General features: G+C 51.1%; 50 protein-coding genes, 4 tRNA genes, 1 CRISPR repeat array and 1 riboswitch. Of the genes, 11 read left to right on the top strand and 43 right to left on the bottom strand.

Annotation, left to right across the window (positions count from 1 at the left end; genetic code table 11):
- Positions 1–102: 102 nt before the first annotated feature.
- A CRISPR array of direct repeats spans positions 103–1,990; the repeat unit is 36 nt; unit sequence AGTCTAACAGATTGGGATATGTGCTCTGACCGGAAC.
- A gap of 25 nt (positions 1,991–2,015) precedes the next feature.
- From ampC to AC1RVX_RS29735, 5 genes are all read right to left on the bottom strand, one after another.
- Positions 2,016–3,173, bottom strand: coding sequence for a class C beta-lactamase (gene ampC / locus AC1RVX_RS29755; protein WP_493220204.1), 1,158 nt, complete (start codon positions 3,171–3,173; stop codon positions 2,016–2,018).
- Positions 3,174–3,249: 76 nt separating this feature from the next.
- Positions 3,250–5,466: a TonB-dependent receptor plug domain-containing protein gene (locus tag AC1RVX_RS29750; protein ID WP_493220203.1), complete on the bottom strand. Its 2,217-nt coding sequence runs from the start codon at positions 5,464–5,466 to the stop codon at positions 3,250–3,252.
- Between the two features lie 107 nt (positions 5,467–5,573).
- Entirely contained in the window at positions 5,574–7,397 is a 1,824-nt protein-coding gene (locus AC1RVX_RS29745; protein ID WP_493220202.1) for a M56 family metallopeptidase, read from the bottom strand.
- Positions 7,394–7,792: a BlaI/MecI/CopY family transcriptional regulator gene (locus AC1RVX_RS29740; RefSeq protein ID WP_493220201.1), complete on the bottom strand. Its 399-nt coding sequence runs from the start codon at positions 7,790–7,792 to the stop codon at positions 7,394–7,396. The genes AC1RVX_RS29745 and AC1RVX_RS29740 overlap by 4 nt, the downstream gene beginning before the upstream one ends.
- A 94-nt stretch (positions 7,793–7,886) precedes the next feature.
- Complete coding sequence (locus AC1RVX_RS29735) at positions 7,887–9,758, bottom strand: hypothetical protein (protein WP_493220200.1); 1,872 nt, start codon at positions 9,756–9,758, stop codon at positions 7,887–7,889.
- 174 nt (positions 9,759–9,932) lie between these two features.
- On the opposite strand from AC1RVX_RS29735, the gene AC1RVX_RS29730 reads away from it, so the two are divergent.
- Positions 9,933–12,524, top strand: coding sequence for a cation-translocating P-type ATPase (locus AC1RVX_RS29730; protein WP_493220199.1), 2,592 nt, complete (start codon positions 9,933–9,935; stop codon positions 12,522–12,524).
- Between the two features lie 3 nt (positions 12,525–12,527).
- Here the strand turns inward: AC1RVX_RS29730 and AC1RVX_RS29725 are convergent, their stop codons facing one another.
- A complete protein-coding gene (locus AC1RVX_RS29725) occupies positions 12,528–13,259 on the bottom strand; it encodes a flagellar brake protein (protein WP_493220198.1) in 732 nt (243 codons plus the stop codon).
- Positions 13,260–13,461: 202 nt separating this feature from the next.
- On the opposite strand from AC1RVX_RS29725, the gene AC1RVX_RS29720 reads away from it, so the two are divergent.
- Entirely contained in the window at positions 13,462–14,007 is a 546-nt protein-coding gene (locus tag AC1RVX_RS29720) for an NADPH-dependent FMN reductase (RefSeq protein ID WP_493220197.1), read from the top strand.
- Here the strand turns inward: AC1RVX_RS29720 and AC1RVX_RS29715 are convergent, their stop codons facing one another.
- The 3 genes from AC1RVX_RS29715 to AC1RVX_RS29705 all read right to left on the bottom strand — a co-directional run bounded on the left by AC1RVX_RS29715 (position 14,008) and on the right by AC1RVX_RS29705 (position 16,030).
- On the bottom strand, positions 14,008–14,529 hold the full coding sequence (locus tag AC1RVX_RS29715) for a TlpA family protein disulfide reductase (RefSeq protein ID WP_493220196.1): 522 nt from the start codon (positions 14,527–14,529) through the stop codon (positions 14,008–14,010).
- A gap of 230 nt (positions 14,530–14,759) precedes the next feature.
- On the bottom strand, positions 14,760–15,551 hold the full coding sequence (locus AC1RVX_RS29710) for a transporter family protein (protein ID WP_493220195.1): 792 nt from the start codon (positions 15,549–15,551) through the stop codon (positions 14,760–14,762).
- Positions 15,552–15,580: 29 nt separating this feature from the next.
- Positions 15,581–16,030, bottom strand: a complete 450-nt coding sequence (locus tag AC1RVX_RS29705) for an Lrp/AsnC family transcriptional regulator (protein ID WP_493220194.1) — start codon at positions 16,028–16,030, stop codon at positions 15,581–15,583.
- Positions 16,031–16,272: 242 nt separating this feature from the next.
- On the opposite strand from AC1RVX_RS29705, the gene lysA reads away from it, so the two are divergent.
- Complete coding sequence (lysA, locus tag AC1RVX_RS29700; RefSeq protein WP_493220193.1) at positions 16,273–17,517, top strand: diaminopimelate decarboxylase; 1,245 nt, start codon at positions 16,273–16,275, stop codon at positions 17,515–17,517.
- A 14-nt stretch (positions 17,518–17,531) separates the two neighbouring features.
- Here lysA and AC1RVX_RS29695 read toward each other — a convergent pair whose 3' ends face one another.
- From AC1RVX_RS29695 to AC1RVX_RS29685, 3 genes are all read right to left on the bottom strand, one after another.
- Positions 17,532–18,254, bottom strand: coding sequence for a substrate-binding periplasmic protein (locus AC1RVX_RS29695; RefSeq protein ID WP_493220192.1), 723 nt, complete (start codon positions 18,252–18,254; stop codon positions 17,532–17,534).
- A gap of 344 nt (positions 18,255–18,598) precedes the next feature.
- A complete protein-coding gene (locus AC1RVX_RS29690) occupies positions 18,599–19,141 on the bottom strand; it encodes a TlpA family protein disulfide reductase (protein ID WP_493220191.1) in 543 nt (180 codons plus the stop codon).
- Positions 19,142–19,274: 133 nt separating this feature from the next.
- Positions 19,275–20,027, bottom strand: a complete 753-nt coding sequence (locus AC1RVX_RS29685) for a phytanoyl-CoA dioxygenase family protein (protein ID WP_493220190.1) — start codon at positions 20,025–20,027, stop codon at positions 19,275–19,277.
- A gap of 215 nt (positions 20,028–20,242) precedes the next feature.
- Here AC1RVX_RS29685 and AC1RVX_RS29680 point away from each other — a divergent pair, with 215 nt between their 5' ends.
- The gene (locus tag AC1RVX_RS29680) at positions 20,243–21,298 is read left to right on the top strand and encodes a 3-deoxy-7-phosphoheptulonate synthase (protein ID WP_493220189.1); all 1,056 of its coding nucleotides are present in this window, start codon (positions 20,243–20,245) and stop codon (positions 21,296–21,298) included.
- Positions 21,299–21,364: 66 nt separating this feature from the next.
- Here AC1RVX_RS29680 and AC1RVX_RS29675 read toward each other — a convergent pair whose 3' ends face one another.
- The 21 genes from AC1RVX_RS29675 to AC1RVX_RS29575 form a co-directional block, all read right to left on the bottom strand.
- A complete protein-coding gene (locus tag AC1RVX_RS29675) occupies positions 21,365–22,726 on the bottom strand; it encodes a formimidoylglutamate deiminase (protein ID WP_493220188.1) in 1,362 nt (453 codons plus the stop codon).
- The gene (gene hutG / locus AC1RVX_RS29670; RefSeq protein WP_493220187.1) at positions 22,723–23,538 is read right to left on the bottom strand and encodes an N-formylglutamate deformylase; all 816 of its coding nucleotides are present in this window, start codon (positions 23,536–23,538) and stop codon (positions 22,723–22,725) included. Before hutG ends, AC1RVX_RS29675 begins: the two co-directional genes overlap by 4 nt.
- A 27-nt stretch (positions 23,539–23,565) precedes the next feature.
- The gene (locus AC1RVX_RS29665) at positions 23,566–24,330 is read right to left on the bottom strand and encodes an IclR family transcriptional regulator (protein ID WP_493220186.1); all 765 of its coding nucleotides are present in this window, start codon (positions 24,328–24,330) and stop codon (positions 23,566–23,568) included.
- Positions 24,331–24,458: 128 nt separating this feature from the next.
- On the bottom strand, positions 24,459–24,743 hold the full coding sequence (locus tag AC1RVX_RS29660) for a hypothetical protein (protein WP_493220185.1): 285 nt from the start codon (positions 24,741–24,743) through the stop codon (positions 24,459–24,461).
- 77 nt (positions 24,744–24,820) lie between these two features.
- On the bottom strand, positions 24,821–24,979 hold the full coding sequence (locus AC1RVX_RS29655; RefSeq protein ID WP_493220184.1) for a hypothetical protein: 159 nt from the start codon (positions 24,977–24,979) through the stop codon (positions 24,821–24,823).
- Positions 24,980–25,084: 105 nt separating this feature from the next.
- Positions 25,085–25,765, bottom strand: a complete 681-nt coding sequence (locus tag AC1RVX_RS29650) for an SPOR domain-containing protein (protein WP_493220183.1) — start codon at positions 25,763–25,765, stop codon at positions 25,085–25,087.
- 17 nt (positions 25,766–25,782) lie between these two features.
- The gene (locus AC1RVX_RS29645) at positions 25,783–26,553 is read right to left on the bottom strand and encodes a type III pantothenate kinase (protein WP_493220182.1); all 771 of its coding nucleotides are present in this window, start codon (positions 26,551–26,553) and stop codon (positions 25,783–25,785) included.
- Positions 26,554–26,586: 33 nt separating this feature from the next.
- Positions 26,587–27,399 (bottom strand): biotin--[acetyl-CoA-carboxylase] ligase, encoded by an 813-nt coding sequence (locus AC1RVX_RS29640; protein WP_493220181.1) that lies wholly within the window; start codon positions 27,397–27,399, stop codon positions 26,587–26,589.
- A 119-nt stretch (positions 27,400–27,518) separates the two neighbouring features.
- Positions 27,519–31,748 carry a DNA-directed RNA polymerase subunit beta' gene (rpoC, locus tag AC1RVX_RS29635; protein ID WP_493220180.1) on the bottom strand — a complete coding sequence of 1,410 codons (4,230 nt, stop codon included), beginning with the start codon at positions 31,746–31,748 and terminating at the stop codon, positions 27,519–27,521.
- Positions 31,749–31,994: 246 nt separating this feature from the next.
- Positions 31,995–36,101 (bottom strand): DNA-directed RNA polymerase subunit beta, encoded by a 4,107-nt coding sequence (gene rpoB, locus AC1RVX_RS29630; RefSeq protein WP_493220179.1) that lies wholly within the window; start codon positions 36,099–36,101, stop codon positions 31,995–31,997.
- Between the two features lie 222 nt (positions 36,102–36,323).
- Positions 36,324–36,692: a 50S ribosomal protein L7/L12 gene (gene rplL, locus AC1RVX_RS29625; RefSeq protein WP_493220178.1), complete on the bottom strand. Its 369-nt coding sequence runs from the start codon at positions 36,690–36,692 to the stop codon at positions 36,324–36,326.
- A 52-nt stretch (positions 36,693–36,744) separates the two neighbouring features.
- Positions 36,745–37,281 carry a 50S ribosomal protein L10 gene (rplJ, locus tag AC1RVX_RS29620; protein ID WP_493220177.1) on the bottom strand — a complete coding sequence of 179 codons (537 nt, stop codon included), beginning with the start codon at positions 37,279–37,281 and terminating at the stop codon, positions 36,745–36,747.
- A 294-nt stretch (positions 37,282–37,575) separates the two neighbouring features.
- Entirely contained in the window at positions 37,576–38,271 is a 696-nt protein-coding gene (gene rplA / locus AC1RVX_RS29615; RefSeq protein WP_110258377.1) for a 50S ribosomal protein L1, read from the bottom strand.
- Complete coding sequence (gene rplK / locus AC1RVX_RS29610) at positions 38,271–38,702, bottom strand: 50S ribosomal protein L11 (protein ID WP_493220176.1); 432 nt, start codon at positions 38,700–38,702, stop codon at positions 38,271–38,273. Before rplK ends, rplA begins: the two co-directional genes overlap by 1 nt.
- 154 nt (positions 38,703–38,856) lie before the next feature.
- Positions 38,857–39,450 (bottom strand): transcription termination/antitermination protein NusG, encoded by a 594-nt coding sequence (gene nusG / locus AC1RVX_RS29605; protein WP_493220175.1) that lies wholly within the window; start codon positions 39,448–39,450, stop codon positions 38,857–38,859.
- Positions 39,450–39,833 (bottom strand): preprotein translocase subunit SecE, encoded by a 384-nt coding sequence (secE, locus tag AC1RVX_RS29600; RefSeq protein ID WP_493220174.1) that lies wholly within the window; start codon positions 39,831–39,833, stop codon positions 39,450–39,452. The genes nusG and secE overlap by 1 nt, the downstream gene beginning before the upstream one ends.
- Before the next feature lie 35 nt (positions 39,834–39,868).
- Positions 39,869–39,944 (bottom strand) — tRNA-Trp (locus tag AC1RVX_RS29595).
- Positions 39,945–40,018: 74 nt separating this feature from the next.
- Positions 40,019–41,209, bottom strand: a complete 1,191-nt coding sequence (gene tuf / locus AC1RVX_RS29590; protein WP_493218507.1) for an elongation factor Tu — start codon at positions 41,207–41,209, stop codon at positions 40,019–40,021.
- A gap of 78 nt (positions 41,210–41,287) precedes the next feature.
- Positions 41,288–41,362: transfer RNA gene (locus AC1RVX_RS29585), tRNA-Thr, on the bottom strand.
- A 34-nt stretch (positions 41,363–41,396) separates the two neighbouring features.
- Positions 41,397–41,470, bottom strand: a tRNA-Gly gene (locus AC1RVX_RS29580).
- Positions 41,471–41,516: 46 nt separating this feature from the next.
- Positions 41,517–41,602, bottom strand: a tRNA-Tyr gene (locus AC1RVX_RS29575).
- Positions 41,603–41,871: 269 nt separating this feature from the next.
- On the opposite strand from AC1RVX_RS29575, the gene AC1RVX_RS29570 reads away from it, so the two are divergent.
- Positions 41,872–42,480, top strand: a complete 609-nt coding sequence (locus AC1RVX_RS29570; RefSeq protein WP_493220173.1) for a TetR/AcrR family transcriptional regulator — start codon at positions 41,872–41,874, stop codon at positions 42,478–42,480.
- A gap of 52 nt (positions 42,481–42,532) precedes the next feature.
- On the opposite strand, the gene AC1RVX_RS29565 is transcribed toward AC1RVX_RS29570, so the two are convergent.
- The gene (locus tag AC1RVX_RS29565; RefSeq protein WP_493220172.1) at positions 42,533–43,279 is read right to left on the bottom strand and encodes an MgtC/SapB family protein; all 747 of its coding nucleotides are present in this window, start codon (positions 43,277–43,279) and stop codon (positions 42,533–42,535) included.
- 172 nt (positions 43,280–43,451) lie between these two features.
- Positions 43,452–43,610, top strand: a riboswitch (yybP-ykoY riboswitch).
- A gap of 46 nt (positions 43,611–43,656) precedes the next feature.
- On the opposite strand from AC1RVX_RS29565, the gene AC1RVX_RS29560 reads away from it, so the two are divergent.
- From AC1RVX_RS29560 to AC1RVX_RS29550, 3 genes are all read left to right on the top strand, one after another.
- Positions 43,657–44,229 (top strand): TMEM165/GDT1 family protein, encoded by a 573-nt coding sequence (locus AC1RVX_RS29560; protein WP_493220171.1) that lies wholly within the window; start codon positions 43,657–43,659, stop codon positions 44,227–44,229.
- Positions 44,230–44,306: 77 nt separating this feature from the next.
- Positions 44,307–44,669 carry an arsenate reductase (glutaredoxin) gene (gene arsC / locus AC1RVX_RS29555; RefSeq protein ID WP_493220205.1) on the top strand — a complete coding sequence of 121 codons (363 nt, stop codon included), beginning with the start codon at positions 44,307–44,309 and terminating at the stop codon, positions 44,667–44,669.
- Between the two features lie 6 nt (positions 44,670–44,675).
- A complete protein-coding gene (locus AC1RVX_RS29550) occupies positions 44,676–45,479 on the top strand; it encodes a hypothetical protein (protein ID WP_493220170.1) in 804 nt (267 codons plus the stop codon).
- 55 nt (positions 45,480–45,534) lie between these two features.
- Here the strand turns inward: AC1RVX_RS29550 and AC1RVX_RS29545 are convergent, their stop codons facing one another.
- The 5 genes from AC1RVX_RS29545 to AC1RVX_RS29525 form a co-directional block, all read right to left on the bottom strand.
- On the bottom strand, positions 45,535–46,182 hold the full coding sequence (locus AC1RVX_RS29545; protein ID WP_493220169.1) for a LysE family transporter: 648 nt from the start codon (positions 46,180–46,182) through the stop codon (positions 45,535–45,537).
- Between the two features lie 82 nt (positions 46,183–46,264).
- Positions 46,265–47,821 (bottom strand): HDOD domain-containing protein, encoded by a 1,557-nt coding sequence (locus AC1RVX_RS29540; protein ID WP_493220168.1) that lies wholly within the window; start codon positions 47,819–47,821, stop codon positions 46,265–46,267.
- Between the two features lie 66 nt (positions 47,822–47,887).
- The gene (locus tag AC1RVX_RS29535) at positions 47,888–49,516 is read right to left on the bottom strand and encodes a tetratricopeptide repeat protein (protein WP_493220167.1); all 1,629 of its coding nucleotides are present in this window, start codon (positions 49,514–49,516) and stop codon (positions 47,888–47,890) included.
- Positions 49,517–49,745: 229 nt separating this feature from the next.
- Positions 49,746–49,943, bottom strand: a complete 198-nt coding sequence (locus AC1RVX_RS29530) for a DUF2905 domain-containing protein (RefSeq protein WP_186946268.1) — start codon at positions 49,941–49,943, stop codon at positions 49,746–49,748.
- An 86-nt stretch (positions 49,944–50,029) separates the two neighbouring features.
- A complete protein-coding gene (locus AC1RVX_RS29525; protein WP_493220166.1) occupies positions 50,030–51,202 on the bottom strand; it encodes a class I SAM-dependent methyltransferase in 1,173 nt (390 codons plus the stop codon).
- A 45-nt stretch (positions 51,203–51,247) separates the two neighbouring features.
- Here AC1RVX_RS29525 and AC1RVX_RS29520 point away from each other — a divergent pair, with 45 nt between their 5' ends.
- Genes AC1RVX_RS29520 through ttcA form a run of 3 tightly spaced genes read left to right on the top strand, consistent with a single transcriptional unit; the run spans position 51,248 to position 53,437 of the window.
- Positions 51,248–52,051, top strand: a complete 804-nt coding sequence (locus AC1RVX_RS29520; protein WP_493220165.1) for an SDR family oxidoreductase — start codon at positions 51,248–51,250, stop codon at positions 52,049–52,051.
- Positions 52,052–52,064: 13 nt separating this feature from the next.
- Complete coding sequence (locus AC1RVX_RS29515) at positions 52,065–52,463, top strand: dihydroneopterin aldolase (RefSeq protein ID WP_493220164.1); 399 nt, start codon at positions 52,065–52,067, stop codon at positions 52,461–52,463.
- Positions 52,464–52,495: 32 nt separating this feature from the next.
- Positions 52,496–53,437 (top strand): tRNA 2-thiocytidine(32) synthetase TtcA, encoded by a 942-nt coding sequence (gene ttcA, locus AC1RVX_RS29510; protein ID WP_493220163.1) that lies wholly within the window; start codon positions 52,496–52,498, stop codon positions 53,435–53,437.
- 428 nt (positions 53,438–53,865) lie between these two features.
- Here the strand turns inward: ttcA and AC1RVX_RS29505 are convergent, their stop codons facing one another.
- The 4 genes from AC1RVX_RS29505 to AC1RVX_RS29490 form a co-directional block, all read right to left on the bottom strand.
- Positions 53,866–54,129 carry a hypothetical protein gene (locus AC1RVX_RS29505; protein WP_493220162.1) on the bottom strand — a complete coding sequence of 88 codons (264 nt, stop codon included), beginning with the start codon at positions 54,127–54,129 and terminating at the stop codon, positions 53,866–53,868.
- Between the two features lie 30 nt (positions 54,130–54,159).
- On the bottom strand, positions 54,160–55,056 hold the full coding sequence (locus tag AC1RVX_RS29500; protein ID WP_493220161.1) for an alpha/beta hydrolase: 897 nt from the start codon (positions 55,054–55,056) through the stop codon (positions 54,160–54,162).
- A gap of 219 nt (positions 55,057–55,275) precedes the next feature.
- Complete coding sequence (locus tag AC1RVX_RS29495; RefSeq protein ID WP_493220160.1) at positions 55,276–55,896, bottom strand: flavin reductase family protein; 621 nt, start codon at positions 55,894–55,896, stop codon at positions 55,276–55,278.
- Between the two features lie 230 nt (positions 55,897–56,126).
- On the bottom strand, positions 56,127–56,303 hold the full coding sequence (locus tag AC1RVX_RS29490; protein ID WP_493219632.1) for a tautomerase family protein: 177 nt from the start codon (positions 56,301–56,303) through the stop codon (positions 56,127–56,129).

The raw sequence follows: 56,303 nt of genomic DNA, 5'->3' as shown, positions 1-56,303 counted from the left end.
ATGAAGAAACAAATTCAAGAGAATCTGGCTGCATGACATTCACCTGATGGTGAACTAATTACCGAGGGAAGCTCAAACAACTCCTTGTATAAACAAGGTTGGAGTCTAACAGATTGGGATATGTGCTCTGACCGGAACCGAAGAGCGCAACGTAGCAGATAACTTACAAGTCTAACAGATTGGGATATGTGCTCTGACCGGAACCAAATAGCCCTGCAAGCCGCTGAGAAAGAGGAGTCTAACAGATTGGGATATGTGCTCTGACCGGAACGACGGGACTATCAAGGTCAAGTCGCAGGTTAGTCTAACAGATTGGGATATGTGCTCTGACCGGAACGCACCGTACATGATCAATGACCAAAGAATTAGTCTAACAGATTGGGATATGTGCTCTGACCGGAACAAAGAACCTGACTTGCTTGGTTAGCGACCTAGTCTAACAGATTGGGATATGTGCTCTGACCGGAACCAAGGCTCCATCAGCCCATGGGCAATCGCCAGTCTAACAGATTGGGATATGTGCTCTGACCGGAACGATGCAACTAAATCATGGACATAATGCGTGAGTCTAACAGATTGGGATATGTGCTCTGACCGGAACTTAAACAACATTAACAAAACATTGAGTACGAGTCTAACAGATTGGGATATGTGCTCTGACCGGAACGGGGCTGTATCGACAGGCTGCACAACGGTCAGTCTAACAGATTGGGATATGTGCTCTGACCGGAACTCAGTCTCCTCTTTTGTAGAAGCCCATGTCAGTCTAACAGATTGGGATATGTGCTCTGACCGGAACCTAAATAAGTGTTGGCCTTGGGGGCCAATTAGTCTAACAGATTGGGATATGTGCTCTGACCGGAACTTGGAAAAACTTATACTAAATAGTACGTAGCAGTCTAACAGATTGGGATATGTGCTCTGACCGGAACGAGCAAAAACAATAAATGATAAGTATCGTGAGTCTAACAGATTGGGATATGTGCTCTGACCGGAACTCGGCCATCTTTTTATAGGCTGCTGCCTGCAGTCTAACAGATTGGGATATGTGCTCTGACCGGAACTTACCTGTGCGCGATGAAAAAACAGGAGGGAGTCTAACAGATTGGGATATGTGCTCTGACCGGAACCTAATCTTCCTGCGTTGCTTCAATACTCGGAGTCTAACAGATTGGGATATGTGCTCTGACCGGAACATGTTCTTGAAATGTATTCGATGCGGGTCAAGTCTAACAGATTGGGATATGTGCTCTGACCGGAACACTTTGACTCTTATGCCTCAGATAATTTGTAAGTCTAACAGATTGGGATATGTGCTCTGACCGGAACTGACCGGTAACTGTGGTCTGTATCAACATCGAGTCTAACAGATTGGGATATGTGCTCTGACCGGAACATGCGCTGTCGGTCGTGCCAAAGGGACTGAAGTCTAACAGATTGGGATATGTGCTCTGACCGGAACGGCGGCATTAGTACCTTGCCTATCAGACTTAGTCTAACAGATTGGGATATGTGCTCTGACCGGAACATCGGCGTGCTTGTTGACGAGCTATGGCTTAGTCTAACAGATTGGGATATGTGCTCTGACCGGAACGCGCTCTGCTTGCGAGGGAATGCCTATGCGAGTCTAACAGATTGGGATATGTGCTCTGACCGGAACCCGTTTAACTTGATCAATCGTATCAAGCTGAGTCTAACAGATTGGGATATGTGCTCTGACCGGAACAGATACGGTTTTACAGTTGGAGACCACATCAGTCTAACAGATTGGGATATGTGCTCTGACCGGAACGAGGCGGATGCGCAAGCGGAGAAAAACCGCAGTCTAACAGATTGGGATATGTGCTCTGACCGGAACGCTTGCTGTGCGGGTGTTGGCGGACCGGTAAGTCTAACAGATTGGGATATGTGCTCTGACCGGAACTTTACTGGTGTAAAGAATGTGGCGGACATCAGTCTAACAGATTGGGATATGTGCTCTGGCTGGAATAATAATTCCAGCCATCAAACACTAATCAGTCTAACCGCACCAAAATTTCCTGGGCCATTTTAATCCGAACTGCGCTTGGATAATTCTTGTTAGCCAGGATAACAATCCCCATTTTCTTTTCAGGCACAAAGGCGATGTATGCCCCGAACCCGCTGGTAGCGCCTGTCTTGTGGATGAATACATTTGCGCCTGGAATCATTGGCGGTGTGATTTTTTTAACGGGAGTGGCGTCACGGGCCATGTGGTCTGTAGAGCCCTCGATAACTGCCGCTACGTCTACTGGATAGGGGTACAGCTCCCAGACCAGGCTTTGGGTCATGCGCCCTGCTTTGAAATAGCCGGTGTGGGTGTTTTTCAAGGCGAGTGCAAACTCTGGGTCCAGCTTCATCTCGCCTATATTGGCTTTGATAAATTGCACCAGGTCGCTGGCTGTGGTTTTGACACCGTAAGCTTCTGTAGACAAGACATCGTCGCGCACGCGGACTGGGGTATCGTCTTTTTTGTAGCCCTGTGCATAGTTTGCCCTCTTGGCATCTGGCACCACGATGTAGCTATTTGCCATACCAAAAGCGGGGAAGATTTGCTCTTGCATCAGTGTGGTAAAAGGCTGCTGCAAGCTTTTGGCTGCAATGACGCCAAGCAAACCTATGCTGATGTTGCTATATGTTCTGTATTGTCCGTCAGGGTGAGCAGGTTTCCAGTTTCTTAAATAACTGATCAGTTGTTCGTCATTCGACACTTCATCTGGAACCTGTTGAGGCAGGCCGCCTGTGGTATGTGTGCCCAGGCTCAACAAGGTGGTTTCTCCAAAGCTGCTGTCTTTCAGGCTGAGAAGGTGGTCGGCAACTGTGTCGGTCAGCGCCAGCTTTCCCCTGCCCTGTGCCAGGGTCGTCATGGTTGCGATAAAGGTTTTGCTGATTGAACCTATCTCAAACAGGGTGGCATCGGTGACAGGTGTGTTTTCTGATTTGGATGCCATGCCATAGTTGAATACATATTGCTTGCCATTGACAACAAGGCCGACGGCCATGCCGGGGACGGCATGCGCTTCCATGACCGGGCGTATGGCTTCATCAACGATGCGTTTAACGGAATCTGTTTCTGTGCCCATGGCTGTCATGTTGAACATGGCGACAATGGAAAGAGTACTTATTCTTAAAAATTGCAGTGCGAGTGATTTCATTTTATTTTCCTAACATTTCGCCAAAAATAGCGTTTAAAAATTGCTTTAATTTGATGGGTGACCTTATCGTGTGGTGTCACAACTTCAGTTCCCACACGACACGCCAGGTTCGTGCGGATTGGTCGCGGCCGGCATCTGTCCAGCGCTCTGTATCTGAGGTGTAGCCACCACTGACCGGGCGGTCTTGCTGCAACACATTGGTGACCGAAAATCGCCACTGGCATTGCTTGCTTTGTTTCCAGCTCAGATAGATATCCAGGTTGCGTTTGGGGCCGGTGTGGGTACTGATGTTGTTGGACTCACGTATCTGGTCTGCGGCCTGAAAACCGAAATCAGCGCCAGTGCGCCATGCCGGGTTGATCTGGTAGTCAGCCCCGGTGCTGATCAGCAGGCCAGCCTGATGGGCGAGGCGGTTGTTTGGCCCTGGCACCTGGTCCACTGTTGACCAATTGCGGTTGGCATTGGCGTGTAGTTCCAGCGGTGGCAAATCAGGTACAAATTCTTGCAGCTTGGTTTTGAATTCCACTTCCAGGCCGATGACTTTGGCACGCCCGCTGTTGGCAAGTGTAGTGAGCCAACTGCTGCCGTTTTGCGTCAGTTGTTCCAGCATCACGTCTTGTATCCGTCGCCAGTAGGTGTTGATGCTGATGAGGCTGGATTCGGTCAGGTAATGTTCATAGGCTACATCCAGGCCCCAGGCGCGTTCTGGGCGCAAGTTTGGGTTGCCCTGAAAGTCGGCGTTTAACGGGGTATTGTTGTTGTCGATGCGAAAGCGACGCGGTATCAGGTTGAAAATAGTGGGCAGTTTGAAGCTGCGGTTCAGGGCAAAGCGCCATTGTCGTTTTGCATCCAGCTTCCACACGCTTTGCAGTATGGGGCTGAGCATGCTGGATCGATTTTGAAAATCAAATTCACCCACCTCGCGGCTGTTGCTGGTGATGCGTTCCCAACGCAAACCCAGATAGGCAGACCAGGCGGTATTGATGGTCCATTCGTCCTGTATGTAGGTAGCCAGTTTGACCAGACGGGCCTGGTAGTGATGGCTGTCCTGGGTGACGTTGTCTGACGCGATATCCATGTCGGTTTCATCCCGGCCTTCGGTGCGGGCACTGCGGCTGCCGTCCCACCCCAGGCTGAGTACGTGGTTTTCTGAATACGGTGCCAGATATTTGCCACTGAAGCGGTATTCGTTTTCATTGGCGTCACCTGTTACGTAGCGATGTTCGTGCTGTATGCCCTGGCTGTCATTACCCCAGAACTGGAATTTGGCATCGCGGTCAAAATGGTTCCAGCCCCAGTTGAGGTTTAACTTGGCGCTGTCAGCCAGACGGTGTTCCCAATTGATGTCATTGCGGCTGGTGAAGATGTGGGCGGCCCAGATGCTGTGGTTGTCCGGGAATTCTGTGCTGGTGCCCTGCAGGGTGGTTTCTTTTTCGAACTTGGCGTTTTCCAGCCTTGCATAATTCACATAGGCTTGCCAACTGAGGCTGCTTTGGGCATCGATTTTCCAGTTCAGGCGTGGCGTCAGGCTGATGGCATCGCGACGGTTTTGCTGTGTTTGCAAAAGCTGCCGGTCCGCCAGAGTTTGCCACTGGCCACTGTTGGAAAGCGTGTACTGGCCTTCACGCAGTATGCCATTGACATCGTTGGTATTGCTTTCGATGCTGCCGGCAAACACGTAGTTGATGTCTGTCTGGTTTGCAATGGCGGCAGGCAGGTGGTCGGCGATACTCCATGATGCATTGCCTGTCATGCGTCCGGCCTGCAAGCCTGCGCTGGATTTGAATTCTGTTGATTGATTGCCGCTTTTTTTCTTGAGTACGATGTTGATGGTGCCAGCTATGCTTTGGGCACTGACATCGGCACCGGCCACGCGCATGACTTCGATTTTTTCTATCAACTCAGGGGCAATACTGTCGATGGTGAAGCCGTTGGGTGTGGCCTGGCCGTTGAGTAAGATTTGCGTGTAACCATTACCCAGGCCGCGCATGCGGATTTCTGCACCCTTGCCTTTGCTTTCAGTAACGCTGATGCCGGGCAGACGTTTCAGGATATCGCTGAGGTTGGTGTCGCCATATTTGTCTATATCTTCACGACCATAGGTGCTGCGCAGGCCAATGTCGTCCTGGCGTTCTCGTGTCTGCTGGGGTTTGGCGGTGATTTCGACTTGCTGGCCATTGGTGACCGCTACCTGGGCTAGCGCCTGTCTGCCAGCAAACAGAGACAGTGCTGCCAATACCATGCGCGACAAGGGGATGCTGGTTAATCGCAACAGCATGATGTGTGCTTTCATAGATGTTTGTGTATTGATGTTTATTAAATTTGTTAAGGACGTGACAGGTCCTTGCGCCTGTTGTGGCGCAAAGCTTCACTGTCTGAAAAAATGAGGAAAAGAGTTTCTTAGCTGGAAGGTGCCGGGTCTAGCATGGCCCGGATGTGGTGAACATCGTCATCGCGCACATCCACATTTTTGGCGTTCAGCAAAACCATGATGATGGGCTTGCCAGCAACATTGGTACGCATCACCAGGCAACGGCCTGCCGCCTTGGAATAGCCGGTTTTGGAAAGCGAGATACCCCATTCCTTGTTGCTGGTGAGGGGGTTGGTGCTTTGGTATTGCTGGGTTTTACCGGCGATGGTGATCACGCCTTCGCTACTGCTGGTAAGGCGACGTAGTTCCGGGTAGCCTGCAGCAGCTTGGACTATACGAGCCATGTCGCTGGCACTGGCGCGGTTTTTGGATGAGGTACCGGTGGCTTCTTCCAGATGGGTTTGTTGCAGATTCAGGCTGGTGATTTTTTGTTGCAAGGCAGCGGCAAATGCGGCTTCACCCCCAGGGTAAGTTCTGGACAGGGCTTTGGCAGCGATATTGCTGGATGGGATCAGCGCCAGTTCTAGCAGGTTCTGGCGGGACAGGACCATACCTGGTTTTAATTTCACCTGGCCGTTTTGATAGACAGCCGTGTCTTCTTTGCTGATGGTGATGGTTTCATTTTTATCCAGCCCGGCATCGAGCGTGAGCATGGCTGTCATCAATTTTGACAGTGATGCAATCGGCACCATGCTGTCGGCATTTTTAGACAGCAAAATGTTACCGCTTTGTTCATCCATCACCAGCACATGTTCTGACTGGGTTTGTACATAGGCGGTGCGGTTGCTTGTCAGCGTCACAGGCTGATGCTGGTCTGCTGTCTGCGGCACAGCTTCTGCGCTGGATATCAGTTGGGTTTGCAACAGCAAGACCAGGGCCATGCCTATACCCAGTACGGGTGCGGCCATCTTCCAGTGCCAGGGTTGGGCGTCGGGGCGCATCAGACGTTTGATGCGTGACAGCAGGTCGCCACCATGGGCGGCCATGGCAGGTTGAGGCAAGGCAGCAATCTGTAATTTGTCCAGCCATTGCAAAGCACGGGCCAGAGGGCGCGACTGACCAACGGCGCGGATGGCCAGGTCGTCGGCAATGAGTTCTCTTTCAGTATCAATGCGTTTGGACAACCACCATACTGCCGGGTGATAGAACAGCATGGCCAGGACCAGGTTCTGCAACAGGTTGACCATATAATCCCAGCGTTTGATATGACCCAGTTCATGTGCCAGCAGGGCTTCTATCATGTCGTAAGGCATGCCGCTCAGCAAAGAGGCTGGCATCAAGATCACTGGTCTGAAACAGCCATAGGTAATGGGGCTGAGCAGTTGCTGCTGGAACTGTAACTGCACCCGCCGCCCAATGGCAAACTGCTGCGCCATCTGGCTGGTGCGGGCTTGCCACTGGCTTGCCTGTTGCAACAAGTCTTGCTGCGCTTGTGGCTGGTGCTGGCCGAGCCGGTACACCCATAACAAGCCCAGACCCAGACGCACCAGCATCAGGGCGACGCCAGCGCTCCAGATGGCAACGATCAGCGGCAGGTAGCTATCTATATGGGCCGCCAAAGCGCTTTCACGTACCCAAACCAGATCCAGTGGCAATGGGCTATTGGCTGCCAGTTGCATGGCTGCTTCCAGGCTCATGGCTTGCGGTGACTGCCATTGCTGGAACACGCCCAGTGCTGGCCACAACAGACACAGTAGCATGGCTGCGCAGGCAATCAGGTAACGCAGTTGTGGACGTGCATTACGGCAGATGGCGAGTAAAATGGCGCTGACACTGGCGATCAATGCGCCTTGCCAGACAAAGTGCAGCAATGGCCAGCCCAGCAGTTCGGCCAGGGTATGAGCAGTCATCATGATTTTTTCTCATCCTGAAGAATTTGTTCTATCTCATCGCGCTCTTGCGCGCTGACATGGCCGCGCAAGGCTGCCAGTACCAGGGCCTTGCCAGAACCGGCAAAGACCTTTTGTATCATGTCTTTGAGCAGGTTGGTTTGCAGCGAATCCTGCTCTTGCGACGGTGCATAGATATGTGAGCGCTGACTTTCGTCGCGCGTCAGGATGCCTTTGCCATGCATGATCTGCAAATGCCGCAGCACGGTGGCATAGGCCAGATCAGGGCGTTCGGCCTGCACGGCCTCATGCACCTGTTTGGCATTCATGGGGCCGTGCTGCCACAAGACCTTGAGCAAATTCAGCTCGGATGCGGTGGGCTTGGGTATGCTGGATTTTTGAGCAAAAGACGATGACATGCTTGACACCCTGAATTGAGAATGTAAGCAGAATAAATGTTCTAGAAACTTTTGTCTAGAAATATTTTTCTACATCTTTATCCGCCAATTTCCACTAATGGGCTGATTTCAGCACGGCTATACGTTCGGCCACTTCCCGCTTCAGTTCATGTGCATAGAATTCATTGAACTTGACATTCATGCCACGTATTTCCGGGTCTGTCATGCCGTTGGCGAGACGGAATTCGCGGCCATGCCTGCGTAGCTGGTTTTCAAATTCCTCTACACTGTCCAGACTATCCATGGGTTTGATACCGATGCCGGGCTGGCTTGCCAGATGCGCCTGCACGCGGGCATGGTGCAGGGCTAGCATATCAGTCACAGGTGTGGATTTGAATACGCCGAAGCTGTGCACATGCGGGCCACTGACATAGTAAGTGCTGCCACGGCTATCTGAGGTCAACATCAGGCTGCCATCATTGAACATGGTCAGGCAACGTTTCAGACGTGCCTTGCCAGCGGCTTCGATAGTCAATGCAAAGTCATGCGCAGGTGCCAGCCAGCATTGACCAGGTGCTTCGCGTTTCAGGGCAGCTACGTTGGACATGTTTTGAAACCAGGATAAAAACTGCAGGCTGGTTTTGCTTAATATGGCCTCCATCTCGTCAAACCAGGGAGACATTTCTTCTGTAAAGTCTGCCAATTCCATAGGCAGGATATCGATTTGATCCCAACTGACCAGGCTCATGCTGGAATTGGCTATTTTGACGGCGATACCTATTAATTTTTGTTTTTCTTCTTCGTCTGGTTCAAGCGGCACGGTGCTGCTTGCTGCCTGCCATTCGGCAACAGAAGATTTAAGTTCTGCCAACGGACCGGCCATGGCATTGATGGCATCGGCACGACCTTTAAATACACTGGGCATGTCGTCCAGGCGCGCCATGGATGTTTCCAGTTCGGCGAAATGGGCGGCGTATACGGCTTCGCGCCCTGCTTCACAAGCTGTAGCATCGCGCAATACCTCTTCCAGATTGGATTGCAAGTCTTCGCGCTGATCTTCGCTGGCGCTTTGCAGGGCCGCCTCATACGCTTTGGCAGCGCGCCTTAGGCAAGCGGCAGCAGCGGGATAATCATCCAGTTTTTTTAACAACTGTGCCTGACGTGTCAGCAAGGTGGGGTCATCATCCAATCCATCCACTTCATCAATGGCGGCGATGGCGTGATAAACCGTTAAGGCATGATGACGGCCGGCTATCATGTGTTCAAAATAACCAATCGGTGTTTTGGTACTGTCCTCTTCCACGGCATCAGTCAGTGAAGCGAGCAGGCTGGCCTTTTCTTTTTTAAAACCGGCATCATGCGGGTGTGCGGTCAGCGCTTGCAATATCAGGGTGTAATGCTGCCACGGGTTCCAGATACTGGAATCTGCCCATGCTGCCAGTATCTTGCGTGCAGTGGCGGCATCAATGGCATGGCTTTTCATCATTTGCAGGAAGCCTTCGATAGCTTCGTTCTGCAGTGCATCGGCGTAGGTGTCAGCTTCTGCCTGTACTGCGTCAAGTGCAGCTTCAAGTTCAGGATCTAACGGTTCATCTGCGGAGTCAAACTCTTCTTCATGAGCGCTGTCATCAGCGTCATCATGTTCGCCGTCTTCGTTGTCTTCCTCTTCGTCTGGCGACAGGGCATGCATTCTGTCGGCGAAAGCATCACTGGCAATCCAGAGTGCAGACCGGTGTTGGCGTGCCAGCATGGCTAGCTGATTATCAATGTCTTCGGGTTGTAATACCGACAGGGACTTTCTATCTTTCCAGGCGGCCACGTGATCATAAGCAGCGTCAAACAACGGTATGCGCATGCGCAAAAATTCGGCTTCATCCGGGTTGGCCGCAATATACATTGCCAGCAATTCCATGGTGTCGTCAAAATCGGCTTCGTCGTGCAAAGCTTTGTCGACTTCCTCACGCACTTGCTCTATTGTCATCATCATGATATTTCCCCCGGACATTATTGCAACTACTTTAGCAGTGTTTTCACCAGCTTTCCATAGCGTGACAAGCTGATGTACATCATGCCAGCTTGCGTTTGTGACTTCTGTGGCGCAATTTGCTATAAATTATCTTTGAAGAGTTTTTTTTCAATCCTTCCCTCCGACAAACTCAACATGGCGATGACAGAAGCGAGCACAATCAGTGGACTGACGGCAGCGGAAGCAAGGCAACGACTGCTGGCAGTTGGGGCGAATGAATTACCCTCTTCCAAACCTGTCAACAGCTGGAATATTGCCGGGAAAGTGCTCAGCGAACCAATGTTGCTGCTGCTGATCGCCTGCGGGGGCATCTATTTTTTTCTTGGTGATGTACACGAAGCCCTGGTCTTGCTGGCTTTTGTGTTTGTCATTATCGGCATCACTTTTTTTCAGGAACAAAAAACTGAAAGAGCTTTAGAGGCCCTGCGTGATCTGTCCAACCCAAAGGCATTGGTGTTGCGTGATGGTCAGCCGCAATCTGTGCCAGGACGCGATGTCGTGCCAGGCGATGTCCTGTTGCTGGCCGAAGGCGATCGTGTCCCTGCCGACACTGTTCTGTTGTCCTGCCTGAACATGACGGTGGATGAATCACTGTTGACAGGTGAATCCGTTGCTGTCAGCAAAACGGCAGCCGACATCTTGCCGGATGTAATGGGGGCTGCTGGTGGTGATGAAGCATGCTTCGTCTTTGCCGGTAGCATGGTGGTACAGGGCAAGGGTACCGCGACGGTATTGGCGACAGGCGCGGGCACGGCCTTTGGTGGCATAGGCCGGGCATTGCAATCGGTTGATATTGCACCTACACGTGTACAAACGGAAACTGCCAAAGTGGTGAAATATGTGGCCCTGGGTAGTCTGGCGCTTGCAGTACTGCTGGCGCTGTGGTTTGGTTTTAGCCGTGGTGAATGGCTGGCGGGTGTGTTGGTCGGTCTCACTTTTGCGATGGCACTGATCCCGGAAGAATTGCCAGTGGTATTGACGTTGTTTTTGGGTATAGGTGCCTGGCGCATTGCCAAACAACGGGTACTGACACGCCGCATACCGGTGATAGAAACACTGGGTGCAACAACGGTACTGTGCGTGGATAAAACCGGGACACTGACGCAAAACAAGATGACGGTCGTGCAGTTGTTCGCATCAGGTAAAGTATTTGAATGCAGTGATGGCAGTATTGACTTGCCAGAAGATTGCCATGAGGTGCTGGAATACGCGATTCTGGCCAGCCATCGCGAGCCGTTTGATCCTATGGAGGTAGCAATACAATCTACGGGACAAAGCAAGCTGGGTAAGACTGAACACTTGCATGGTAGCTGGGGCTTGATTGATGAATACCCACTGTCAAAAGAACTGCTGGCGATGTCACGCGTGTGGGCGTCCGAAGATAAAGAGCAATACATCATTGCTGCCAAGGGCGCGCCAGAAGCCATCGCTGATTTATGTCATTTACCAACGGCACAAATGCAAGACCTGATGCGCCAGGTAAACCTGATGGCGGAACAGGGGCTGCGCGTGCTGGGTGTAGCGAGGGCGACCTTTCGCCCGTCGCAAATACCGATTGCGGCTACCGCTGTATCAGCCGAAGAGTTACCCGAAAATCTGCCGCCTATCCAGCATGATTTTGAATTCCAGTTAATGGGCCTGATTGCCCTGGCAGACCCGATACGACCAGGTGTACCAGAAGCCATCCGTGAATGTCAGACGGCAGGTATCAGGGTGGTGATGATTACCGGCGATTATCCGGCCACGGCAAAAAATATAGCAGCGCAATGTGGTCTGATATCAACAGGTGGAGCCATCACCGGTAGCGAATTGCTCGCCATGGATGAGGCGCAGTTACAGCAACGCATACGTGAAGTATCGATCTTTTGTCGTGTCACACCTGAACAAAAACTGCGGCTGGTGAATGCCCTGAAGGCATCTGGCGAGATCGTCGCGATGACAGGTGACGGTGTTAATGATGCACCGGCCCTGAAATCAGCACATATTGGCATCGCCATGGGTAAACGCGGCACCGATGTCGCGCGCGAATCTGCTGCCATGGTGTTGCTGGATGATGATTTCGCCGCCATCGTGGCAGCAATACGACTGGGGCGCCGGATTTTTGATAATCTGAGAAAGACTATCGCCTTTATTGTGGCAGTGCATATCCCTGTGATAGGCATGTCGTTTATCCCGGTATTGATGGGATGGCCGGTGGTACTGATGCCTGTACATATTCTGGTGCTGCAATTGATTATCGACCCTACCTGTTCACTGGTTTTTGAAGCGGAGCAGGAAGAAGATAATGTGATGCGACGACCACCACGCAAGCAAAATGCAAGTATTTTCGCCCCTCAGATCCTATGGAAAGGATTATTGCAGGGACTGACACTGCTGGCTGCTGTTGTGGGCATGTTTTATGTGGCCCGCAGTCAGGGGCTTGATACCAACCAGGCACGCACCATGGCGTTTACCACCATGGTACTTGGTAACCTGGGACTGATTTTTATTAACCGCAGTTTGTCGACCAGCTCGTTACGCAATCTGGGTCTGCCCAATCCGGTGTTATGGTGGGTAGTGGCATCTGCCTTGCTGATCTTATCGTTGGGATTGTTTGTGCCAGCACTGACGCAACTGTTTTATTTCGGCAGCCTGCCGCTCATGCAATTATGCTTGAGTGCCGCTACTGCTCTGCTATGTATAGGCTTGATTGCGGCAGTCAAAGCTGCTGGCTTGATACGGGTATAAAATTTACTTTACTTCCAGCTTGTGTCTTTCGTACTCAAGCTGATTGATATGTTTTTGAATCGCCACATCCATGCTGTGTGGCAGTTTTTGGAAACTGAAACCAATGCGGTGCTTGCCTGTCTTGCTGCGGTCCAATGGCGTGATATGGCGCACTACCCCCTCACAATGGACGACGTTTCTGGCACCCAGCACAATCAGCATTTTTGCAATACGGTCCTGTAGTTTGAATTCAGGCGGGCCATTCAATTGCACGCTAAGGCCACCAACACTGAGGTCGTAAATCGGCCAGTTTGCCGTCATATGCCCCTGATCATCAAACAGTTTGACCATCAGTGGATCAACTATGGGAAGTTGATTGCGAAAATATTCACGGCGTTGCATGCGGATAATACGCGTGGGAATTGGTACCCAGAAGGCATCCTGATCACCCCATGCAAAGCGTTGCGGATCAGTGCCAGAAAACTGCACGCGTATGCCATCCGGTAAGGCCAGAAAAACACAAGTCCTGGCTTTTTCCAATAACTTGTTGGAGCGGGCGTCGCCGCCGATATCAAACACCAGTCCATCAGATCTGGCAGACAAAATCATGGTGACGATGAACTGCTGACCATCATTAAAATACACGGTCACTGGCTCGCGCCGGTGCGCCAGGTCATTCAATGCCCCCAGTATCTCTCTTTGCCCAAGCAAGAAAAACTTGTCTTCTATTTCATCATCGCTATAAGACGCCGACATCTATTTACCTTTTATATGATCCGGCTAGAAAATAAACTGCCAGCGCTTGTCAGTCAATTAAAGAATAGCGGCAAAATGGCCCGTAGCACTCTTTTTTTACAGGACGTTGCATTTTGACGTATATCAATTGATGTAAACCAGAGGTCAAAACAGCAATGCTCAAATTAATTCATAATAGGAGTTTGAGCCTGAAAAATCCCGAATGAAAATATTGGCCATATGCGGCAGCCTGCGTGCAGCTTCACTCAATGCCATGCTGATACGTGCCATCACGCGCCTGGCACCAGCAGGCATAGCGATACAAACATGTACCAGCATGGCTGAATTGCCACTGTTCAATCCTGACCTGGATGCCTGTCCGCCCGCCAGCGTGGTGAACTTTAAGCAGGAAATTTCAGATGCGGATGTCGTGCTGATCGCCAGCCCGGAATATGCACATGGCATTACCGGAGTGATGAAAAATGCACTGGACTGGACAGTTAGCAGCGACACGTTTGTGAACAAGCCGGTGATGGTGTTGAATGCATCCCCCCGGGCAATACATGCCGACGCGTCTTTAAGGGAAATATTGACAGTGATGTCCGCCCATATCATAGAGGCAGCATCGGTATGTGTAGCGGTGATAGGTGCAGGGCTGGATGAAGATGGGATAGTCAAACATGCGACGATTGCGCCCCAATTACAGATGGTGCTGGCTGCCGCCCATGACCACTGGCAGCAGCAAGCAAATAAGGCAGAATTGTGCTGATCAGGCAGCCAGGGCTTTTTCCAGCAGGCTATGCAATTCGGCAAACGATGGTTCACCAACATAGCGTTTCAGGATATTGCCCTGTTTGTCGATGACATAGGTGGTGGGTGTTAATTTAACATCGCCAAATGACTGCGCCAGCTTGCCCTGCACATCCAGCGCTACATTGAAAGGCAGTTTCCTGGTTTCTGTATAGTTGAGTACGTAATCGGCACGGTCATAGCTCATCGCCACAGCTACAAATTCCAGTCCTTGTTTATTGTACTTGTTATAAGTCTCTATCATTTTTGGCATTTCTGCCACGCATGTGCTGCATGAAGTCGCCCAAAAATTCACCATGACAACCTTGCCACGCAAGCTTTGGGCCGAGATCTTTTCACCCTTGAGATTGGTAAAGCTGACATCCGGCATGGCTTGCTTGCTGCCCAGCGATTGATAAAACAGGAAACCCAGAACCGCCAATGCCACGACGGCAATGACAGAAAACAAGGCAAATTTGCGGGGTGACGAAGGTGCAAGCATATGACTTCCAAAGCTAAAGACGAACAGACAACGACGTTATCGGGACTTACGCAAAATTGTCCCAGCAAGGCGTCAGCGACGAAGACAGTACTTTAGTACGGCTAGGAGCTGCAACGCAGCTGGGGCGGTTTTGCGTAAGTCCTAATTATAAGGCTTCTGCACAAAGCAGGTTTGTGCAGAAGGATTAATCACGCGCGGCTTATTCCCGATCAAATAAGGCTAGAACCGCCTTACCAAAGCTTGGCGATTGGTATCACCATTCCCGCAAACCATGACCAATCCTGAGATGCACTGGTCAAGCCCTTGGTGAGTCCCGCATCCAGCGTCATGCGTTTGTTGGGGCTATAGGTAAGGGCAAACAATACTTGCCCCTGATTCTTGGTACCAGCCTGTCGCCAACCTGCCCATTCAGCAGTCAGGCCCCATTTATCGACCAATTCTGTCGACACAGAGCTTGATAAGCCGTTTTGCCAGTGTGACGTACCGGCATCTGCAGCGCCGAGATGGGTTGTATTGAGGTTGACATCGACATGGAACTTGCCCAAATCCTGACTCACGATACCGTTGACGGTCCAGTCAGACTTGCCTGAACCCAATGGCTGGCGCGCTGTCGGGAATTTATTGCCGAATTCAAGTCCCAGAGCAGTCTCATCACTAATGATAAAAGCACGTTTGATGATGAGGGAAGTGTCACCAAAACCCTGATCACGCTGACCTGCGCCATCATCGTTGATGACGTGAGCAGAACCACCCAGCAAGACGCCCCACTCCTTGGAAAAAGCCAGCTTGAACAGGTAGGGCAGGTTATAGCTGCGCGCCGCATCGGTGCGTGATGCGTCGATACCCATTTCCAGCTCCAACTGGCCCGCTACTGGCAACTGGGCGGAATTGGATACCGATGGACGATAAGGGGTAATGGCATTGTCTGCGGTTTCTGCGTCTTCAGCATAAGCAGTGGCGCTAGTTACCTGCAATACCAGGGCCGCTATCAGGGCCAAAGGGAAATTGATTTGTTTTTGCATGAGATCCTTCCAGCTAATAAAACGTAATTTTAATCTGTCACAGGTACAGTAATGGGCTTGCCCGCGACATGGGTAGTCAGCACGATGGCGGTTGAGGTGGAGCCAAACACATTCAGTTCATTGATGATGCGTTGCAGATGTTCCACATCACTGGCCAGCACACGCATGACGGCACCGTCTTCACCGGTGACAGTATAACAATCTATAATTTCCGGGCAATTGGCAACATACTGGGCATAAGGTCGCCCCTGCCGTGTGGACAGCCTGATCATGGCGGTAATTTGATAACCCAGCGCCTTGGGATTAATATCTGCCCGATAGGCGCGGATGACCTGTGCCGCTTCCAGCCGTTTGATGCGTTCAGACACAGCTGGCTGGCTGAGATGAATCTGGCGACCAATTTCAGCATGGGAAATACGGGCATCCTGTTGTAATAACTGCAGGATTTTCTGATCAAACTGGTCGATTTTTGAGTTCATAGGTATTTCACGTTCTTTTCGAATCAAATCCATGGATTGCGAAGAAAATCCTTATGGGATCCCATTCATAGTGTGAATTGTACTTGTTAAAGTAGAGCTTACACCAATAGGACTTACGCAAAACCGCCCCAGCTGCGTTGCAGCTCCTAGCCGTACTGTTCGTACTGTCTACGTCGCTACGCCTTGCTGGGACAATTTTGTGTAAGTCCTAACTAATACTAATCAAGCCCAAGAAAACTGACATGACAACTATCAGCGCCAATCAGCTAGCCCGCATTGCCAATGAATTCCAGACACCATGCTGGGCATATGATGCCACAATTATAAGAGCACAAATTGCCCGCTTGCGACAATTTGACGTCATCCGCTTTGCCCAGAAGGCATCCAGCAATATTCATCTGCTGCGTCTGATGCGTGAAGAAGGCGTGATGGTGGATTCAGTCTCCCTGGGTGAAGTGGAACGCGCGCTGGCAGCAGGTTACGCTAGCCAGGCCGTTGCAGGTGGGCATGCACCTATCGTATTTACTGCCGATCTGCTGGACCGTGCCACCTTGAAGCGTGTGGTTGATTTGAATATCCCGGTAAATTGTGGTTCACCGCAAATGTTGGAGCAACTGGGACAGGCCCATCCCGGTCATGCAGTCTGGCTACGCATCAACCCTGGCTTTGGTCATGGCCACAGCCGCAAGACCAATACTGGTGGCGAGCAAAGCAAGCACGGTATCTGGTATGAAGAATTGCAACATGCACTGGCCATCATTGACCAATATGGCCTGACGCTGGTCGGTCTGCACATGCATATAGGCTCTGGTGTTGATTATGACCATTTGCAAAGTGTCTGTGATGCCATGATAGCCCAGGTAAAAATCTGCAAGCGCGATTTGCAGGCGATTTCCATCGGTGGTGGTTTGTCCATCCCTTATCGTGGTGATGAGCCAGCAGTGGATACGGCGCATTATTTTGAAATCTGGGACAAGGCCAGAAAGGAAATCGAAACCCTGCTGGGCCACAAGATCAGCATGGAAATTGAACCTGGCCGTTTTCTGGTGGCACAATCCGGCATCCTGATTTCTGAACTGCGTGCACAAAAGCAGGTGGGGAACAATTTCTTTGCTCTGGTCGATGCTGGCTTCAATGATCTGGTGCGCCCTTCCATGTATGGCAGCTTCCACCGCATCACGACACATGCGCCAGATGGTACGCCACGCACCACTGCCCTGCGCCCGACAGTAGTGGCCGGGCCTTTATGTGAGTCCGGCGATGTCTTCACGCAAGAAGACGGTGGTGTGGTCACCACCCAGGATTTACCGGCCTGCGAGATTGGCGACCTGTTTGTTTTTCATGATGCCGGTGCCTATGGGGCCAGCATGTCATCAAACTACAATTCGCGTCCCTTGATACCTGAGGTATTGGTAGACGGTGAACACATCAGACAAATACGTCGCCGCCAGACTGTGCAGGAATTGATTGCGCTGGAAAACCTTTAAGCCGAGATATAGCCCTAGCGCAGATCTTCCAGCAAACCAGCCTTTCTCGCTTTAAGGATGGCGGCATTGAATTTATTGATGATGCCGTCATCCCTGTCTGCCCGCACGGCAAAGTGCATAGTGTCTATCAGCAGCGGTTTTGGCAAGACGCTGAGTTGTACATCGCTCATGGGCGGCATGCCGTCCTCATGTCCATCTCTCAGTATTTGCAATCGTGCCTCCAGCCACCGGGGGTTTCTGCGCAATGAACTGAAGACGCCAGCGTCCATACGTCGAAACAACAATTTGTAGATGCGTGACAGGGGTGAATTATTGTCCGGTTCAACGGTAAACAAATTATCCTTGAGGGCATCGAAGTCATCACCAAAGCTGATGCCGCGTGGAATGCCTATGGTTTTGCCTTTCAGGTCAGCGACAGAATTAAACTTGAAACGGGCGTCACTTCTGGTGACAAGGAAGATGTATCTGGAATGCACTGGCATTGAAAAATGAAACAGTCTTTCTCTTTCCCTGGTTTTACTGACGCCAAACAACACCCCTTCACCATTTTCTGCGGCAACCAGAGCACGCGGCCAGGAATTACGTACATGTTGTATTTTAAAACCCTGGTCGTGCTCGATAAAGGCAAAGAACTTACTCAACTTTTGCATGGGAAGGGGCTGACCACGATTGTCCACCGGGTCTATCGTCAGGACAACCACATCTTTGGCACTGGCATGGTGCAATGACGTGCACATGAACAGGCAAAGCAGGAGCAGCCGGCATACCGGCATGTATTTAAGCCTTATAACAGACATGTCTGTAATACCCTCATTAAGCTCACCGATACCGTTAATATTGCAGCCACCCATCCCACTGATCCATTGCACGCACGATTACTGTTTTTGAGCAGTCAGGAGAACCTCAAATAACCAAGCAAAAGCCGCGCCTGAACTTGTCATCCGGATAACGATTTATTTCCGCATAGTAACTTTAATACCGAAAAGTGGCAAGCCTGATAACAGCAAGGTAGGCACACAGGCAAAAAAAATGACACAAGTTTGTGTCATTTTGAGCGTTCCCTTCAAAGGATAAATCGTGATTAGCCTTTTACCAATGGAGCGCCCGCATCAATGACAGCCTTGATATGCGCCCATTGATCAGGCTTGATTGCACCTTTGAATGATTCCATGACCTTGCCATCACGACCGATCAAAAAGGCAGTCGGGGTAGCAAAGACTTTACCGAAATTGTCTTTGTAGTTAGGTGCATTACGCCATAAGGAAGGAAACGCCTGGTTGGATTTAGTCATCCAGGTGGACAGTTTTGAATAGTCATCAATATCCGACATGGCATCGTCAATGCTGACTGTCACCAGTTCGAAACCAGCTTTCTTATTGGTTTCATAAAATTTACGAAAAGTGGGCATTTCCGCACGACAAGTCGGACACCAGGTTGCCCAGAACGTTACCAGTACCACATCCCCTTTGCTGGTATTGAGTTTGAACGGTTTGCCATTGAGCATGGTGCCAGTCAGCATGGGCTTGGCAGGAAACGCTTCCTTGGTGGCAGCCTGACTGAGTGAGCTGATGAAGGGCAAGGTCATCAATAAACCGGTGACAAGGAGCTTGGTGAGCCTGGACATGGTATTTCTCCGATATGAATTGAGTGTGGCGCAGTGAGGGAACCGCAGTATCACCATTAGTCGGTGTGAGCGCCAATTCCTTACATGACTTCCACTAAAGCCTGTTAATTCATAATAGCTCAGATTGATTATATTAAATCTCAACCTCTGGAAAAGATGCAGACTTGGTACCAGGCAGTGGCAAGTTATCCGCTGCACGGTAAGTAAATACCAGGGCAAACTTGGTAGCAGCGGTTTGGTTTTTGCCAGCGGCGTGGAATAAATTGCTATGAAAAAGCAACACATCCCCTTGCTGCAAGGGAACTGCCTGAACGCGAGCAAGCAAGTCCTGGTTTTGTGGCAAGTCAGTCAGTAAAAATTGTTTGGCATCGAGCTGGCTGGCATCGATATCCAGTTTGTGTGAGCCGGGTATGACCAGCAAGCAACCATTTTCCAGCGTTTCATTGCGCAGTGCCAACCATGCCGACACCAGTTCTGCCCGCTGGAAGTTCCAGTAACGGCTATCACGGTGCCAGCCGGTTGCGGTCGAATATTGTGGCTGCTTGGTCATGATGCAGTTATGGTGCGCCTGTGACATCAACGCCCCCGGCCCCAACAACTGCAACAAAGGTTCACTGAGTGCCTTGCCGCCAGCCCATTGCTGCAGGCGCTGGTCACGCGCATACGCCTGCAACAGCCGCCTGGCAGTGTTGCCGCCTTCCGCTTCTCGCGACGCAGGTGCATCAGGATAACGGGTATCCGCTTCGTATTCTATGGGTTGAACATCGTCAGCCAGTTGCTGTTCGGCAAATGCAATAATGTCTTCACACAGGCCAGCGGGGGCCTGTTGCCGCAAAACCAGAAAACCCAGAGTATCAAATTCTTGTCTTTGCGCAATACTTAACATGCTCATTCTTCAATATCGATAGTTAACAGCCATTATCAAGCAGCATCTATATACTGCACCGGAATGGCGCATTTCTGATTTTAAGGGATAGGCGTCATACCAGTACAGAACAGATTGCCCTTATTTAAGCGCATTTGTGATTATCCAATTCCAATAAAAATCATGGATTAGGTCATAATGTAGGCCAAATTTAACGCTACTACCATTTACTCACCATGACACATACCGTACTGGAAAACATCAACGTCAGTTCTTTCGAGAACATGCCTACTCCGGAAGAATTACATGCCCGTCTGCCACTCAGTGATCTGGCGGGCGATGTGGTCGAACAAAGCCGCGAAAGCCTGCGCAATATTCTGGAACGCAAAGACAAGCGCCTGTTTGTGGTGGTTGGCCCCTGCTCCATCCATGACCCGGTCGCCGGCCTGGATTATGCACGCCGCCTGAAAGCACTGCAGGAAGAAGTCAAGGATGTGATGTTGCTGGTGATGCGGGTATATTTTGAAAAGCCGCGTACTACCACAGGCTGGAAGGGTTATATCAATGACCCGTATATGGATGATTCTTTCCGCGTCGACGAAGGCATGGAAAAAGCACGCCAGTTTTTGCTGGATGTCTGTGAACTGGGCCTGCCGACCGGCACCGAAGCGCTGGACCCGATTTCTCCACAATACCTGGGTGACCTGATCGCCTGGACCGCCATCGGTGCCCGCACGACAGAATCACAGACGCATCGTGAAATGTCGTCTGGCCTGTCAACACCGGTAGGCTTTAAAAACGGTACTGACGGCGACATCAGCATTGCCATCAATGCGATTCTGTCGGCATCGCATCCGCATTCCTTCCTGGGTTTGAATGGCCAGGGTCGTGTTTCCATCGTGCGTACCAGCGGCAATCAATATGGCCACGTGGTCTTGCGCGGTGGCGGAGACCGCCCGAATTACGATACTGTATCGGTCGCCATGGCCCAGCAAGCGCTGGTCAAGGCCAAGCTGCCAGCGAATATTGTGGTCGATTGTTCCCACGCCAACAGCTACAAAAAACCGGAACTGCAACCGCTGGTTATGGCCGATGTCATCAACCAGATTGCCAATGGCAACAAGGATATCGTCGGCGTCATGATTGAATCCAACATCGTCGCCGGCAACCAGCCTATTCCTGCTGATTTGTCACAACTCAAATACGGTTGCTCCGTCACTGATGCCTGTGTGGATTGGGATACGACAGAGAAGATGTTGCTGGATGCGGTAGCAAGATTGCGTCAGCAATAATCTGGCGTAGTCCAAATTAAAACAGGCGCAACATTTCGTGTGCGCCTGTTCATGATTTGAAGCAGCTTACAGCGCACGCAAGCTGCGCATGCATGCACCATAAGCCGCCTGTATCCCGGCCTGACGCAGGTGTTTGCCATCCTGCACCACCTGCTGGCCACCCACATACACATCCCGCACCAGATTATCATTGCCTGCAAAAATCCAGGTATTGAGTACATCTGCACTATCGATGCCGGCCAGATTCGGATGTGCATTATCAAGTACCACGACGTCGGCGCGATAGCCGACCGTCAGTTGGCCCAGCTTGCGGCCACTGGCCTGGGCTCCGCCCTGCAGAGCGGCTTGATATAAGAAATCACCGACCTTGCGTTGCGCTGGCATGCTGGCGATATTGCGGCCTTGCAGGCGCAGGCGCTGACCATATTCGAGCCAGCGCAATTCTTCTACCGGGCTTTGTGATACATGGCTGTCACTACCGATACCAAAGCGGCCACTGGCGGCGATGTAATCTGGCAAGTCAAAAAAACCATCACCGAGATTGCCTTCGGTGGTGGTGCAAATGCCTGCCACCGCACCACTGTCAGCAAGGCCCTGCACTTCTGCCTTGTTCAGGTGAGTGGCATGCACCAGGCACCAGCGTTCGTTCACCAAGCCGCTATCCAGCAAAAGTTCTACCGGGCGTTTGCCTGAATAAGCAATGCAGGCATCGACTTCTTTTTGTTGTTCAGCGATATGAATATGGATGGGGCGGGTAGCGGGCAGTGCAGCCACCAGTTCACGTATCTGGCTGATACTGGCTGCACGCAGGGAATGCGGTGCCACGCCGACTTCAACCTGGGCATTGCGCTTGTCTTCCATTGCGTCTATCAACTGTATGATCTCATCCACATTGGTAGAGAAGCGACGCTGGTCATGACGCAAAGCCTGTTCACCAAAATCGGCGTAGCTATACAGCACGGGCAACATGCTGATACCCATGCCGGTCTGTTCTGCCGCCGCTATCACGCGCTCTGCCATCTCTGCAGGGCGTGCATAGAAGTGACCTTCCTGATTACGATGCAGGTAATGGAATTCGCAGACAGAGGTATAGCCATTGCGCAGACATTCTGCATACAGTTGCGCGGCAATAGCCTGAATTTGTTCAGGCGTGATATGCAGCGCATAGCGATACATGAGGCCACGCCAGGTCCAGAAACTGTCTTTGCCTTCACCCGCCATTTCCGTCATGCCAGCCATGGCTCGCTGGAAGGCATGAGAATGCAGATTGCTCATGCCGGGCAGCACCCATTGGGCCTGTGGTTCATTAGCCTGCAATGCAGCATCATGCTCAATCTGACTCAGGTCGCCATTTTTGTTCCAGTGCAAACGGACATTGCTGGCCCAGCCTTGCGGCAGCAACGCATGGTGAGCAAACAAACTGCTCATGCGGTACTCCCCTGTGTTTTGTTCCAATCCAGGCAGGCTCGCAGCAACTGCTTCAGTAAGGGTTGTACCTGTGCAGCCAGGTCTTCCCTGTAGGCATAGGGCGCAGCTTCATTCATGTAGATGCACTGGCTCATTTCAAGTTGTACTGCATGGATGTGGTGTGCTGGCTGGCCATATTTGCGGGTGATAAAACCGCCTTTGAAACGGCCATTGAATATATGGGAATAGGCTTTCGCATCTGCCGAATCTTGCAGACTATTGGCGATAGCCGTTTGCAAGCCTGGGTCACAGGACTGCTGATCAGCAGTACCAAAATTCAGGTCAGGTAATTTGCCTTCGAAAAAGCGTGGCACCATTGATGCAATGGAATGTGCATCCCACAACACGACACTGCCATGCGAGCTCAACAATCGCTGTAGCTCTTGCTGCAATTGCTGATGATATGGCTGCCAGTAAACGCCGATGCGGCGTTGTACTTCTGCTTCCGTCGGCAGGTTTTCTGGTGCATACAAAGGCTGCTTGGCAAAGGTATCTACCGGACACAAACCTGTCGTATCCTGCCCCGGATACAGGTTGGCATTGTCGGGCGAGCGGTTCAGGTCTATCACATAGCGCGAATATTCCGCAGCAATGGTCGATGCACCCAACTCTGCTGCCATGTTGTAGAGCAGGGGCAGGTGCCAATCCGTATCCGCTTTTAACTGGGCGACTGGCAGCATTTGTGCGGCGATGTCGTCCGGTATGCTGGTGCCCGCATGGGGCATGGAAATCAGTAAGGGCACGTTGCCCTGTTGAAAATGGTATGCAGTCATGATGTTTACTGTGTCCTGTTCCCTGTTTCAGGGATACTGTAATTTGCGGCTGAGCCTGTCGGCTGCCGCCAGAGTCATGTTGATGAGTTCTTGCTTGCGATTTTGTATGCGTTGCACTGGCGCCATCAGCGACAAGCTGGCTTCCAGCCTGTTTTTGCCAGAAAATACGGGGGCGCTGACACCCCAGATACCGAGGTCAACTTCATTTTCGCTGGTGGCGTAACGCTGGCTGCGTATGGTTTGCAGTTGTGCCAGTAAATCCTCACGCCGCTGCTGCGTATGATCCTGGTTTTCAAGAAAATTCTGATCCAGCAAACTGTCTTGTACCGCCTGCGGCAAAAATGCCAGTAGGGCCTTGGCCGATGCGCCACGCACTGTCGAACTGGCACGCCCTTTGGCAAACGAACAGCGCAAGGCTTGCTGACTTTCCTGCATGTCCAGACAAATGACCTGGCCATTGACGTAGGCCAGCAAGCCCACACTTTCACCAGATTTATGTACCAGCTCTGCCATTTCTTCACGAGCAGCCGACATCAGCCACGAATGCTGGTCAAAGCCCCGTGCCAGTTGTACCGCCAGCGGGCCAGGTTCATACAGGCCGGTCTGCGCATGTTCCTGCACCAGCCCCCATTTTTTTAAAGGTGCCAGTTGGCGATACAGGGTGCTTAATGGCAAGCCGGTTTGCTCTACCAACTCGCGTACGGACAAGGGCTGTCCCTGACGTGCGACGCAAGCCAGCACTTGCAAGACGCGTTCGCTTTGGGGTAAATCAGTTTTTCGTTGGAAGGCCATGGACAGGGGCGAACATGAGAATCTGGAGCCTCCATGCTAGCACTGGAGTGAGAAACATCAAGCACTCATTCTCGAATGACGAGAAATATTTACAAAATTTCCCGTCTATTGGGATGGTTTATTCACAATCATTCATCGTGGACAGGGCCTGCATACCCGTCATTGCTGTTCACCAAACTGACATCATCACTGTAGCTGTCTGGATAGTTGCCACTAGAACTGCCAGAAACAGACCGCACAAACATATAGCACAGTAATGCGCCGATAACCGGAAGCAGCCAGATCAGCGCATATTGTGCATACTTTTGAGCAGGCTCGTAAAAGTCACTCTTCACAACAAAAAAACTAATGTACGAGTTCAGAACCAGTAAAAGGCTGACCATGCAGACGGTTACAACTAAGAGAATATCCATATTTATAAAGGTAGCAGAGTTTTCAGCAAGGAGAACTAAGCTCTTGTTACATGCATTTATTCGCTATAAGCCACTTCTCAATGATCCAGGCGGTGCAAACCAACCCCAGGATATTCAGGAATATCCTCACTTAAACTGATTTTGCGTCCCACAGATGGTTTAGCCAGCGAATAACAAAACAGGCTACCCAGCACAGGGAGTAACCAGATCAAGAGAAATTGGGTAATTTTTTGCATGGCTCCATAATAATCGCTACTCAAGATACAGTAACTGACGTAGATGTTTATCGCACACATTGTGCACAGGAAGTATATCGCCAGTGTCTCAATACTGCTCATACCCTAACTCTTGCTATACGCCGTCGTCTGGCAATTACGATTTTCCTGTGCCGGGAAATCCGCCTTGATGGCGTCATATTTGGCTTTTTCTTCTACAGTCAAAGCTCTTAACTGGAACGCGAATTTATTCGTACTGACCGTGCGTGGGCCAATGCGGGCGGAGCGAACGCCTTTGTTGTTAAGATTATTCAGGTGCAGTTTGGCCGCTTCTTCAGTTTTGAATACACCGAGGGAAATACCCCAGCGCAGATTGCTTTGATCTTGCACGATGTAGAAATCGCTGATACCCAGGCGACGTAGTTCACTGGCTTTTTTATCGGCACCTTCTTTACTGCCTTGTGAGGGAATAAAGACCATGTGAGTGGCGACATCCACCACGTTGATACGGGATTGCCTTTCCCCCAGCGCCAGGGCTTTCAATTTCTCTTCCATCTTGGGAATATCGGCCTGCACGAAATTACCCACTTCCAGACAGGCGATGACATCCGGCTTTTTATCAGTTGTGGTGTCACTTGGTGTCAGGGCTTCAGTGGCAGACAAGGGTTTGAGTTGGTCTGCATGATGCTGCATCTTCAAACGTTCTGGTTCATGAGTGTCGAGTGACCAGTGTCCCAAATAGCCCAGATTAAACGCCAGCAGGAAGGCATTTAATAACAGCAGGCTCCAGAAAAAGAATCGCAGCATGGTAATTTGAGAAGTAATCAGTCCGGGCTTGATTGTGCCACGACAAACAGGCCCGTCAAGACCAGATTGTCGACATGTTGGTAAGACAGGCCCAAATGTGGGAGTAAATAAGGAGCCGCACCGCCAGAAATCACACAGGTGACTGCCTGTTTTTGCCGCTCTTCCAGTACGCTGACGGCCCGACGGATAGCACCAACCTGGGCACTGATGCAGCCGCTGACGATGGCCTGATCGGTATTATCGGCAAAAATGCTGGCAAGACGGATGGATTCAGCCACTTTTGGCAGTTGCGCAGTATTGCGTGCCAGGGATTCTGCCATCAGTTTAAGGCCGGGCAAGATCATGCCGCCCTGAAATTGCCCTTGTGCGGTTACGGCATCGACTGTGGTGGCAGTTCCACAGGTAGCGACCACCACATCCTGCTGCGGGAACAGGTAGTGGGCACCGGCCATGGAAGCCAGCCGGTCACAACCCAGTTGCGCCGGGTTGCGATAGGTATTGTGGATGCCGGCAACCTGCTCCTGGGAGGCAAACCAGCTTACTACCGCAGCAGGCTGCAGGTTCTGCAGGATGGCTGATAATTCGGCCCTGATGGCGGCACCAGCCACATTCGAGATCAGTACTCTGGTGATAGTCATGGCGCGCCAGGCGCTGTCAAGATTAGCCAGCTCAGCATGGCTGACGGAACCGCTGTGCAACCACACTGGGGCTTGTCCAGCCTGAGTTACATCAGCGACTGGCACAGCCCATTTGATACGGGTATTGCCGGCATCAATCAATAATTGCATCTGCTTCCCTTGTTATTCTGCAGCCCTGGCTGATCACGTCGTTGCGGGGCGCAGTGATACATCACCCGCCATGACATTAACTTGTCCTTGCGCGGTCTGCAAGACCAGGCAACCATGCAGATCCACCCCCAGGGCGACACCCGTATGTAATGTCTGGCCGTGATCGAGTATGTTAACGGCTTGCCCGGCATGGGCGTGCAAGGCATTCCAGCGCGGTAAAAAGCTGCCAAATCCCTGAATGCCAAACTGTTCCAGCGTCATTGCCAATGCATTCAGCAAACTGGCGACCAGGGTATTTCTATCCATTCTGGCCAACCATGGGGCATCGGCAATGGCCCGCCCGACTTCGGCTTCCAAAGCGTCGGAGACTTGCAGGTTCAAGCCTATACCAGCGACTATCCAGGTACCGCCATGTTGTGCGGCTGCAGATTCCAGCAAGATACCAGCCAGCTTTTTACCGTCGCGCAGAATGTCATTCGGCCATTTGAGCTGTACGCTCAGGCCGAGTGTATTCAGGGTTTCCGCCAGGGCGACGCCGATTGCCAGTGGTAAGCCAAGCAAATGTTGTGGTGCCTGTGGCAGATGCCAGGCTAACGAAAAAGTCAGCATGCCGCCGGGTACGGTTAGCCAGGGGCGTCCGGCACGGCCACGCCCTGCGGTCTGGTGCATGGCGATGCGCAATACCGGGCGCTGCAACTGTGGCAACCTGGCCATCAGGTCAGCATTGGTGGAACCCGTTTCGGCGACGACTTCGATATCGACCTCGCGTGCCGGCCCATCGCAGCGTTTTTCAATTTCTGCTGCATTCAGTTGTAAGTTCTGATTCGTTGAGGTATTTGCTTGCATGTTCAATTCTGGATTACCGCAGCATGATAGCTATTTAAAATGCTGAGATGTTAAAAAAAACGGCACCCAAAGCGGTGCCGTTTTTATTTCCTGCTTTATTTCATTGCTTATTTCAATACTTACGCTTCACCATCTACCGCATCAGTTGCTGTCACTTCTGGCAAGGGAGCAAATGCTGCTTTTTCTGCTTCCAGCAAGGCTGTGCGTTCATCGGCTTCCCAAGTTTCTTTCAACTTGCGGGCACGATGGAAGGCCAGGCCGGTACCAGCAGGTATCAGACGACCAACGATGACGTTTTCTTTCAGACCACGCAGACCGTCTTTTTTGCCCATGATCGCAGCTTCGGTCAGAACACGTGTGGTTTCCTGGAAGGACGCCGCAGAAATGAAGGAATCAGTAGACAGAGATGCCTTGGTAATACCCAGCAAGATATTTTCATACGTTGCAGGAATACCGCCAGCAGCAGCAACACGATCGTTCTCATCCAGCAATTCAGAACGTTCAACCTGTTCACCAACGATGTAGTTGGCATCGCCTGGATTGACCACAACAACACGGCGCAGCATCTGACGCACGATCACTTCAATGTGCTTGTCATTGATCTTAACGCCTTGCAAACGGTACACGTCCTGTACTTCATCAACGATGTAACGTGCCAGCGCTTCGATACCCAGCAAGCGCAGGATGTCTTGTGGATCGGCTGGGCCATCAACAATCATCTCACCTTTATTCACGACTTGACCGTCATGCACCAGGACTTGTTTGTCTTTGGTGATCAGGAATTCGTGTTTCTCGCCGTCCATATCTGTGATTTCCAGACGTTGCTTACCTTTGGTTTCTTTACCAAACGCAACCGTACCTGTCACTTCTGCCAGCATACCGGCATCTTTTGGTGAACGGGCTTCGAACAGTTCGGCAACGCGTGGCAGACCACCGGTAATATCACGGGTTTTTTGTGATTCAGTCGGGATACGTGCCAGTACTTCACCGACGTGAACTTGCTGACCGTCTTTCACGGTAATCAGCGCGCCCACCTGGAAGCCGATAGTCACGGCATGTTCTGTACCGGCGATTTTGACTTCTTCGCCTTGTTCATTCAACAGTTTGACTTGTGGACGCAATGTCTTGCCTGCTGCGCTACCACGACGTTTCGCATCGATCGCCACCAGAGTGGACAAGCCAGTCACATCATCAACCTGTTTGGCAACAGTCACGCCTTCTTCGACGTTTTCAAATTTCACCGTACCGGTGTATTCGGTAATGATAGGACGGGTCAATGGATCCCATGTTGCCAATGCTGTACCAGCTTTGATGACCAGACCGTCTTTGACGATCAGTGTCGCGCCGTAAGGTACTTTATGACGTTCACGTTCACGACCGTGGTCATCAGTGATCAGCACTTCGCCAGAACGGGAAATAACGATCTGATCGCCTTTACCGTTGGTGACATAACGCATGGTCGCCGTGAAACGGATGGTACCGTTGGACTTGGCTTCAACAGAAGATGCAACCGCTGCACGGGATGCCGCACCACCGATGTGGAACGTACGCATCGTCAACTGTGTACCTGGCTCACCGATGGACTGTGCAGCGATAACACCGACAGCTTCACCAGAATTGACCAGATTACCGCGCCCCAGGTCACGGCCATAGCACATCGCACACAGACCGTAGCGTGTGTCGCAGGTCAGTGGTGTACGTACTTTGACTTCATCGATACCCAGGGCTTCGATGCGTTCTACCATTGTTTCGTCGAGCAGGGAACCGGCTTCGTACAGGGTTTCCTGTGTTTCAGGATTGACGATGTCGTTCGCGCAAACACGGCCCAAAATCAGGTCACGCAAAGGCACGTTAACTTCACCGCCTTCAACGATCGCTTTCATGGACGAACCATTGGATGTGCCGCAGTCATCTTCAACCACGACCAGATCTTGCGTCACGTCAACCAGACGACGTGTCAGGTAACCGGAGTTCGCTGTCTTCAACGCCGTATCGGCCAGACCTTTACGCGCACCGTGAGTGGAAATGAAGTACTGCAAAACGTTCAGACCTTCGCGGAAATTCGCGGTGATCGGCGTTTCGATAATCGAGCCATCCGGTTTCGCCATCAGACCACGCATACCTGCCAACTGACGAATCTGGGCTGCAGAACCACGCGCACCGGAGTCGGCCATCATGTAAATGGCGTTGAAAGATTCTTGTGTGCCAACAGTACCGTCGCGACGTGTGACTGGTTCAACTTTCAGTTGTTCCATCATGGCCTTGCCGACTTCATCACCGGTCTTGCCCCAGATATCGACCACTTTATTGTAACGCTCACCAGCAGTTACCAGACCGGATGCATATTGCTGTTCGATCTGTTTGACTTCGTGCTCGGCATTCGCTACCAGTGTTACTTTTTGTGGTGGTACCAGCATGTCATCGATACAGATGGAGATACCGGCGCGTGTCGCCAGGCGGAAACCCATTTGCATCAATTGATCGGCGAACACGACAGTAGCGCGCAGGCCGCACTTGCGGAAAGATGTATCGATCAGCTTGGAAATTTCTTTTTTCTTCAGCGGACGGTTCAATACGGTAAATGGCAGACCCTTAGGCAGGATTTCAGACAAAATCGCACGGCCAACAGTCGTTTCATAACGCTTGATGGTTTTCACGAATTCGCCAGTTGCCGGGTCTTTTGGATATTCGGTAATACGGACTGTTACGCGGGTAGCCAGTTCGACTTCCTTGTTGTCCCAGGCGCGGATCGCTTCTGAAACGTCGGGGAACATCATGCCTTCGCCCTTGCCGTTGATTTTTTCACGGGAAGCGTAGTACAGACCCAACACGATATCCTGGGAAGGAACGATAGACGGTTCACCATTGGATGGGAACAGAATATTGTTCGATGCCAGCATCAAAGTGCGTGCTTCCATCTGTGCTTCGATAGACAGAGGAACGTGAACCGCCATTTGGTCACCGTCAAAGTCGGCATTGAAAGCCGCGCAGACGAGTGGATGCAACTGGATCGCTTTACCTTCGATCAGGACCGGTTCAAACGCCTGGATACCCAGACGATGCAGCGTAGGCGCACGGTTCAGCATGATAGGATGTTCGCGGATCACTTCTTCCAGAATATCCCAGACCACTGGCTCTTGAATTTCTACCAGTTTCTTTGCTGCCTTGATGGTTGTTGCCAGACCCATCAATTCCAGTTTATTGAAAATGAAAGGTTTGAACAGTTCCAGCGCCATCAGTTTTGGCAAGCCGCACTGATGCAGTTTCAGTTGTGGACCCACCACGATAACGGAACGGCCAGAGTAATCGACGCGCTTACCCAGCAAGTTTTGACGGAAACGACCGCCCTTACCCTTGATCATTTCTGCCAGGGATTTCAGAGGACGCTTGTTGGCGCCTGTCATGGCCTTACCGCGACGACCGTTATCCAGCAGGGAATCGACAGCTTCCTGCAACATACGCTTTTCATTGCGTGTGATGATTTCAGGGGCGCGCAATTCCATCAGACGCTTCAGACGGTTGTTACGGTTGATGACGCGGCGATACAGATCATTCAGATCGGAAGTCGCAAAACGGCCACCATCCAGCGGGACCAATGGACGCAGTTCTGGCGGCAGAACCGGCAGCACTTCCATGATCATCCAGTCTGGCTTGATGCCGGAGCGCTGGAATGCTTCCAGTACTTTCAGGCGTTTTGCGTATTTCTTGATCTTGGCTTCAGATTTGGATTCTTTCAGCTCGGTACGCAGGGTTTCTGCATCACGGTCGATGTCGATGGAGCGCAGCAATTCACGGATACCTTCGGCACCCATGTAGGCAGTGAATTCATCGCCATGCTCTTCGTATTTGGCAGCGTAGTCGTCTTCCGACATGATCTGGCATTTTTTCAGCGGAGTCATGCCAGGATCGGTCACAACGTATGCTTCAAAATACAAAACGCGTTCGATATCACGCAAAGTCATGTCCAATACCATACCCAGACGGGATGGCAGGGATTTCAGGAACCAGATGTGCGCAGTTGGCGAAGCCAGCTCAATATGGCCCATGCGTTCACGACGCACTTTGGCCAGAGTCACTTCAACGCCGCATTTTTCGCAGATCACGCCACGGTGTTTCAGGCGCTTGTACTTGCCGCACAGGCATTCATAATCTTTGATTGGGCCAAAAATCTTGGCGCAAAACAGACCGTCGCGCTCAGGCTTGAAGGTACGATAGTTGATGGTTTCCGGCTTTTTAACTTCGCCGTAGGACCAGGAACGAATCTTTTCTGGGGACGCCAGACCAATCTTGATCGCGTCGAATTGTTCGTTGGGTTGGACTTGCTTGAATAGATCGAGCAGGGCTTTCATGTGTATCACTCCAGTGAAGCGCGCAAAACGCTTGGTGGCTGAATGGTGCTGCAAGGGAGGCATGTAGGACGTCTGACCCTGTTCGCATCGGCGGGAGAGCCAGGTCGCTTGGCGACACAGGTTCCGCTAATACCGGGAACGACTATCTGCTTCCAGACTGCTTACTAGCTAGCTTCTTATAACACCACCGCCCGGATGGTATCCAGGCGATGGTTTTACGACTAATTACTACAAACTTTTTTCAAATCAATTGCGTTCGAGATCGATGTCGATACCCAGGGAACGAATTTCCTTGACCAGAACGTTGAAGGACTCTGGCATACCGGCGTCGATCACATGATCACCCTTGACCAGGTTTTCATACACCTTGGTACGACCATTCACGTCATCTGACTTGACGGTCAACATCTCTTGCAAGACATAAGACGCGCCGTATGCTTCCAGTGCCCAAACTTCCATCTCACCGAAACGCTGGCCACCGAACTGAGCTTTACCGCCCAGTGGTTGCTGCGTGACCAGAGAGTAAGGACCGGTCGAACGTGCATGCATCTTGTCATCGACCAGATGGTGCAGTTTCAGAACGTGCATGTAACCCAGTGTGACTTTACGCTCAAACGCTTCACCAGTACGGCCATCGAACAGGGTAACCTGGTTCTTCGATGGTGTCATACCCAGTTGGGCTGCGATATGGTCAGGGAAAGCCAGATCCAGCATGCGACGGATTTCATCTTCATGCGCACCGTCAAATACCGGTGTTGCAAATGGCACGCCATGTTTCAGGTTGTTGGTCAATTCCAGGATCTCAGCGTCGGAGAAGCCGTCGATGTCTTCCTTCTTGCCAGATTCGTTATAAATCTTTTTCAGGAAATCACGCAGTTCTTCAACCTTGGCTTTGGCTTTCAGCATTTCACCAATACGCAAGCCCAGACCTTTGGCTGCCCAGCCCAGATGCACTTCCAGAACCTGACCGACGTTCATACGTGATGGAACACCCAATGGGTTCAACACGATGTCGGCTGGTGTACCGTCAGCCATGTAAGGCATGTCTTCGATAGGCACGATACGGGAAACCACACCCTTGTTACCGTGACGACCCGCCATCTTGTCACCAGGTTGCAGGCGACGTTTAACAGCCAGGTAGACCTTGACCATTTTTTGTACGCCTGGCGGCAATTCATCGCCTTGCGTCAGCTTGGTACGTTTTTCTTCAAAAGCCAGATCGAACTGATGACGTTTTTCAGCGATGGAATCTTTCATCGCTACCAACGCATTGGCTGCTTCATCAGATGCCAGGCGAATATCGAACCAGTGGTATTTATCCACGCTGGCCAGGTATTCTTTGGTGATCTTGGTGCCTTTAGCCAGTTTAGCCGGACCGCCGTCAGCGATCTTGCCATCCAGCATACGTTCCAGACGCTCAAATGCATCGCCTTCAACAATACGCAACTGATCGTTCAAATCGAGGCGATAACGCTTCAATTCATCATCGATAATCTGTTGTGCACGTTTGTCGCGTTGTATGCCTTCGCGGGTGAACACTTGCACGTCGATAACGGTACCAACCATGCCGGAAGGCACGCGCAGGGATGTATCTTTAACGTCAGATGCTTTTTCACCGAAGATGGCGCGCAGCAGTTTTTCTTCTGGTGTCAGTTGAGTTTCACCTTTTGGTGTCACTTTACCGACCAGGGTATCACCAGCGGTGACTTCAGCACCGATGTAGACGATACCGGATTCATCCAGACGAGCCAGTTGGTTTTCGGCCAGGTTGGAGATATCGCGGGTAATTTCTTCCGCACCCAACTTGGTGTCACGGGCAACGACCGACAACTCTTCGATATGAATCGAGGTATAGCGGTCATCAGCCACCACTTTTTCAGAGATCAGGATCGAATCTTCGAAGTTATAACCATTCCATGGCATGAAGGCGACCAGCATGTTCTGACCCAGGGCCAATTCGCCCAGATCGGTCGATGCACCGTCGGCCAGCACGTCACCCTTGGCAACCATGTCGCCAACCTTGACGATAGGACGTTGGTTGATGTTGGTGTTCTGGTTGGAACGGGTGTATTTGATGAGGTTGTAAATATCCACACCGACTTCACCAGCCTGTGCTTCAGCATCATTCACGCGAATAACGATACGACCCGCATCAATGTAATCAACCTTACCGCCACGCAGTGCCTGTACTGTGGTACCGGAGTCAACTGCCACGGTACGTTCGATACCTGTACCAACGAATGCTTTTTCCGGACGCAAGCAAGGAACAGCCTGACGTTGCATGTTGGCACCCATCAGCGCACGGTTCGCATCATCGTGTTCGAGGAACGGGATCAGCGATGCCGCAACGGAAACCACCTGGCCTGTTGCCACGTCCATGTACTGGATACGTTCTGGGGATACCAGGATCGTTTCGCCAGCTTCACGGGCAGACACCAGCTCATCAATCAGTTTGCCTTCGCCGTCGATCGTCGCATTCGCCTGAGCGATGATATAACGACCTTCTTCAATTGCAGACAGGTAATCGATCTGGCTGGTGATCTTGCTGTCAACAACCTTGCGGTATGGTGTTTCCAGGAAACCGTATTCATTCAGACGTGCGTACAGCGCCAGAGAGTTGATCAGACCAATGTTTGGTCCCTCAGGAGTCTCAATCGGGCATACACGGCCATAGTGGGTTGGATGAACGTCACGGACTTCAAAGCCAGCGCGTTCACGTGTCAAACCACCAGGTCCCAGGGCGGAAATACGACGCTTATGCGTGATTTCTGACAATGGGTTGGTCTGATCCATAAACTGGGACAATTGTGAAGAACCGAAGAACTCACGAATTGCAGCAGAGATAGGCTTGGAGTTGATCAGGTCATGCGGCATCAGGTTGTCGGCTTCAGCCTGACCCAGACGCTCTTTGACAGCACGTTCAACACGTACCAGACCAGCACGGAACTGGTTCTCAGCCAACTCACCTACGCAACGTACGCGACGATTACCCAAGTGATCGATATCATCGACTTCACCGCGACCATTGCGCAGTTCAACCAAAATCTTGATAACGGCCAATACGTCTTCGTTCGACAAAGTCATGGCACCCGTCAGTTCATCACGGCCGATACGACGGTTGAACTTCATGCGACCAACTGCGGACAGATCGTAACGCTCTTCGCTATAGAACAAGCCATTGAACAGGGCTTCAACAGAGTCTTCTGTTGGTGGTTCGCCAGGACGCATCATGCGGTAGATGGCAACACGGGCAGCCATCTGGTCCGCTGTGTCATCTGCACGCAAAGTTTGCGAGATGTAAGCACCCTGATCCAGGTCATTGGTGTACAAAGTCTGGATATCAGTGACTTTGGCATCACGCAAGCGACCCAGCAATTCTTCTGTCAGCTCATCATTGGCATTGGCGATGATTTCACCAGTGTCAGCATCAACGATATTTTTAGCCAGTACACGGCCCAGCAGGTAGTCTTCAGGCACGGAAATGTGCTTGATGCCACCGGCTTCAATTTCACGTACGTGTTTTGCATTGACGCGCTTGTCTTTGGCGACGATGACTTTGCCATCTTTGTCGCTGATGTCAAAACGGGCAACTTCGCCACGCAGGCGTTCTGCGACAAATTCCATCTCTGCGCCATCGCTGTGCAGGTTGAAATTATCGAATACAAAGAAATTGGCCAGAATCTGTTCATTGCTCATGCCGATGGCGCGCAGCAGGATAGTGACTGGCATCTTGCGACGACGGTCAATACGGAAGAACAGGATATCTTTAGGATCGAATTCAAAATCGAGCCAGGAACCACGGTAAGGAATGATCCTTGCCGAAAACAGCAATTTACCGGAAGAATGTGTCTTGCCGCGATCATGCTCAAAGAATACACCTGGGGAACGATGCAACTGGGAAACAATTACCCGCTCAGTACCGTTGATAACAAAAGAACCTGTGGTTGTCATCAAAGGCAATTCGCCCATGTAGACTTCCTGTTCTTTCATTTCTTTCACTACCGGCTTGGTTGGTGATTCCTTGTCCAGGATAACCAGGCGGACTTTTGCACGCAAAGGCGATGCATAAGTCAGACCACGCAGCTGACATTCCTTGACGTCAAATGCAGGATCGCCTAAAACGTAGGACAGGAACTCCAGACGTGCAAAGCCATTGTGCGAAACAATAGGGAAAATCGACGTGAAGGCAGACTGCAAGCCTTCGTTTTTGCGAGTTGACGGTGTTCTGTCTTCTTGTAAAAAGCTCTGGTAAGACTCAATTTGAGTCGCCAGTAAGAACGGAACGTTGTGGACGTTGGCGCGCTTCGCAAAAGATTTACGAATACGCTTCTTCTCAGTAAATGAGTAGTGCATGGACACTCCGTGAGTGGCAAGGAAGGATAGAGAATTCAGGATTCTTGTCACAAAAATAAAACATAGCAACTCTGTGACAAAAAAACCTCAAGTCCCAACCCTAGGTCTTAATAAACAGCTAAACAACCCTGAACGACAAAGAAGCCAAAGAGGAACCCGCTCTTCCGAGAGGATTCCTGTCTTTGACTTGGGCAAATCCGAAGACTTGCCATAGTACCTGAATTACTTGATGTCGGCTTTCGCGCCAGCTTCTTCCAGCTTTTTCTTAGCTGCATCTGCATCAGCTTTGGAAACAGCTTCTTTAACTGCTTTAGGTGCGCCATCAACCAGGTCTTTAGCTTCTTTCAAGCCCAGGCCAGTGATTTCGCGAACTGCTTTAATGACGCCAACTTTGTTTGCGCCAACTTCAGCCAGAATTACGTTGAATTCTGTTTGTTCTTCAACTGCTGCTGCTGGACCAGCTGCTGCTGGGCCTGCTACTGCTGCTGCGGAAACACCAAATTTTTCTTCGAAAGCTTTTACCAGGTCGTTCAGGTCCATTACGGACATCGCGCCTACGGCTTCCAGGATATCGTCTTTGCTAATTGCCATTTGAAACTCCAATTAATTAATTACATTGATACGGTATTTGACGGAAACAATCTTATTCTGCTACGGCTTCAGCAGCTTCAGCTACTGGTGCCGCAGGAGAACCGGATTCTTTCTGTGCCGCAACGGCTGCCAGAGCACGTGCGAAAGCAGATACAGGAGCCTGCATCATGCCAACCACTTGCGCCAACAGAACTTCACGGCTAGGAATGCTTGCCAATGCGACAACGCCAGATTTATCCAGCGATTTGCCTGCATAGTTACCAGCTTTAACAACCAGTTTGTCATTGCCTTTTGCAAAGTCTTGAACGACTTTAGCAGCAGCAACAGCATCTTCCGAGATTGCATAAATCAACGGACCGGTCATTTCAGAAGCGAGGCTGGCAAATACAGTTCCCTCAACGGCGCGACGTGCCAATGTGTTTTTCAACACACGCATGTATACGCCTTGAGCACGTGCGTTAGCACGCAATTGCGTCAAATGACCGACCTGGATGCCACGATATTCGGCCACGACGATAGTCTGTGCAGTTGCTACTTTTGCAGAGACTTCAGCGACGACGGCTTTTTTGTCATTCAGATTGAGACTCACGGTCAACCTCCATTAATGATATTCAGTCCATACACCGGAATGATGCACTTCCCTCATATCGTTTCGAACACGGCGTCCGAAGTTAGGAGTTTCACTGGGGGACCAGTAATCACTACAAAACTTGTTCGGGTACACCATCTGCGTTGGGACCTGTCGATTGCTCTTCAGATATTAACCTCATGCTTTTTAAACACTTTACACACTCGGCCCAACGGTCTTTGACACTCTGGATGTTTGTTCAAAACATCCAGCCCAAAGATGCGCCCTGCATCATACGATGCAGGGACTTAATTCTTAACCTGCCAGATTGGCGTGGTCTACGCGTACGCCTGCACCCATAGTGGATGAGATGGATACTTTACGCAGATACACACCTTTGCTGGATGCTGGTTTTGCTTTGTTCAAAGCATCGATCAGCGCAACCAGATTGGATTTCAAATCGCCATCAGCAAACGACTTACGGCCGATTGTTGTGTGGATGATACCGGCTTTGTCTGTACGGTATTGAACTTGACCAGCTTTTGCATTTTTAACTGCATTAGCTACGTCAGGAGTTACTGTACCGACTTTAGGATTAGGCATCAGGCCACGTGGGCCCAGGATCTGACCCAGAGTACCAACGATACGCATGGTGTCTGGAGAAGCGATAACGACGTCAAATGGCATATCGCCAGCTTTAACACGTTCAGCCAAATCTTCCATACCAACGATATCAGCACCGGCAGCTTTCGCTTCTTCCGCTTTTGCACCTTGTGCAAATACAGCTACGCGTACTGTCTTGCCTGTACCAGCTGGCAATACAACAGCACCACGAACTACCTGGTCAGATTTTTTAGGATCTACACCCAGTTGTACGGATACGTCGATGGATTCATTGAATTTTGCTGTAGCGCATTCTTTGATCAAAGCGATAGCATTGTCAAATGGATACACTTTCAGGCGGTCAACTTTCGTTGCCAGCAATTTTGCTTTTTTAGATAACTTAGCCATTACAGACCCTCCACCGTGATGCCCATGGAACGAGCGGAACCTGCGATAGTACGCACAGCTGCTTCCATATCGGCAGCTGTCAAATCAGCGCGTTTAACAGTCGCGATTTCTTCAGCTTGCTGACGAGTGATTTTACCCACTTTGTCTGTATGCGGCTTGGAAGAACCTTTAGTGATACCAGCTGCCTTTTTGATCATGTAAGTTGCTGGAGGAGTCTTCATCACGAAAGTGAAAGACTTGTCAGCAAATGCTGTGATCACGACAGGGATAGGCATACCTGGTTCGAAACCCTGGGTCTGTGCGTTAAACGCTTTGCAGAATTCCATGATGTTCAGACCACGTTGACCCAGAGCTGGACCGATAGGTGGGGATGGGTTTGCTTTACCAGCTGGCACTTGCAGCTTGATAAAACCAATGATTTTCTTTGCCATGTTGGCTCCTTCAATAAATGAGTAGTAGCGCCTGTTAATGTTAAGTCACACCAACAGGCTCCTCTGCCTGCTGGAAAATCCTTGCTATTGCACAAGAGTTTTCCTGATCAGTTTCAACACATTGCTGTGTTACGTACTGATCAACGTGAATTCTTTATACTTTTTCGACCTGACCAAATTCCAGTTCAACTGGAGTGGCGCGACCGAAAATGGTAACCGTGACGCGGACCTTGGATTTTTCGTAGTTCACTTCTTCAACATTACCGTTAAAGTCAGTGAAAGGACCATCCTTGATACGCACTACTTCACCTACTTCATACAAGACTTTTGGCCTTGGTTTTTCTACGCCATCCTGCATCTGCTGCAAAATCTTATCGACTTCATGCTGCGGGATCGGCGATGGCTTATTCGATTTACCACCAATGAAACCAGTAACCTTGCTGGTATTTTTAACCAGATGCCAGGTATCGTCGGTCATTTCCATCTCAACGAATACATAGCTAGGGAACAGGCGACGTTCGGTAACCGACTTCTTGCCATTTTTTACTTCAATGACTTCTTCGGTAGGAACCAGAATCTGACCGAATTTGTCCTGCATCTCTGCGCGTTCTATGCGCTCAACCAATGCACGATGCACGCTCTTTTCCATACCGGAATAAGCATGCACGGCGTACCATCTTTTAGCACTTTTAGGTACAGACACCGTTGGCGCTGTACCTTCTTCGTTTTCCTGAATGTTATCGCTCATTATTTTTTCCATCCAAGGATTACGTCATACAACACAAATCCGATCAACTGATCAGCGCCCCACAGGAAAAGTGCCATCACTAACACAAAGCCAAATACAACAGCTGTGATCTGACCCGCTTCTTTTCTTGTTGGCCAAACTACTTTTTTGGTTTCGCGAATCGATTCTTTGGCAAAATCGAAAAAATCACGACCCATTTCTGAAGTTGCAACAAAACCTGCTGCAATCACCAACCCCAAAACCAAAGCAGCGGCGCGTATCCACGTCGCTTGTCCAGCGAGAATATAAAAAGCAGCAACACCGGCAACTGCAGCCACTACCGCCAAGATGACTTTGTACTTGTCATTGGATGTACTAACAGTTTGAACGGGATGATTAGACATACTTTATTTACTTTCGGTGCCTGTGGCCTTGATGGTGGCAGGGGCGGAGGGAATCGAACCCCCAGCCTACGGTTTTGGAGACCGTCGCTCTGCCAATTGAGCTACACCCCTACATCTTTAAACTACCTGAACTACTACGGCGACCTTAAAGCAGGTCGCCGTTTTTCACTCAGTTTACTACTGAATTACTCGATGATTTTAGCAACAACGCCAGCACCGACTGTACGGCCACCTTCACGGATAGCGAAGCGCAAGCCTTCTTCCATCGCGATCGGGTTGATCAATTTAACAGTGATAGAGACGTTATCACCTGGCATGACCATTTCTTTGTCTTTCGGCAACTCGATCGAACCAGTTACGTCCGTTGTACGGAAGTAGAACTGTGGACGGTAGTTGTTGAAGAATGGGGTATGACGACCACCTTCATCTTTGGACAGAACATAGATCTCGCCTGTGAAGTGGGCGTGAGGCTTGATGGAGCCTGGTTTTGCCAACACTTGACCACGTTGGATGTCTTCACGTTTGGTACCGCGCAGCAATACACCAACGTTGTCGCCAGCTTGACCTTGGTCGAGCAATTTGCGGAACATTTCAACGCCTGTGCAAGTTGTCTTGACTGTGTCTTTGATACCAACGATTTCGATCTCTTCGCCAACTTTGACGATACCGCGTTCGATACGGCCTGTAACGACTGTACCGCGACCAGAGATGGAGAATACGTCTTCTACTGGCAGCAAGAAGGCGCCGTCAACAGCACGTTCTGGTGTTGGAATGTAGGAATCCAGCGCTTCAGCCAGTTTCATGATGGCTTCTTCGCCCAATGGGCCTTTGTCGCCTTCGAGGGCCAATTTAGCGGAACCTTGAATGATTGGCAGGTCGTCGCCTGGGAATTCGTATTTGGACAACAATTCACGAACTTCCATTTCAACCAGTTCCAGCAATTCTGCATCGTCAACCATGTCGCACTTGTTCAGGAACACGATGATGTAGGGAACGCCAACTTGGCGGGCCAACAGGATGTGTTCACGTGTTTGTGGCATTGGACCGTCTGCTGCGGAGCAAACCAGGATCGCGCCGTCCATCTGTGCTGCACCGGTGATCATGTTTTTAACATAATCAGCATGGCCTGGGCAGTCTACGTGGGCGTAGTGGCGGTTTGCTGTTTCGTATTCGACGTGGGCTGTATTAATAGTAATACCGCGCGCTTTTTCTTCTGGCGCTGCATCGATCTGGTCGTAGGCTTTGGCTTCGCCGCCAAATTTCTTCGACAAGACTGTCGCGATCGCTGCTGTCAGTGTGGTTTTGCCGTGATCAACGTGACCAATTGTGCCTACGTTTACGTGCGGCTTGGTGCGCTCGAACTTACCTTTTGCCATTTTGGACTCCTAACGATTTTGATGAGAATGCTCAGGCACGCGCCCGACAAATCAGACTTGAAAACACCAGATAAACCATGGTGCCCTTGACGTGGATTGAACACGTGGCCTCTCCCTTACCAAGGGAGTGCTCTACCACTGAGCTACAAGGGCAGCTTGTTTGCGCAAAAACACGCGCAAGTAAAACTGGAGCGGGTGAAGGGAATCGAACCCTCGTCATAAGCTTGGAAGGCTTCAGCTCTACCATTGAGCTACACCCGCAAAGGCCACCACTTCAGCCGCTAATTTCTTAATTCAATTCTTTACCTGGTGGAGAGGGCTGGATTCGAACCAGCGTACTCGCAAGAGGGCAGATTTACAGTCTGCTGCCATTAACCACTCGGCCACCTCTCCGCAGGGAACCCCGAATTATGGAGATGTCCGACCCAACTGTCAATACCTATTTGAGAATTTCTTCCCTGCCCCCACCGCAAACCGGTCAAAAATTGCTCTTAAGCATATGATTTTATTCATTTTTACCACAAGATACCGGATTGCCATCTTTTGTCGAAAATGTCGGGTCGACCTTTGTTTGATCTGTAAATACCGATGGCCGGAAGGAAGTTTTTCCCGCTACCGTGATGTCGCTGTATCATGCAAGCAAACTATTTTGCATATTTCCCATGGCGCGCACACAGGCTCCCGACCACCAATTGCAACGCGACGAGATTTTGGAGCGGGCAGCACAGGCCTTCGCCAGCTACAGCTATCCTGGCACCTCAATGAGCCTGCTGGCACAAGCCTGCGGCACTTCCAAAGCCAGGCTGTACCACTATTACGCCAGTAAAGAAGCGATTCTCTTTGATTTACTGGACCGTTACACCAAAGTATTGATCCATCTGGCAGAAACCCATACCGGGTTAAGCGAGCTTATTGCCGCTTTTCTGGCGGAATATGAACATTCCCAGACCAGGCATATCGCTCTGCTGAATGACGTGAAATTCCTGGAAGAACCGCAAAGACAGTCGATACTGGACGCCCAAAGAAGCATCGTGAACCTGTTCAGCAAAGCCATACAACGCCGTTTTCCGCAACGTACCGATGACCAGAACCGCAGCGCCATCACGATGCTGCTTTTCGGTATGATCAATTGGACATTTACATGGCTAAAACCGCAACAGGAAGGCGATAAGATGTCATACGCAGACTTTGCCGCTCTGGTCACCCGGATTTTCATACACGGCATGGAAGGCTTGCCAGAATTATCTGCAACGGATGATCAATCAACCTGACCGGCCAATCCCGCACCCCGCTGTTTTTTCAGGCATGTCAGGTCAACGCAGCCTAATTTCTTGCGTGAGCAAGTTGATAATTTTCTATGCCGTCAAATGCCCCCAGCTCCATGGCAAGTCCACTTAAGCGGGTGGCCAGCTTGCGGCTGATCGCCACGGCAACGAAGCGCCACTCTATGCGTCCGTCCTTGCAACTGATGGTCAGGGTACCGACCGCAATTTCATAGCCACGCGCCTGTGCCAGCCTCCGCAAGGCATCTTCATTTGGGGTAAAGCCGGGACGAAATTGCATGGTGATTGATACTGCCGGCTTGGATGGTAGCCAGGATTCCAGCTTATAAACCCAGATCATGCAGGCAGCCGACAATAGCGCAAGCAAAATGGCTGCTGCATAAAAACCGACCCCGACCAACACGCCTATGGCAGATGAAGCCCACAAGGACGCTGCCGTCGTCAGGCCGCTGATGGTGAAGCCTTCGCGCATGATAACGCCCGCCCCCAGAAAACCGATGCCGGTCACCACCCCCTGTATGGTGCGCGAAGGATCAAGATTGACTGGTGACAGCGCGCGCCCGCCAAACCAGAAATCTGGATAACCGGCAATCACCACCAACGCCGCCGACGCCATACAGACCAGTCCATAGGTACGCATCCCGGCAGCACGCCCATGGTAAGAACGCTCGTACCCCACCAGGAAGCCAAGCAACATGGCACCCGTCAGATTCATGAAAATGATCAGGTTGGCATGTAGCTCTGATTGAGACCAGAAATGCATGGCATAGCTATAAAATGATTCCATAAATATTATTTACAAAATTAGTCGGTAGTGACTTCCAGTGTAGCAAGCTCCCCCGTGATCAGCCAGACAATCAGCAACTACACACCCAAAATCCCTACGATGTTCGCTACAGCAACACACTTAGGTGTGAGCCAGATTGCGAAATATACGCCAAGCTGCGCTATAATGCGCCCTCACATTCATTGGGGAGTAGCCTGCTTCAGCCCCCGGCTGAAGAAAGCGCATCAACATACTTGGCCGGCTGGCCATGGTGCGTTTAAGCCCGACAGTCAATCACTGTCAGGTTGGGCAAGACCTTTGATAGTTGTATTCTGCTGACCAGGGATGGGGCGGGATATGGCTGTCATTGGTTAAATTGCCCCATCCCGCACATCATCATGGAAGCTTTCCTCGTCTCTACCCTGGCCGTCACCATAGGTGAAATCGGCGACAAGACCCAATTGCTGGCCTTATTGCTGGCCGCCCGTTATAAAAAACCCTTGCCTATCGTATTGGGCATCTTGGTTGCCACCCTGTTTAATCACACTCTTGCCGGTTTGCTGGGGCAATGGGTCGCCAGCCAGTTCAGCCCCACCCTGTTGCGCTGGTTATTGGGCCTGTCATTCCTGGCGATAGCCGCCTGGACCTTGAAACCGGATGAAATGGAAGATGACGGTATAGGTGACAAGCCCTATGGCATTTTTGTGCTGACTTGCATTACTTTTTTTGTTGCCGAAATCGGTGACAAAACCCAACTGGCGACCGTTGCCCTGGCCGCTAAATACAGCAATCTGCCAGTGGTGATTGCCGGCACCACGCTGGGCATGCTGATCGCCGATGTACCCGCAGTGTTTCTGGGTAAAATTGCTGCGCCCAACTTTCCTTTCAAACTGGTGCGCTGGCTGGCAGCAATCGTGTTTGCCATACTGGGTGTGCTGGTACTCGCGGGCATAGGTCAGGGCTTTTATTGAAAACGCCGTAGCCGCAGGTAGTCACACAAAAGACTGCCTGCACACTTTGGATTTACCAAGAACGATAAATGTCAACAATGATAACGATTTACCACAATCCACGCTGCTCCAAATCCCGAGAAACACTGGCTTTGCTGACCGCCATCGCCGAAGATCAGGCACTTGCCTTAAATATCATTGATTATCAAAAAACGCCTTTAAATTTTGATGAACTGCAACACATATTCGCCGCCCTGGGTGACAATCATGTGCAAGCCATGTTGCGCAATAATGAGGAAGAATATGCGCTGCTGAAGCTGGACAATGCCGATACGGCAACGGCTTTACATGCCATCGCTGCCCATCCACGTTTGCTGCAAAGGCCTATCGTTACTTATCAAAATAAAGCGGCTATCGGACGTCCGCCGGAACACGTCCTGTCCCTGTTCAAGAAAGCCTGAGCCGCCATGTCAGAATTTAAACTTGCCGCTGGCAGCCACGTCAAATACGGCTGCATCTCAACTGAGCTTTATCCTATCCTGCGCCAGGGCCTGGCGGCAAATATGCCCAGACAGGGCTTTCAGCAAGATGACACACAACCTGTACGCGGCATCATGGTGGGCGAACTGATGGCGTATTTTGCTGCCTGCGCCGCATTTTGCAAGGCCACCAGCACCCTGCACCAGAATAATGAACAAGTCATGAGCAGCTTTGTCAATGCACTGCAAAGCCAGCACGGCGAAAAACCGCAAATGGCAGAACTGGAAAATATTGCTGTGACGGCGGGCCTACCTGTCATATTGGAAATCGAACTGGCAGAAGACTGCGTCATTGAAGCCGACAGTCAATTCACAGATGCCAGCGAAGCTGAAAAAAGCTGGAAACTCTGGCGTAGCGGCGTGTTACTGCGTGAAGGCGGAATACCGGCCAGTTGGATCAGGAAATTCTATTTCCCTCGCCTGCTCGATTACCGTGACGCAACCAGTTCGAAGAACCCGCGTACACTGGAACAAACAACTGACTGCGCGCTAATGGTAGGTGGCATGATGCAGGTCTGGCATAAAGACACGCCAGCCGATTTGCTACATGCATTTCGCAAGCAATATGGCCGCATCAATTTTTCGCAACACAGCAATTTCGATGACACGGCGCTGGAACGTTTTTTCAATCTGAATTCCATGCTCGATCCTGCTACCCGCCTGCTAAACCAAATGACGATCTGGCAAGATATCGATGCACTGGCAAAAAAACAGCAGATTCCATTGATGTAGGCTTGCAGAGTTGCCGATGGGCAACCATCGGCACAACTCTTAAGCTTTTACGCTCTTAATTCGCAGGGCTGCGTTTTATAAAGAATAATGCTGTACCTATCGCCATCAGGATACCGCCAAAAAAACGGTTCTGGCTCTTCAGCCATTTGGGATCGCGGAAATAGCGCTGCATACTGGAAGCTGCAAAAGCATAACCGTGCATGACCACCAGATCTATTGCACACATGGTCACACCCAATATCAGCAGTTGCGGCAACAAAGCTGCCTCATGCGAGATAAACTGCGGCAGCACCGCCACCATAAAAATTATCCCTTTGGGATTGGTTGCATTCGTCAGAAAACCAATCAGGAAACGTTTGGACATATCCGGAGCCTGAGTGCTGGTGACCTGATCTATTTCTGTCTCATTGACTATTTCCACCCTGGAGCGCCATTGATTGATACCCAGATAAATCAGGTAAAGCGCACCGATAGTTTTGACGACACTAAAAGCAAATTCAGACGCCATTAATAGCGAACCGACACCAGCGCCTGCAATAGCCAGTATCACTAGCAGGCCAGCCTGCAAACCCATGATGGTTCCAGACGCTTTTTTCACACCATAATTCAAGCCATGCGACATCGACAGCACGGCACCAGAACCAGGTGATACCGCAATGACGCAAGCGGCAAAAAAGAAGGTGAGCCAGGTAGTAAATTGCATATGGAGTCTCGCAGAAAGTAAATGTCAGCCATTGTAACCTGCAGGCCAGGAGCTTGCTTTCCACTTATTTGTATCCCCTCCTCTAACCCCGCATCATGGCAGCCAGCAACTGGCTCTTGAGGGTTTTGATCAGCGCGGTTTCATCCGGCGGCACGCCTTCTTCAGCATTGACTGCCCGATCGGCATAAAACAATCCCAAGGGTTTCTTCTGTATCACCAGTGGCAGAATAATGAAGCTGCGGGCATCCGGCATCAACTTACGATGCCATTCGGGCAGCAAATTCTGTATTTTGGGTACAGCTGCGTCAGAAATCATCAAGTCGACATTGTTCACCATGGCCAGATGAAACAGGTTTTGGTCAGGCTTGCCAGGAAAAGCAAAACCTTTCTGTCTCTCTGCATAATTTTCGCCTATCGCCAGACGGGCAACATAGCGCACAGATTGCAAATCACGCAAACAAACTGTGGCAAAACGAAAACCCATACTGCTATACAAGGTTTCCAGCACCAGCAATATCAGGTCATTGAGTTTGAAGGATTCCGATGCCAGCATCTGGGTCACATCTTGCACGCCTGCCAGCAACAAATCGCGCGCGTGGATGGGCTTGCCGCTAGGATGACGCTGATCGTTTTGAATCTCGCCGCTGTCATAATCCTGCATCAGCAATTCGTTTGGCACGCCATTCTGCTCAGAAATATCACCATCGCCGGTATGGATGTCGGACATGGCTATATCCATGCTCTTGGCAAGCTGGCGTGTCTCCAGTTCCACCCGGACCAGCATGTCGTCCAGCATGGTCTGATCCAGCTCCAGCGCTTTACCGTAACGCTGCAACAAGGGACGTGCTTTTTCCGTGATGTTGCCTGACCCGGCAGTCATGATCACGGATGCCAGGGCGTCGCTGAAACTGGCTACCTGACGCAGCCATTCAGCACGAGTGTTAACTTTTTTCAGTTCGCCCGCAGGCAAAGGTGCCAGCGACTGAATGATGGTGTCCGGTATATTCCATTCCTGCAGGGCCAATTCACCAAAACGTTCATAGCTGCATCCCAGCAATACGTCGCTGGCCTCCTGCGAGCTGGTCTTGCCAGTCTGCAGCATCGCCTGTATGCGCGTATATAAAGGATGATCAAAAGAAGCCACCAGCACTTTGCCAACGTTTTTGAACAGGGCCGCAACCGCTGCCTCTTCCCCATCCTGGAAACGTCCACGCTGAGCCATTTCACGCCCGACTATACTGGCACATAGCGCTTGTATCAACTCACGCCGGACACTGTTGGCGTGACTTTTATCCTTGAAACAATCGACCAGCAACATCGCCATGGCACTGGTTTTAATACTGTTAAAACCAAGTAAAAATATGGCCCTCGAAATCGTGGTCACAGGTGCACCCGAACTGGTGCGGTAATGGATGGTATTCGACAGGCGAAGAATTTTCTGCGTCAAGGCTACGTCAGCAAGAACAAAATGTGCCAGTTTGGCGACCGGGTCTTCGCTTGACGATGTAATTTCCACAACCTTGGTGATGGAAGCTCCCAAAGTCGGCAAATTGCTCTCTTCATTGATTTTTACCAGCAGGCGGTCACGGGCAGATTCCGGTGCATGCTCGTCGAGGTGAACAGAAGGTTGAATTGCCATGATCTCCGCAGCTAGTATTACTTTAGGATTCATTCCTGAATGTGAAATGAATTCTAAATAAGTTTTTTATTTGGCCATGCGTACGGTAGTAATACCGTACTTCTTCTGTAATTCGTCATACAACCCACGTATCGCTTTCAGACGCGGATTCATGGGATCAAGGCGACGTGCTGATTCAATCAAGTGGCGCGCCAGTTCACCGGTAGTCTGATCCCACCCCATGTTTTCCAGACATTTGAGGGCAGCCAGTGCTGCATTCAATACAACCTGTGGATTGTCTGGTGATTTGCGGGCGGCAGCACTCATCAGCTCAACCGAACCACGGAAATCACCTTGCTTGGCTTTTTGCACACCCAAAGCCACCAGGTCCATCACTTCTTTCTGGCTACGCTGTGCCAGTTCCTTGGCTATATGGCCTTTACCAGCACTTTCAAATACGCCCATCGCACGCGACATAACGCTTTGGTCGCTGGCATTCTTCATGACACCCAGAATAATTTCGGACGCATTGTCTTCCTGATCATTCTCAAGACAACTTTTTGCCAACCCCAACTTGGCGTCCGTGGAAAGACCGATGTCTTCTCGCGAAGCGACTACTGCAGCCCCCAGTTCTTCCGCCAGCCGTGCATCACCGGTCTTGGCGTGCACCATGGCGGCAGAAATCGCCCTTACAGCAGCAGTTTTCTTTAAGCCTGACATGTTTTTTTCGAGATCACGTATTACCGACTTGGCTTGTTCGGTATCCCCTTTCTTCACCAGGGCATCAACCAGGTTCATATGGTCTTCAGGATCGCGAAACTCGGAAAACTTGGCCTTGCTGACCACTTTTTTCAAGACATTCTCAGCAGTTTCTATATCACCCGTTTCCAGCGCGATTTTTCCCAACTTGCGCAAACGCCGGACCGCATGGGGCGAGACACCAACAGCAACATCCAGAACTTCCTTGGCTTCAGGTAAAGCACCAGCCATTTCGTGCGTCTTGGCCAACCAGTCATACGCATCCATGTACTTGCTATTTTCAGCCACCAGGTTTTTCAGTATATCTTCGGCTTCCTGGTATTTGCCCTGCATGAACAAGGTCTTTGCCAGACCCAGACGGGCCCAGGCGACAGCTTTTAATTCAAATAAATATTTATATAGTTCTTCGGCTTCTGCCGCTTCACCATGGATAACGTGTAATTCTGCACGCAAGCGCATGAAGTCAATTGCATATTTGGGATGGTCGCGCTCGCCGTGATGGCAGGCCATGATGGCTTCGGCAACAGCCCCCTGTTCCATCAGGTTATGCACTTCGACAAAGGCCTTGCGTTTTTCCAATGCACGGATAACACGCTCCAGCAGCATATCTGCCGTAAAGGGCTTGAGCAAATAGTCAGAAGGTGCCAGTTCGGCTGCACTGACGACCTTGGCATATGAACGTTCTGCCGTCACCATGATGAAAATCGTGGAAAGAGGGGCCAGCTTGTGGTGGCGCATATCTTCCAGCAGTTGCTGACCATCCTGACCAACACCGAGATCATACTCACACAAAATCAGATCAAAGACTTTGGCTTGAATAGCACGCACAGCTGTACCAGCGGACAATCCATGTTCTATCTTGGTAATGCCGCACAAATTCAGCATATTGTGCAAACTGACCCGCATCCCTGAATGCGGTTCAATGAGCAATGCCCGAATGTCGCTGAGTTCGCTCATTTCAACCTTTAGCGTAATTATTGTTTAATTATTCTTTATATCGCTGTCAGGCATGCTGCCAATCTCCCCGATGGTCAGCACAACCTCAAATTAGAAGGACGTCTATTTCATTATATTAAAGTGACGGCGCATTCATATGGAAACTTTACCCCCAAGCAGCAACATTGTTGCAAGGCTTTAACATATTTAATAGATTTGAAGGCCCCAACCGCGCTTTTGCAACAGCTTCTTATTTGAATATCTTCGCCAGCAGCAAAACCAGTAAGGAAATCAGAATGGTCGAGGCAAAAGGAAATGAGAAAGTCCGCCCAAACAGGCGAAAACGCAAATCACCTGGTAAGCGGCCTATGCCAAATTTTTCCAGCCATGGCAATAAGCTGGAAAACACAACAACGACGATGAAGATGGTCACAACCCAGCGCAGCAAATGAAACTCCAGATTAAATTGCTTCTCATATTCAACGATAAATTTCCATGTGGAAATTTATCGGCATTATTTCTGACGGCAACCCATCATAAGCGATGGCTACGATCCAGTCGCAGTAAATTTTCTGGCAGTTCAAGTTTCTGACCCACAATTAAAACCTTGAACAACTCTCCCATTTCTGCTGGCGACACCAATTTTTGCAAAGCATTTGCCTGAGGCAGATATTGCATGACCTGTTCTGCCGGAGTCCGCGCCAGTATATTAGCGATACCGGTAGTCATCAAAAATCCAGCCTGGCTGCTATAACTCAGCAATTCCAGCCCACCATCCAGCGCTGCCCTGGCCATGGCAGTAAAATCGACGTGGGCAGTAATATCCTGCAAGCCAGGCAGATAAAACGGGTCAGGATGGGCATGATGCCGGTAATGGCACATCAAGCTGCCTTGCAGACGCTGTGGATGATAATACTCCGCCGCCGGAAAACCGTAGTCGATGAAAATGGCAGCAGTAGCCACTTCACCTTTACCCAGCATCCTGGCAATACTGCGCATGAAACCACTAGCAATGGCATGCACTTCAGTCAGGTAACCAACAGGCAATGCATCAGCATCTGGAATTTGCGCGATCTTGTCTGGATGGCATATCTGCCCGGCCTGTTCACGATAAATCAGTCTGGGCATACTGTTTTCATCAACCACCGCGACGCCAACCTCTCGCCAGCCATCGGCAGTTTTAATGACGAGATCCACCGGCATGGCATCAAGCACCTCATTTCCCAGTACCAGACCGGAAAAAGAGTCTGGCATTTCTTGCAACCAGACCACCTGCGGGAAGTCTTTCAGCAATTCTTCCTGACGTGCGCGCAGCTCACCGGACAATTCCACGATAAAATAGCGGTCTATCGCTATTCCAGATAATTGACATTCTGATAAAAAATCGAGCGCAAGCTTACCTGTACCAGCACCGAATTCCATGATTTCGGCCCTGGTCTGAGTAAAAATGTGGCTTGCCAGTGAAGCCAGCGCGGCACCAAACAAGGATGACATTTCCGGTGCAGTTGTAAAATCACCGTCTTTGCCCAGCTTGGTTGCACCGCCGCTGTAATAACCCAGATCCGGCGCATACAGTGCCAGTTCCATGTAACGCGAAAATGGTATCCAGCCCTGATGTTGGCGAATGTCGTCGATAATCAGTTGTTGCAGAGCAGATGAAGCAGCCAGCGCATCATCGCCCGGCACAGGTAGAGATAATTTATGCATAGCCGCATTGTATTAAAAACGCCTTAATCCTTGTTAAGAATTTCCATGAGTAATATAAACAGCAATAATCACCCTGCCCGCACAGCGCTGATCACTGGCGCTGCCAAACGCATAGGGCGGCATATCGCCCTGTACATGGCACACAGGGGCTGGGATATTGTTGTCCATTATGGCAATTCGTCGGAAGAGGCACAGACACTGGTCACAGAAATCCAGGCGCTGGGCCGCCGTGCCCATGCCTTACAGGCCGACCTTGCCGATGAAACGGCCACACGTTCACTGCTACCGGCAGCCATCGCTGCCATGGGCAACATCAACTGCATCGTCAATAATGCCTCGCTATTTGCCGAAGACGAGGTGCACAGCTTCAGTCATGTGAGTCTGGACCGGCATATGCATGCCAATCTGGCAGCGCCACTGATCCTGGCGCAGGCACTGCACGCAGCAACCGCAAAAGACCGGCAAGCCTGTGTCATCAACCTGCTGGATCAGAAACTATATAACCTCAACCCCGACTTTTTGTCTTACACCTTGTCCAAGGCCGCACTACAATGTGCAACCACGACGCTGGCACAAGCGCTGGCGCCGACTGTGCGGGTAGTCGGCGTTGCACCCGGCATTACCATGGTATCCGGCCACCAGAGTGCGGCAGATTTCCAGCAGGCGCATCAGGTGACGCCGCTGGGTCACTCAAGCACACCGGAAGATATAGCCCGTACTGTCTGTTTTCTGGCGGACAGCCCTGCCATCACCGGCACCACAGTATTGGTGGATGGTGGCCAGCACCTGATTCCCTTGCAGCGCGATGTCATGTTCCTGGCGACTGCCAACTCACCTGTTTCATCTTAATCATCGGACCACTATGTTATCCATTCTGCACCATCCAAAACTCGCCGATTGCCGCCGCCTGTTTTTGCGTAATTATGAAATTTCCATCAACATTGGCGTGCATGAGTTCGAGAAAAAAGGTGAACAGCGCGTACTCTTCAACGTGGACCTGTATATCCCGCTGGCTTTGTCCACACCAAAAAATGACCAGTTGGAAGAAGTCGTCGATTATGATTTCATGCGCTGCACGATTGCTGACCGTATTGCCAAAGGCCATGTACACTTGCAGGAAACCCTGTGTGACGATGTAGCGAAAATCATGCTGGCACATCCACGTGTGCGTGCGGTACGCATTTCCACCATGAAGCCCGATGTCTATCCTGATTGTGAAGGCGTAGGCGTAGAAGTATTCCAGATCAAAAACGACATTTAAGCCCGAATTCAAGTCCAAATTTAAACACTATCATGCAAGCTCTGACTGAAACATTGACGGACGCCCCGGTGGAAGTAAAAGCCACGGCCAAGTCACAGGAAAAAATCACTTACGAAAACAATAAGCTGCACAAGCGCTTATGCCGCCTGGTTGGTCAGGCTATTGGTGATTTCAATATGATAGAAGAAGGCGACAAAGTCATGGTCTGCCTGTCCGGTGGCAAGGATAGCTATGCCCTGCTGGACATTCTGATGACATTGCGTGAACGTGCGCCCATCAATTTCGACATCGTCGCGGTCAATCTGGATCAGAAGCAACCGAATTTCCCTGATCATGTTTTACCTGCCTATCTGGAAAAACTGGGGATTCCCTACCATATCGAAAACCAGGACACTTACAGCATCGTCAAGCGCCTGATACCGGAAGGTAAAACTACTTGCTCACTGTGCTCACGCCTGCGTCGCGGTATTTTGTATCGCGTTGCCGATGAACTGGGAGCCACCAAAATTGCTCTTGGTCATCACCGCGACGATATTCTGGAAACTTTTTTCCTGAACATGTTTTTTGGCGGCAAACTAAAAGGCATGCCAGCCAAGCTGCAATCAGATGACGGCCGGCACATCGTCATACGCCCCATGGCGTATGTAAAAGAAGCCGACACTGAACGCTATGCCGAAGTGAAAAATTTCCCTATCATCCCCTGCGATTTATGCGGTTCACAAGAAAATTTGCAACGCAAGCAGATCAAGGGTTTGATGCGCGAATGGGATAAAAAATTTCCAGGCCGTGTAGACAATATTTTTGCTGCGCTGTCGACTGTCGCACCATCACATCTGATGGACAAGAAGCTGTTCAATTTTACTGATTTGAAAATCAATGGTGAAGCAAATCCAAATGGTGACATCGCTTTTGACGACGAACCTTGTGCGACACCAGCGAGTGGCGTAATTTCTCTGCATCTGGATCAGGATTAAAATATTATTAAAACTGGTCCATCTGAAATATTGATACTCTGAGTTATTCTTGTTTTTCTCGGAATTTTACTCTGTGATGTAGCGGAGATTTCGAACAACACGCTACCCGGGCTGCCGAGCGCGGAAATTAGTGCATGGTAAAAGAGTTAATTTGTTGAGCTTTCCATTGTGAATATTCATCCAAGACACATGGCGTGCTTACTGCGGGATGAAATTACCGATTTGCGACAGCGGCCAAGTGTTTGTCGATAACACCGTATTCGTCTAATTTTCAAAAGCCGATCAGCTCGGGTGTTGCGCTGGTGACGAGTTGAACATGATCCCGGATACCGCAGTTAGCATCACAATGTCCCTGTCCGTTCAGCACGCGGGCAGCCTCAGCCTTACTTCGCTTGTCGGCGCGGTTCGACTGGTGCAGAGATGAACTTTTAATACAAGAGTCCGTATTCAATCGGACACTTGGGATTGTTTATCTTGCAGAGCATGGCTGTGTATAGTTCACCGCTGAAGTGCGCCTCGAACCAAGCCACGCAGCTATCCAGGCGGTGGTCGTCGTGCCAGGTGATGAGTGCGGTTGCGTTGATCGCTGTGGCCAGTTCGTCGACCATCTGGTCGCCGATGCGGTTTTGCGGCGAACGATCGAGAACGATTGTGGCGATGCCATGCTCGATGGTATGGGTGAGATGAGACATGTCGGGCTCCTGTGTTATTGCAACTTGAAGTTACGCGAGGTGTTCCTTGAACCAGTCCAACGCGGCGGCACTGGATTGATCGAATCTGGTGATGTATGGATCGAAGTGGCCGCCGGGGATCGTCACGAGGCGCTTCGGCTCAAGAGCGCGCTCATAGGCGGCCAGCTCGAGATCGGTCAGCGTGATCGTGTCCTGCAGCGCGACGATCATCAGCAGCGGCGTGGGAGACACGCGCGCAATCCACATGCCCGGTTCGTACATGCGCGCGGCGCGCGTCGAGCGCACCGTGACGCTGTTCTCCCAAGCGCCGTCGGGCACGGACTGCAGATAGAACTCGATGGCATCCTTGGCGCGGTACGAAGCAGGGACGGCCGGATCGGCGCTGACGATCATCTGCCGGCGTGGCGGCTCGCCGTTCGCCTGCGCGCGTTCATCCGCCGAGAAGGCCTCCTCGATGGCGGCGACTGCGTCGGGCGGAATGCGGCGCAGTCCTTGCTCAAAACCGCTGATTGTCGGCACCTGCGCGACGACCGCACACAAGCGGCGTTCGGTTGCGCCAAGCACGAGCGCGTGGCCGCCGGAATAGCTGGTGCCCCACAAGCCGATGCGTTTCGCGTCGACGACGTCCTGGTCTTCGAGGAAGCTGATCGCGCGCCGCCAATCGGCGATCTGACGCCATGGGTCGATATCCTGGCGCGGTGTGCCGTCGCTGGCGCCGAAGTTGCGGTGATCGTGCAGGAGGACGACAAAGCCGTTGGAAGCGAATTTCTCGGCGAATCGCTCCAGTCCGTGCTCCTTCACGCCGGCATAGCCATGGGCCATGGTGATGGCGGGAAAGGGGCCAGTGCCGCCGGTGGGCACATAGAGCCAGCCGCACAGCGTGACGCCTCCCTCGGCTTCGAATGCGATATCGGTACGTTGAAACATGGTAGTTATCCTTGTAGAAAAATGTCAGGCGGCGCCCGAGTTCCTTTGCAAAATTGTCCATGAGCTGGCTGGGGCCAGGTATGGCCATGGATCTTTGAACCTCCATTGATGCCGACAGGCGCAGCCTGTGTCATATGCATAGGAGAAGCCCCATAAGGCCCCCCAATGCGTAGCGACAGCGCGCCTTTCACCCTTTTGTCCCGGTCGCTCGGCGCCGAGTCAATCACGCGGTCGCTCAAGCGTGAAGAGCTGCCCCGCACCGATTTCGAAGTAGTCGGCTGGCCCACCGCCGCGCAGGATCGGGCGCGCCTGCGCAGTCTGGTACACGCCGTCCTTGATCAGTTGCCGGTCAATGTGGATCGCTACTGCTTCGCCCAATACTAGCCACGCCGGGAGCGCTGCGCCGTCCAGCGCCTCAAGCTGCACGATCTGGGTGACCAAGCACTCGAACTGCACCGGGCTAGCCGCAACACGCGATGGCCGTACCTTGGCAGAAGGCAGCGTCTCCAGTTTGGCCAACTCGAATTCATCGACGTGCGCTGGCACCATCGCCGCGGAGGCATTCATCGCCTCGGCGAGCTCCCGCGTCGCCAGATTCCATACGAACTCGCCGGTGTCACGCGCGTTGGCGAGCGAGTCCTTAGCACCAAGCGAGCAAAAGCCGACGATCGGCGGCTTGTAGCTGAACAGGTTGAAGAAGCTGTAGGGCGCAAGGTTACGCACGCCGTCGTTAGAGACTGTGCTGATCCAGCCGATCGGTCGCGGAGCGACGATGGCGTTGAGCGGATCGTGACGCAGGGAATGCCCCTGCGCCGGTTCATAGAAATGCCAGTCGGTCATAGCTTTACCTCTTTTGGTACGGGCGCAAGAAATGCAGCCCCCAACGCCTTCGACTTGGTGCGAGTCCGCAGCACCAGGGCCGGAGTGATGGCTGTATTCATCCCGATCACCGTTCAGAGAATGGTGTCGGATTGGAGCCACATAAGCCCTACGCCGGAGAAACGAACGAGATATCCGTTTCAAGTCAATGACGCTGCCCCGTTTCCAAGGTCAGGGCAGCTTCGTCGTTCTTACTTGTTTACCCAAGGCATGGAGAGGTCGATGTCAGAGACCAGCTTTCCACCGCCGAAGCTCATGCTCTCCAAGGGAATGGCATACATCATCAGGGTGACATCGTCCTGGCTGACGCCAACCTTTTCTACTGCATATCGGGTAACCAACTCCGCGAGCTTGCGTTTCTGCTCCAC

The sequence above is a fragment of the Undibacterium sp. GW821-FHT11B02 genome, assembly GCF_058808955.1.
Note: the sequence above shows the minus strand (reverse complement) of the source record. Positions and strands in the feature narration are given on the sequence as shown.

What these genes read in the sequence shown, in the direction of transcription:
- ampC (WP_493220204.1), bottom strand. Translation starts at nt 3,173, where the DNA reads ATGAAATCACTCGCACTGCAATTTTTAAGAATAAGTACTCTTTCCATT.
- AC1RVX_RS29750 (WP_493220203.1), bottom strand. Translation starts at nt 5,466, where the DNA reads ATGAAAGCACACATCATGCTGTTGCGATTAACCAGCATCCCCTTGTCG.
- AC1RVX_RS29745 (WP_493220202.1), bottom strand. Translation starts at nt 7,397, where the DNA reads ATGATGACTGCTCATACCCTGGCCGAACTGCTGGGCTGGCCATTGCTG.
- AC1RVX_RS29740 (WP_493220201.1), bottom strand. Translation starts at nt 7,792, where the DNA reads ATGTCATCGTCTTTTGCTCAAAAATCCAGCATACCCAAGCCCACCGCA.
- AC1RVX_RS29735 (WP_493220200.1), bottom strand. Translation starts at nt 9,758, where the DNA reads ATGATGATGACAATAGAGCAAGTGCGTGAGGAAGTCGACAAAGCTTTG.
- AC1RVX_RS29730 (WP_493220199.1), top strand. Translation starts at nt 9,933, where the DNA reads ATGGCGATGACAGAAGCGAGCACAATCAGTGGACTGACGGCAGCGGAA.
- AC1RVX_RS29725 (WP_493220198.1), bottom strand. Translation starts at nt 13,259, where the DNA reads ATGTCGGCGTCTTATAGCGATGATGAAATAGAAGACAAGTTTTTCTTG.
- AC1RVX_RS29720 (WP_493220197.1), top strand. Translation starts at nt 13,462, where the DNA reads ATGAAAATATTGGCCATATGCGGCAGCCTGCGTGCAGCTTCACTCAAT.
- AC1RVX_RS29715 (WP_493220196.1), bottom strand. Translation starts at nt 14,529, where the DNA reads ATGCTTGCACCTTCGTCACCCCGCAAATTTGCCTTGTTTTCTGTCATT.
- AC1RVX_RS29710 (WP_493220195.1), bottom strand. Translation starts at nt 15,551, where the DNA reads ATGCAAAAACAAATCAATTTCCCTTTGGCCCTGATAGCGGCCCTGGTA.
- AC1RVX_RS29705 (WP_493220194.1), bottom strand. Translation starts at nt 16,030, where the DNA reads ATGAACTCAAAAATCGACCAGTTTGATCAGAAAATCCTGCAGTTATTA.
- lysA (WP_493220193.1), top strand. Translation starts at nt 16,273, where the DNA reads ATGACAACTATCAGCGCCAATCAGCTAGCCCGCATTGCCAATGAATTC.
- AC1RVX_RS29695 (WP_493220192.1), bottom strand. Translation starts at nt 18,254, where the DNA reads ATGTGCACGTCATTGCACCATGCCAGTGCCAAAGATGTGGTTGTCCTG.
- AC1RVX_RS29690 (WP_493220191.1), bottom strand. Translation starts at nt 19,141, where the DNA reads ATGTCCAGGCTCACCAAGCTCCTTGTCACCGGTTTATTGATGACCTTG.
- AC1RVX_RS29685 (WP_493220190.1), bottom strand. Translation starts at nt 20,027, where the DNA reads ATGTTAAGTATTGCGCAAAGACAAGAATTTGATACTCTGGGTTTTCTG.
- AC1RVX_RS29680 (WP_493220189.1), top strand. Translation starts at nt 20,243, where the DNA reads ATGACACATACCGTACTGGAAAACATCAACGTCAGTTCTTTCGAGAAC.
- AC1RVX_RS29675 (WP_493220188.1), bottom strand. Translation starts at nt 22,726, where the DNA reads ATGAGCAGTTTGTTTGCTCACCATGCGTTGCTGCCGCAAGGCTGGGCC.
- hutG (WP_493220187.1), bottom strand. Translation starts at nt 23,538, where the DNA reads ATGACTGCATACCATTTTCAACAGGGCAACGTGCCCTTACTGATTTCC.
- AC1RVX_RS29665 (WP_493220186.1), bottom strand. Translation starts at nt 24,330, where the DNA reads ATGGCCTTCCAACGAAAAACTGATTTACCCCAAAGCGAACGCGTCTTG.
- AC1RVX_RS29660 (WP_493220185.1), bottom strand. Translation starts at nt 24,743, where the DNA reads ATGGATATTCTCTTAGTTGTAACCGTCTGCATGGTCAGCCTTTTACTG.
- AC1RVX_RS29655 (WP_493220184.1), bottom strand. Translation starts at nt 24,979, where the DNA reads ATGCAAAAAATTACCCAATTTCTCTTGATCTGGTTACTCCCTGTGCTG.
- AC1RVX_RS29650 (WP_493220183.1), bottom strand. Translation starts at nt 25,765, where the DNA reads ATGCTGCGATTCTTTTTCTGGAGCCTGCTGTTATTAAATGCCTTCCTG.
- AC1RVX_RS29645 (WP_493220182.1), bottom strand. Translation starts at nt 26,553, where the DNA reads ATGCAATTATTGATTGATGCCGGCAATACCCGTATCAAATGGGCTGTG.
- AC1RVX_RS29640 (WP_493220181.1), bottom strand. Translation starts at nt 27,399, where the DNA reads ATGCAAGCAAATACCTCAACGAATCAGAACTTACAACTGAATGCAGCA.
- rpoC (WP_493220180.1), bottom strand. Translation starts at nt 31,748, where the DNA reads ATGAAAGCCCTGCTCGATCTATTCAAGCAAGTCCAACCCAACGAACAA.
- rpoB (WP_493220179.1), bottom strand. Translation starts at nt 36,101, where the DNA reads ATGCACTACTCATTTACTGAGAAGAAGCGTATTCGTAAATCTTTTGCG.
- rplL (WP_493220178.1), bottom strand. Translation starts at nt 36,692, where the DNA reads ATGGCAATTAGCAAAGACGATATCCTGGAAGCCGTAGGCGCGATGTCC.
- rplA (WP_110258377.1), bottom strand. Translation starts at nt 38,271, where the DNA reads ATGGCTAAGTTATCTAAAAAAGCAAAATTGCTGGCAACGAAAGTTGAC.
- rplK (WP_493220176.1), bottom strand. Translation starts at nt 38,702, where the DNA reads ATGGCAAAGAAAATCATTGGTTTTATCAAGCTGCAAGTGCCAGCTGGT.
- nusG (WP_493220175.1), bottom strand. Translation starts at nt 39,450, where the DNA reads ATGAGCGATAACATTCAGGAAAACGAAGAAGGTACAGCGCCAACGGTG.
- secE (WP_493220174.1), bottom strand. Translation starts at nt 39,833, where the DNA reads ATGTCTAATCATCCCGTTCAAACTGTTAGTACATCCAATGACAAGTAC.
- tuf (WP_493218507.1), bottom strand. Translation starts at nt 41,209, where the DNA reads ATGGCAAAAGGTAAGTTCGAGCGCACCAAGCCGCACGTAAACGTAGGC.
- AC1RVX_RS29570 (WP_493220173.1), top strand. Translation starts at nt 41,872, where the DNA reads ATGGCGCGCACACAGGCTCCCGACCACCAATTGCAACGCGACGAGATT.
- AC1RVX_RS29565 (WP_493220172.1), bottom strand. Translation starts at nt 43,279, where the DNA reads ATGGAATCATTTTATAGCTATGCCATGCATTTCTGGTCTCAATCAGAG.
- AC1RVX_RS29560 (WP_493220171.1), top strand. Translation starts at nt 43,657, where the DNA reads ATGGAAGCTTTCCTCGTCTCTACCCTGGCCGTCACCATAGGTGAAATC.
- arsC (WP_493220205.1), top strand. Translation starts at nt 44,307, where the DNA reads ATGATAACGATTTACCACAATCCACGCTGCTCCAAATCCCGAGAAACA.
- AC1RVX_RS29550 (WP_493220170.1), top strand. Translation starts at nt 44,676, where the DNA reads ATGTCAGAATTTAAACTTGCCGCTGGCAGCCACGTCAAATACGGCTGC.
- AC1RVX_RS29545 (WP_493220169.1), bottom strand. Translation starts at nt 46,182, where the DNA reads ATGCAATTTACTACCTGGCTCACCTTCTTTTTTGCCGCTTGCGTCATT.
- AC1RVX_RS29540 (WP_493220168.1), bottom strand. Translation starts at nt 47,821, where the DNA reads ATGGCAATTCAACCTTCTGTTCACCTCGACGAGCATGCACCGGAATCT.
- AC1RVX_RS29535 (WP_493220167.1), bottom strand. Translation starts at nt 49,516, where the DNA reads ATGAGCGAACTCAGCGACATTCGGGCATTGCTCATTGAACCGCATTCA.
- AC1RVX_RS29525 (WP_493220166.1), bottom strand. Translation starts at nt 51,202, where the DNA reads ATGCATAAATTATCTCTACCTGTGCCGGGCGATGATGCGCTGGCTGCT.
- AC1RVX_RS29520 (WP_493220165.1), top strand. Translation starts at nt 51,248, where the DNA reads ATGAGTAATATAAACAGCAATAATCACCCTGCCCGCACAGCGCTGATC.
- AC1RVX_RS29515 (WP_493220164.1), top strand. Translation starts at nt 52,065, where the DNA reads ATGTTATCCATTCTGCACCATCCAAAACTCGCCGATTGCCGCCGCCTG.
- ttcA (WP_493220163.1), top strand. Translation starts at nt 52,496, where the DNA reads ATGCAAGCTCTGACTGAAACATTGACGGACGCCCCGGTGGAAGTAAAA.
- AC1RVX_RS29505 (WP_493220162.1), bottom strand. Translation starts at nt 54,129, where the DNA reads ATGTCTCATCTCACCCATACCATCGAGCATGGCATCGCCACAATCGTT.
- AC1RVX_RS29500 (WP_493220161.1), bottom strand. Translation starts at nt 55,056, where the DNA reads ATGTTTCAACGTACCGATATCGCATTCGAAGCCGAGGGAGGCGTCACG.
- AC1RVX_RS29495 (WP_493220160.1), bottom strand. Translation starts at nt 55,896, where the DNA reads ATGACCGACTGGCATTTCTATGAACCGGCGCAGGGGCATTCCCTGCGT.